The following is a 53592-nucleotide window of genomic DNA, read 5'->3' on the forward strand; positions in this document are numbered from 1 at the left end:
CCGGCGGTTCGTCCCGGCCGACGTCGTGCCGCAGGACCTCGATGACACCTCCCGCCGCCCGGGAGGCCCAGGAGGTGTCGATGTCGGTCGCAAGGACCCGGCCGGTCGGCCCGACCCGGTCGGCCAGCCATGTCACCACCGAGGGACCGCCGGCCCCGACCTCCCAGCACTGCCACCCCGAGGTGATCCCAAGACCCTCGATGTGCCGGAAGGTGGTGGGGTCGAAGAGCTCGCTGAGCGCGTCGAAACGGATGCCTGCCTCGGACCGCGCATTGTCGAGGAGGTAGCTGCTGTCGCCGGGGGAGCCGGAGGCGGGATGGTTCATCAGGGAATTGTCCCCCTCATGGCCACCCCTTCCCGCACCCGCTTTCGTCGCGGCCGCGCCTAGGTACGCCTGCGCCTTCGCCCCGCGACGGCAATGGCCGTCCCGACCCCCACGATCACGAGGCCGATCCCGCCGAAGATCAGCGGCAGCAGCCAGAGCGAGACGAACCCGTCGATCCGTGCGTCCCCGGGGGAGTCGGCGCGGTACAGCACGTCGACCCGCTCACCCTGGTCGTACGCCGGTGGATTGGAACCCATCGAGCCCTCGAACGACCTCGGCTTCCCGTCCGCCGAGGTGAACTCGACCACCGGGTACGCCACCGGCCCGTCGCTGCCCCGCGACTTGCTGGACGAACCGCTGTGGTCGATGCGCCACTCCAGCGACACCACCGTGCCCTTGGCGCGCTCCGCATCCGTCAGGAACGAGATCGACACCCCCGCCAGGATCAACCCGATGACCGTGAACAGCGTCCCGAACGCGATCAGCCCGAATGTGACCCACCGGCGGGCACCCCACCCACGCACCTGCACCTGCACGACGTTCCTCTCGCTTGCCCAAAGGAGAGGGACGCTATCCCAGGGATCTTGGCCGCCGTACCCCGCCCCAGGGCTGCCATCGCCCTGCACACAGGCCGCACACAAGCTGCGCACAGGCCCGGGGCCGCGCCTTCGTCACTGGCTCTGCAAGGAGGAACGCATGGAACGGAAGCGGTCGATGGAGCGGCGGCGCATCCAGAGAATCCAGCAGCAGAACGCGATCACGCCGACCGCGAAGACCAGCGGAAGGGTCCACGAGCCGTTGGCCACCCCGAAGACGAGCGCGGCGACAGCGGCCAGGCACATCGTGCCCAACCAGTAGGGCAGCACCCGCCGCCCCCGTTCGATCTGCCCCAACTGATCGGCGACGAGTCGCCTCATGGAGGCCCGCTCCGCAGGCTCCTTCGGCACTTCGCGGTGCCGGATCTTGCGATGGAGCTCCGTCACCCCACGTGTGTCGGTGCCTGCGGCCCGGCTGGCCTTGCGGCGCTGCAGGGCCACGACCACCACGGCGATGGTGGCGTAGAGAGCGCCCTGGATCACCCACACCAACGGGTGCTCGTCCGGGCGGAACAGCGCGGTGACACCCACGCCCAGCGCGAAGATCAGGACCGCTTGTGCGGTCAGACTGCGGTCGAGCCAGCGCTTGAAGGCGCGCATGGAACGTACCTCCTCGGAATGAATCGACAGACACCGCTACCGCCTCCGAGTACCCCGCCGAGGCCGGACTATGGCTGCCCTCGGCGCTACGGGCGTACGTCCGTACGCTCCAGGAGCGTACGATCGTACGCATGCCGACGGACTACTTCGCTGACGACCCGCGCACCAATTTGGAACGCATGCTCGCGGGTGACCTCTACATCGCCGACGACCCGGAGATCGCTCGCAGGCAGCGGCGCGCCATGCAGCTCGCCGCCCGCTATCAGGACGTCTTCCTCAAGGATTCCGGCGAGTCGCGGTCGGTCCTCGCCGAACTGCTCGGCTCGGTGGGTGAGGGCGTCGAGGTGCGACCGCCGCTGTACGTCGACTTCGGCAGCAACATCACCATCGGGGCCCGCACCTTCGTGAACTACCACCTCACCGCGCTGGACGTCGCCCGGATCACCATCGGCGAGGACTGCCAGATCGGCCCCAACGTCCAACTCCTCACCCCCACCCACCCCGTGGAGCCCCAGCCCCGGCGCGACAAGCTGGAGGCGGCGCTCCCCATCACCATCGGTGACAACGTCTGGCTCGGCGGCGGTGTCATCGTCTGCCCCGGCGTGACGATCGGCGACAACAGCGTCATCGGTGCCGGTGCGGTGGTCACGAAGGACGTACCCGCCGACGTGGTCGCCGTCGGGAATCCCGCCCGGCCGATCCGCGGCCTCTAGGGGGCCGTCGCCATGGCCACCGGACACACGGACCCCCAGCGGCGCGAACGCATCCTCGCAGCCACCCTCGATCACATCGCCGACGAAGGCGTCGCCGGAGTTTCCCACCGCAAGATCGCCGCACGCGCCGCCGTGCCGCTCGGCTCGATGACGTACCACTTCTCCGGCATCGACGACCTGCTCCGTGAAGCGTTCACCCTGTTCGCCGACCACATCGTCGGCGTCTTCCAGCGGCACCTGGACCACGCCGACGGTCCGGAACAGGCGCGCGAGGTGGTCACCGACCTCATCCACACACTCTCCGAAGGCCCCCGGCGCGACCTGATCCTCACCCAGGAGCTCTACACCCTCGCCGCTCGGCGCCCGGAGTACCGGAAGCTGACCCAGGCGTGGATGCGCCACAGCCGGGACCTGCTGGAACGGCACTTCGACCCGGACACCGCCCGCCAGCTCGACGCCCTCATCGAGGGGCTGACCCTGCACCGGGCCCTGGACGGCGCACCGCACGGCCGCGAGCTGACGCGGCAGGCGGTCGACCGCATCACCATCACCTCCACCCCGTATTCCACCCCGTAGAGGCGGGCATCGAGCGGCCTCTGGGCGCGCGGACCTGACGCCGCGCGTCCAGAGGCATGGATTCGCACATATTCCTTGACGAGAATATTCGTCATGGAGAATACTCGTCTCCATGGACGCACTTCTCTCCGCGCTGGCCGACCCGGCCCGCTGGCGGCTCGTGAGCCTGCTGGCCGAGCGACCCCGTTCCGTGGGTGTCCTCGCCCAGCTCGCCGAGGCGCGCCAGCCGCAGACGACCAAGCACCTGCAGGTCCTCGAGCGCGCCGGCGTCGTCACCTCCGAACGCACGGGCCAGCGCCGCATCTACGCACTTCGGTCCGCCGGACTGCGTGACCTGGCGGCTGCGCTCAACCGCCTGGCCGACACCGCCGACCAGGAGGGCGGACCGCGTGCGACCTACGAGCGCTACGGGGCCGGCCTCCACGCGGAGCGGCTCGCCGCGCGGGAGCAGGGGTGGGCCGACGGCCGCACGTTCAGGTTCCGCCGGTCACTGGCGGGTCACCCCGACCTGGTCTGGAGCCACCTGACCGAGGCCGACCTGCTCGCCCGTTGGTGGACGCCCGACGACCTCCGCGTCTGCGAGCTCGTCTTCGACGCACGACCGGGCGGACGGATCGTCCAGGAGTACCGCGACGCCGAGGACGCCGACGGCTCCGACCTGGTCGCCGGGCGCGCGGAGGGAGTCGTCGACGACGCACGCCCCGGCGAGCACCTCGCCTACCGGCTCTCCCCCCTGCTTCCCGACGGTGGCCTGGCCTTCACGGCCCACGTCGACCTCGGCCTGACGCCCACCGGCACCGGCACGGACCTCGACGTCCACTGGCGGATCACCGACAGCACGGTCGACTCCGCCGACTTCGTCGCAGGCATCGAGATCGGCTTCGGCCAGAGCCTCGACAAGCTCGAGGCGGCACTCGCCGGGGACTCGCACGACAGCCGCACCGCAGAAGGCACCCACACACGCAACGACGGCATCGACTCAAGGAGCACGAAGTGACTGAGCAGACCGCAAGCCGCCGCGTCGTCACGAACATGAGCCTCTCCCTCGACGGCCACTACGCCGAGCCGGACAACCCGGTGGACATGAGCTGGGTGCTGCCGTACGCCGTCACGGACGTCGCCCGTGACCATCTGACCAGCCTCTGGGAGCCGGCGACGACGGCCCTGCTGGGCCGGGTCAACGCCGAGGGGTTCCTCGGTTTCTGGCCCACCGTCATCGGAATGGAAGGAGCCGACCCGCGCGACGAGGCGTTCGCGAAATGGCTCGTCGAAACCGACAAGGCGGTCCTCTCCTCCACCCTCGGAGAGGCCCCGTGGGAGCGGACGACGATCATCGACAAGCCGACCGCCGAGGCGGTCGCGGACCTCAAGTCGACCGGAGGCGGCGACATCCTCGTGCTCTCCAGCGCGAGCGTCATCAAGGCGCTGCTGGCGGCCGACATGGTCGACCGGCTGGCGCTGACGGTCTTTCCGCTGTTCCTCGGCGGCGGGCCGCGCCTCTTCGACGACGGTCTGCCCGCGGGGAAGTGGGAGCTCGCCGCCCAGACCGCGGGCGAGCACGGCACGTTGTCCCTCGTCTACGACCGGGTCCGCTGAACTGCCTCCCGCACCCGGGGCACCGCGCGGCCGGCCGACCGCGCGGTGCCCCGGATGGTGGGAGATGTCAGTCCTGGTGGACGACGTTCGTACCGGGACCGCCCGAGAGGGTGTCCTGGCCCGCGCCGCCGTACAGCTTGTCGTCGCCGCTGTTTCCGTAGATCGTGTCGTTGCCGCTGTCGCCGTACAGGGTGTCGTTGCCCTTGCCGCCGTAGATGAAGTCGTCGCCGGCCCCGCCGCGGATCGTGTCGTTGCCGTCGCCGCCGGACAGGTTCTGACGCTCCGCGCCGCCCTGGATCACGTCGTTGCCCGCGCCGCCGTCGACCGCGCTGTCCGCGCCGTTCGCGTAGATCGTGTCGTTGTTGTTGCCGCCCTGGGTGATGCTGCCGGCCGCGGCGTGGATGGTGTCGTTGCCGTCGCCGCCGAATGCCGCCCCGGACTCGCCCACGGTCAGGTTGTCGTCCCCCGCTCCTCCGAGGACGGAGTTGCCGTCGACGCTGCCGGTGTGGGTCGAGGTGTCCTTGCCGAGCCCCAGGTCCGCCCGGGCGAAGTAGTACGCCTGGTCGGTGGTGTTGTCATAGGCGAGGGTGTCGTCGCCGTCACCGAGGGCCAACTGCACAGTGGGGTACGGGTCCTGGGACTCAAGGGTGTCGACCGTGCAGGAGACCTTGGTGCGGTCCGCGCTGTCGGGGTAGGAGCAGCCGTCGCCCGCGCCGATCGGAACGGCGTCATCGATCACGTACGTGATCTTCTCGGAGCCGTCGGATATCGACGCCTTGACGGTGACCTTGTTGGTCTGGCCGGGGGCGGCCGTGTAGACGATGGCGTGATCGGTCGCGCTGAACGCGGCGGTCGCCTCCGGCGCCGCGGCACCGGCGGTGCCCGTCAGGAGGAGCGGAGCGGCCAGCCCCGTACCGAGAACCAGCGTCACCGCTGACGCGGAACGGAAAACTCGGCGGCGGATGAGGTGAGAGGGCATTACATAACCTCCGTGAGGCATACGTGGTCCTTGCAATTACGTGTGACTGCCGGGGTTTGAGGTTGGTTGCAATGCGATCCGCGAGGGGCGCGTGCGCCGATTCTTGACGTGAGCGGCTCAAATGTGCGCTGGCCAGGAGTGTTTGGCCCCTCATTCGGGGCGCGCCCATTCGCCTTAAGGCGTGGTTGGGCTGAAATTCATGATGATGCGTCTTCTCGCCCAAGGTTCCCCAGCGGGAATACCTGGGCGAGAAGGCATCACTCCGGACCGGCATCGGTCGTGTGGCTTCCGAATTCGGGATGAAGTCGGCTCACCGCTCGGTGTTCGGCCTGCGGTGGCGCAGGTGCAGGACGGTGCCGCCGGCGAGGATCACTGCACCGGCCCCGGCGAGAGTGCTGACCAGGCCGACCCCGGGGGAGTCCGCGGGTGATGCGGAGGCGGTGTTCTCCGTGTTCGGGGTGACGGCGTCGGCCGAGGGGCGGGTCCCCGTCGACGACGCGTGGCTGTCGTGCGCGGTGTGGCCTCGGTGGCCTCCGCTGCCCTCGTTGCCTTCGTGGCCCTTGAGTTGTGCGCCACTGGTCAGTCCGGTGACCTCGCCGTTGCCACCATCGAAGACCACGTCCGAGCAGGAGAAGAAGTTCTCCTGGCTGTCGGATCGGATCCACTGGACGAACAGGATGTGCTTGCCGGTCCGTTCAGGCAGTGTCAGGTCCCAGTAGTAATGGCCGGCCGCACTGCCCGGTCCGCCCTCCTGGGGCGGGTCCTGGACTGTCTGTACGTTCTCGAGGTCCGACCAGCCCAGCGGCTGTTCCGGATCGAAGCCGTCCTTGGTGACGTACACCTTGAACTTGCCCGGATGATGCGCCCAGTTGCTGTAGTTCATCTCGATGGTGGCGCCGCCGGTGAGGTGGGTGACGGGCCAGTCGGTGCGGGCGGCGTTGTACGGGGAGAAGTCGTAGGGGCTGCGGTCGCCCGCACTGCACAGCGTGCCGTCCTCGACGTAACCCTCGCCGCGGCCGCCCGCGTTGGAGTCGAGCACCGCGAACCAGTTGTACAGCGGCGTGGTGCCCGCCTCCTGAACTGCCGCCTTGCAGGCGGGGTTGGTCGGCATCTGGGTGGAGGAGTTGGCGAGCAGATCCTTGTAGCACAGGTAGGTGCGGGAGCCGGGGACCATGGCCACGCCGTGGGCGGCGGCCGTGCCGGGGACGGCCAGCACGGCCGCGGCGGCGATGCCGGTGGCGCCGAGGAGCGAGGCGAGGCGCCGGGAGCGGGGAATGTTCATGGGAACGTCTCCTTCGGGGAGTTTCCGATGAGCGGTTCCCTCTGTGGTCGTCGCCGCGCCCCGAATGGTTGCCGCAGCGGCCGTACTGCTTGGGGCTGCGAGGGCACGGTCCGAAGGTCGTCACCATAGTTGCTGAAACGGCAAGGTTGCTTGCCGTTCTGATGGCCCCGCGCGCACCGTAGCGGCATGACTGAGACGAACGAGCGATACAACGTAGACACGGACACGGACACAGGCGCAGGCCTCGACGCAGAGGTGGATGTGCTGGTGGTCGGGGGCGGCGCGGCCGGTCTCTCGGCGGCGCTCACCCTGTCCAGGGCCAGGCGTTCCGTGCTGGTGGTGGACTCCGGAGAGCCGCGCAACGCTCCCGCCGACGGGGTGCACGGCTTCCTTTCCCGTGAGGGCCTCGCGCCGGGCGAGCTGCTGCGGATCGGCCGGGAGGAAGTCGCCGGGTACGGCGGGCGGATCGTGTCGGACCTGGTGACGGGTGTCCGGCGAGCCGGCGAGCGATTCGTCGTGGAGACCGTGGGCGGGCGGAGCCATCGCGCGCGGCGCCTGCTGGTGACGACGGGCCTCGTCGATGAGCTGCCCGACGTCCCCGGCCTGCGTGAGCGCTGGGGCCGTGACGTCCTGCACTGCCCCTACTGCCATGGCTGGGAGGTGCGCGACCAGCCCATCGGCGTCCTGGCGACCGGTCCGATGGCGACGCACCAGGCGCTGTTGTTCCGGCAGTGGTCGCCGGGTGTGACCCTGTTCCTGCACACCACGGACGAGCTGGCCGATGAGCAGTGGGAGCAACTGGCCGCCCGTGGCATCGCGGTGGTCGAAGGGGAGGTGGCCGGTCTCGACGTCGAGGACGACCGGCTCTCCGGCGTACGCCTGGCCTCCGGCAGGCGCGTCCCGGTGCGGGCTCTCGCCGTGGCACCGCGGTTCGAGGCGCGCGGCGCGATGCTCGCGGGGCTCGGCCTGACGAGCGTCGACCACCCGATGGGTGTGGGGAGTCACGTGGAGTCGGACGCGACCGGGTTCACGGGTGTCGCGGGAGTGTGGGCCGCGGGCAACGTCACCGACCTCGTGGCCGGAGTCATCGTGTCCGCAGCCAGCGGCATGACGTCAGCGGTGGCGATCAACGCCGACCTCGTGGCCGCCGACACCGCGGCGGCGGTCGCGGCACGGCGCGCCCCGGAAGCCTTCGGACCGGCCGTGGAAGCAGCCAACTGCCAGCAGGTCATGGGCGAACGGCGTCATGGGATCGAGTCCGTCCTGGCCGCCGGCGAGGCGCGCAACAGTGCGACCGGGGGGTGGTGAGGACCGCCGCGAGGAAGCATCACGGCGTATGGCGCTATTCCGTTGGAGCCTGTCATTAATGCCACTGGGGGGTGGGCGCGGGCCCGGATAGCTTCGGCGGTGATCCCGGCGACGACCGGACGCGCACCACCACCGAAGGAACTCCATGCAGGTCATGCCATATGTCGCACCGATCCTGATCGGCGTCCTCTACGCCCTCGTGATGTCCCTGATCCGCGAACCGCGCCGGCGCCGCCTCAACGCGATCATGGTGGCCGGTGCGGGCGCGGCCTACCTCAGCGGCGGCGGGCTCGGGGGCTGGGAGTTCCTCTTCACCGCCGCCGTCACCTACTGCGCCTACCGCGGCCTGGAGTCCTGGACCTTCATCGGCATCGGCTGGCTGCTCCACACCGGATGGGACCTGGTCCACCACTTCAAGGGCAATCCGATCATCCCCTTCGCCCACGACTCGTCGCTGGGGTGCGCCATCTGTGATCCCGTCATCGCGCTCTGGTGCCTGCGCGGTGGCCCGTCACTCATCAGCCTCATCCGCGGCCGGACCCGCGCGGGTCGAGGCGCGTTCACCGGGCCCGTGTAGCCTTCGTCGGCGCGATGCCGCTCCTCGCCAAGCGGCTGCGGATCGACCCGGCGGTGGTGTCGACCCCGATGGTCACCACGCTCGTCGACGCGACCGGCTTGATCATCTACTTCATGACGGCGAAGGCCGTACTGGGGATCTGACCTTTCCTCCGCACCTTCCTCCGCGCGTGTGTCGATCCCGGGGCCGTTCGTTCGACGCAATGATGAGAGCAGGAACCCCGAGGAGGAGAACGCCATGCCGAAGGTCCGCGTACACAACGTCACCGTTTCGCTGGACGGCTTCGCCGCCGGACCCCACCAACGCCTGGACGAGCCGTTCGGGGACAACATCGAGGGACTGCACGACTGGATGATCGCCGCGATGCGCGACCGCGCCGACGGCAAGACGGGCATCGACGTCGAGCACATCGAGCGCAGCGAGGAGAACATCGGCGCCACCATCATGGGCCGCAACATGTTCGGGCCGCAGCGCGGACCGTGGCAGGACGAGTCGTGGCGAGGCTGGTGGGGAGACAACCCGCCCTACCACCACGACGTGTTCGTGCACACCCACCACGTGCGGCCCTCGCTCACGATGGACGGCGGGACCACCTTCCACTTCACCGACGAGCCCGTCGAGACGGTCCTCGCGCGCGCCTTCGAGGCGGCGGGGGGCCGTGACGTGCGCATCGGGGGAGGCGCGGCCACCGTGCAGCAGTATCTGCGTGCGCGGCTGATCGACGAACTGCACCTGGTCGTCGTCCCGCTCCTCGTCGGCAGGGGCGAGCGGCTGCTGGACAACGTGGCCGACGGGATCGACGGCTACCGGGTGACCGAACTGTTGAGTTCCGAGGCGGCGACCCACGCCCATCTGACCCGCCGGTGACCGGGCCGCCGCAAGGGCGGGAGGCAACGTGAGGGAGCGGGTGGGCAGTTGCGGTGCCGTGACCGTTTTTATCGGATTCCGTTACGCGCTCTCCGGGTGATCGCAATGTCGGGTGCATACGTTTATGTTCCTCGTTGTACGGCTCGTCGCACGACGAGGCTCGCGTACCGACCGACATACAAGGGGATCACTGCCGCCATGCGAAACAACCGTCGCAGCCTTCTGCGCACCACCGCCGTCTCCGCCCTCGTCGGATCGGTTCTGTTGATTCCCGCCACCGCCGCGCTCGCCGCCGGGTCCGGCCCGGAGCCCCAGCCGGCGCAGCCCGCGCCCGCCGCAGCAGTACCGGCCGTCCCGGCCACGCTCACGGCGAAGGCGTCCGTGACCCACGTCCGCGCGTGGCAGGAGTTCCGCATCACCGGCAAGGCCACCGGGCTGAAGGCAGGCAGCAAGGTGACGCTGCAGCAGAAGCAGCACGGCGTGTGGAAGGCCCTGCCCGCCAGTACGGTCACCAACACGTCCGGGAGCTACGGCATGCGCGTCAAGCTCGGACTCAAGGGCAAGAACGAACTGCGCGTGGCGAGCGGCTCCACCGTCTCGCCGGTCGTCAACGTGACCGTGAGCTGACGCCGGGTTCCGCCGACGAGGCGCGGCCCGCTGACCCGCACGGGGTCAGCGGGCCGCGCCTTGCCGCGTTGTCGGGCGCGTCAGGCTTCGGGGGCGCACACCACGAGCAGGTAGTAGTCCATGTGGTTGCGGCAGAAGGAGCGGTAGGGAGCCATGAGCGGATCGGTGTGGGCCGAAACCGCCGTGCGCCGAGCGGCTCAGTCGTCCAACGCCCGGTGGCGGTCACCCACGTTCAGCGCGCCCCGATGCGCCGGCGGACCCCTCGGCGGCGGCGTGCGCGTCGACCTGCCGCTCCACCTCACGCGCCTCGTCGGTCAGCATCCGCAGTCTGGCCTCGGCCTGGTCCGCCCGGGCCTGCAGGCGGGCGGTGTCGTCGGCGATGACCTGGCAGGCCAGATCCATCGCGGCGTCCACGTCCTCGGCGGAGCCGCGCTCGGCCAGCTCCTCCAGTGCGCTCTTGACCGCGGAGATGCCGCCGCGGGTGTGGATGTCGTTCCAGAACTCATAGTCCATCCGGGCAGTTTGCCGGATCGGGCACCGCGGAGCGAACCACGACGGCGAGCCGCCCGCCGTCCACCGGCCGGGTGCATCTCCCGTCTCCCGCCCCTGCTTCTGTGGTGCGCACCACACGGCTCGTGCGGATCGTCGGGAACTTTTCCGTCCCGCCGGCCGACTCCTGCACCGGCCCGATCCGGCCGATCCGCACCACCGTCATCCAGTCATCCAGGAGAGCAGCTCATGTCCGCCGAACCCACACTCCTCGCCCCGGACGACGGGCAGGAGACCCAGGGGGCGCCGCCCTCCGCAGGACGGTCCGGATGGGCGTCGCTGCGTCCGCTCGTGCTGCGACTGCACTTCTACGCCGGAGTGCTCATCGCACCCTTCCTGCTCGTCGCCGCCACCACGGGACTCCTGTACGCCTGCTCGTACCAGGCCGAGAAGATCGTGTACTCCCACGAACTCAGCGCGCCCGTGGGCGAGAACAAGACCGAACTGCCGATCTCGGAACAGGTGGCCGCCGCCCGCAAGGCGCACCCCGAGGGCACGGTCAACGCCGTGCGGCCCTCGCCCGAGGAGGGCGCCACGACCCGCGTACTGCTGTCCGGAGTCCCGGGTGTCGACGCTGGCCACACCCTCGCCGTGTTCGTGAACCCGTACAACGGCGAAGTGCGGGGCGCGCTGGAGCAGTACGGCTCCACCGGCGCGCTGCCGCTGCGCACCTGGATCGACGAGCTGCACCGCGATCTGCACCTCGGTGAGACCGGCCGGCTCTACAGCGAACTCGCCGCGAGCTGGCTGTGGGTCATTGCGGGCGGCGGTCTTGTGCTGTGGTTCGCGCGGCGGCGCTCCCAGCGCAAGCTGCGCGGGACCACCGGCCGTCGCCGCACGCTCTCGCTGCACGGCTCGGTGGGCGTGTGGGCCGCCGCGGGACTGATCTTCCTGTCGGCGACGGGGCTCACCTGGTCGACGTACGCGGGACAGAGCGTCGGCGACCTGCGCGAGGCCATCGGGCAGACGACGCCGGAGCTGACGGCGGCCGCCGCGGGCGGCGGCGAACACGCGGGCCACGGCGGATCGGGCTCGGGCGGCGGAGCCGGCGGCGGGGCGGGGCTCGACGCCGTCCTGAAGGCGGCCCGCGCCGAGGGGCTCTCCAACCCGGTGGAGGTCGTACCGCCGGCCGACGCGTCGTCCGCGTACGTCGTGCGGCAGATCCAGCGCAGCTGGCCCGAGAAGCAGGACTCCGTCGCCGTCGATCCGGCAAGCGGTGAAGTCACCGAGGTGCTGAGGTTCGCCGACTTCCCCGTGCTCGCCAAGCTGACCCGCTGGGGCATCGACGCACACACCGGATCACTGTTCGGGCTCGCCAACCAGCTTGCCCTCGTCGCTCTCGCCCTCTGCCTGATCCTGATGATCGTGTGGGGATACCGCATGTGGTGGCAGCGCGGGCGCGCCAATTCCTTCGGGCGTCCGCTGCCGCGCGGGGCATGGCAGAACGTTCCGGCGTACGTCCTGGTCCCGTTGATGGCCGCGGTCGCCGTGCTCGGCTACTTCGTGCCGCTGCTCGGCATCCCGCTGGCGGCCTTCCTCGCCGTGGACATCGTGCTGGGTGAGATCGCCCACCGGCGCGGCAGGCGCACCTACGCCTGACGCCCGCTCAGTCGTGGGTGTCCGTGCCGCTGAGGTGATGGTCGGCGAGGTTCAGGACCTCGTCGACCACCCGGCGCAGGTGCCCGTCTGGCGGGCCGTAGATCATCCGTCGCCCTTCCTTGCGTACGGACACGAGCCCGGCGAGGCGCAGCTTGGCCAGGTGCTGGCTGACCGCCGGGCGAGCCGCGCCGCACGCGGCGGTCAGCGTCATGACATCGGCCTCGCCCTTGCCGAGGGTGTGCAGCAGGGCGAGGCGGGTGCGGTCGGCGAGGAGGCCGAGGACCTCGGCCGCATGAGTGAAGTGCTCGGCGCCCGGATCTTGCGGGTGCGCATCGTGCGCAGGTGATAGGTGCATGCGTGCGCTCATACGCACATAATGGGTGCGGACACCTCGAGGTGTCCACTCTCCGTCCCGCGTCGGAAGGCCGTAGTCGTGAGTCAGCAGCACGGACACCCGCACCCTTCGCACGAGCACCACCAGGCACACGGCCACGGCCACGACGACGCTCATGGCCACGGTCGCGAGTACGGCCACGATCACGAGCACGGCCATGAGTCCGGTGGCGGTGGGCGGCTGGCCCGATGGCGGCACAAGGCCGGACACCTGGTGAAGCCGCACTCGCACGAGACCGCGGACAAGGTCGACACGGCACTGGAAACGTCCGCGCGCGGCATGCGCGCGCTGTGGATCTCGCTGGCCGTCCTGGGCGTGACAGCCGTGGCCCAGGCGGGGATCGTGGTGCTCACCGGCTCGGTCGCGCTGCTGGGCGACACCGTGCACAACGCGGCGGACGCGCTGACCGCGATCCCCCTCGGCATCGCCTTCGTCCTGGGCCGGCGGGCCGCCACCCGCCGCTTCACCTACGGCTACGGCCGCGCCGAGGATCTCGCGGGCATCGTCATCCTTCTGACGATCGCGGCCTCGGCCGCCTTCGCGGCCTGGGCGGCGGTCGACCGGCTGCTCAACCCCCGCGCCCTGGAACACCTTTGGATCGTGGCCGCCGCTGCCGTCATCGGTTTCATCGGCAACGAATGGGTTGCCCGCTACCGCATCCGCGTCGGCCGCGAGATCGGCTCGGCCGCCCTGGTGGCCGACGGTCTGCATGCCCGGACCGACGGATTCACCTCGCTCGCCGTCCTGTTGAGCGCGGGCGGCGCGGCCCTGGGCTGGCGGCTCGCCGACCCGATCGTGGGCCTGCTGATCACCGCGGCGATCCTGCTGGTCCTGCGGGACGCGGCGCGCGAGGTCTTCCGCCGGGTGATGGACGCCGTCGACCCGGCCCTGGTCGACGCGGCGGAGGAGGCACTCCTGACGGTTCCCGGCGTACGGGGCGTCGGCGAGCTGCGCCTTCGCTGGATCGGGCACCGGCTGCGCGCCGAGGTGGCGGTCGTGGTGGACGGGGAGCTGACCGTGCGGGAGGCGCACGAGGTCGCGGTCGACGCGGAGCATGCCCTGCTGCACGCGGTGCCGAAGCTGACCGCGGCGCTGGTGCACGCAGACCCGGCGGTCGTGCCCGGAGCCCCCGATCCGCACAAGGTCCTCGCACACCACGGGGTCTGAGCAAGCGCTGGGTGCGCCAGGGTCCACGCGGGGGCGGCACCGCCCTGAGCCCCGGCGCTGATCGGGCAGCGGCTACTATCTGCGGCCATGGCGTCAGGGCTGCGGGAAACGGTGCACGGAGAGCGGCGGACCGCCGCGCGCTGCGCCGTGTTCGGGGTCGGCCTGGCCACCCTGCTGGCCGTCCTGTGCGTGTGCTTCGGCTCCTCGGCGCATCATGACGAGCGGGGCGCCCGCGACGCGATCTCGTTCGCGGCCATGTCTACGCCCCCGGCTGGCGGCGGTGGCTCGGCACCCGCCGAAGAAGCCGCGCCCGGCCGCTCGCCCAGCCCCTCGACCGGCCACAGCTGTCCTCCCAGGGACGAGTGCGCTTCGGCCACCCACGCAGCGGCGATCGCGCTCCCGGCCCCCGATCCTTCGGTGCCGACGACGCTGGCGGAGGCGGGCCTTTCCGCGCCCCCGGTCGCCGCACATCCCGTACCGCGGACGCCCGTTCACCGGCACGCCCCGGATCTCCACGTCCTTCAGGTGCAGAGGACCTAGGCCGGGCCTCCGCGCCGCCGCACCCGCCGTCCGGGCACGGACACGGTCGCGGTCGCGCGCTCCCGCCGATCACCTCACACACCATCAGCACCGCCGTGCCCCGGGCACGGCGGGGACAAGGACACCCCCGGACATGGGCACCTCCAAGACTGGCAAGAAGGCCGCGACCTCCGCCGCACGCAAGGCCCGTATACAGGAACTGCGCCGCGCCGAGCAGGCGCGCGACCGCCGCAACCGCGTCATCGCCATCACCGCGGGTGTGGCCGTACTGGCCGGGGTCGCCGGATTCGGCTTGTACGTCCTGCTCGACGCGTCGGAGAAGAAGGACAAGGAAAACGCCGTCGCGCAGGCCCCCGTCCAGGGGGAGAAGTCGTGGGACGCGAAGAAGCTCGGACGCGATCACGTCACGAAGAAGGTCGACTACCCGATGACCCCGGCGGCGGGCGGCGATCACAGCCAGGCGTGGGCCAACTGCCAGGGCGATGTGTACGACAAGCCGCTGGGCGAGGAGAACGCCGTCCACTCACTGGAACACGGCGCCGTCTGGATCACGTACAACGAAAAGGCGGCGACCGGCGACATCAAGACGCTGAGCCAGAAGGTCAGCGCGACGCCCTACACGCTGATGAGCCCGGTCAAGGAGCAGAAGGCCGCCCTCACGCTCACTGCCTGGGGCCGCCAGCTCACCGTGGACAGGGCGTCCGACCCGAGGGTCGAGCAGTTCCTGGGCAAGTACGTCCAGGGGAAGCAGACTCCCGAGCCCGGCGCGGCCTGCACGGGCGGGGTCGGGCCCGCCTGAGTGGACCCGCCTGAGGGAGAACACGCGAGCCGGGCCGCTCCCGCCAGGTGCCAATCGAAGAGCGGTACGCCTAGTCTCTGAGGTGTGCTGAGCATCGTTGACGACCTGGCCGGGATCGGACCGCTGCGGATGTGCGCCCATGCGCCGTCGGCCGACGACCCGGACGACCTGACCGGTCTGCGCGTGCTCCTCGTCGCGGATGTGCTGGCCCGCGTCGTGGAGCTGCGCGGCCGGACCGTCCTCATCGGGTGGACGTGCCCACCGGCCGCGTCGGCCGACGCGGCCGGTATCCGTCCGGCCGACGCCCACGGCACCGCCGACGAGATCGCCGAAGCGCTCGGCGGGCCGCCTGCCGTCCACCTCACCAGCCGTACGTACGAGGGCGCGGGCGGCCTGTCACTCCACATCGGCGAGGCCACCACCACGGGCCGGGCAGCCGATGAAGGGGACCCGGACGCGCTCGCCCTGCGGCTGCTCCTGCTGAGCCACCCGCACCACGAACCCGTCGACGTCTCCGCGCAGGCCGTCGACGCAGCCCGCGAGAAGTTGGCCAACTGGCGCAAGGCCGTGGCCGCTTGGGCCGACGAGCCGTCCAAGGCGATGCCCGCCGTGTTCGTGGAACGAGCCGGCGCCGCCCTGGAGAACGGCCTCGACACCCCGGCCGTGCTGCGGCTGCTGGGCGATCTGGAGGCGGCCGTCGACGTGCCGAGCGGCGCCAAGTTCGAGACGTTCGCCCACCTCGACCGCGTACTGGCCCTGGAAGTCGTCCGCGATGTGGGCCGTTCGCACTCCACCGAGGTGTATCGCTGACCCCGTGGTGCAGACTCTGCAGTGGGGACATAACCCCTTGGCGGTGGCGTCGGTGGATGGCGGATCATGGCGGGGTGAGCTCCTCGGCCCTCCGCACCCCAGAGTTGTCGCTGCGCACCATCGAGCGTCTCGTGACCCTCGACGCCACGACCGGCGCGGTCTCCGCGATGCCCGCCGTTCGCGCGGCCATGCGGCGCATCCCGGAGCTGTCCGCCGATCCCCTTGGCCTCCGTGTGAGGAGCAGTGAGGGGCTCGCGGCCCTCGCCGAGCTGTGCGAGGTCATCGGGTGGATCCTCTTCGACGCGGGCTTCTACCGCGAGTCCCACCGGATGAACGCACGGGCGCTGGCCCTGGCCGAGATCTGCGGTGACCGCTGGACCGCCCGCTTCGTCCTGTTGAACGACAGCATGCTCAAGGCCCATACGGGAGCGCCGCGTGCCGCCCTTGAGGCCGCGGCCCGCGTGCACGGCGCGCGAGCGCTCCCCGCCAGGGTTAGCAGCCTCGTCATGATCCGCCAGGCGCACGCGATCGCCCTGCTCGGCGGCCACCGCGAGCCCATGGACCTGATGGCCCGCGCCCGGAGCCGGTTCCTCGACGGCATCTCGCGCCACGATCCGTACTGGGCCTGGTGGATCGACTCGACCGAGCTGCTCGGCCACCAGGGCTGGGTGCTGGCCCGGCTGCACCGATGGGACCAGGCCATTCCCCTGCTGCACGAGGCGGCCACCGCGCCGGGCCCCGCCTACCGGAGTCTCTTCACCGCGCAGCTCCTCTCCGCACTGGCACGAGCCGGAGCCTGGAGAGAAGCGGAGGATCTCATCGCCGCGCTCGCTCCCCGCGCCGCCCGCATCGGGTCCGTACGGACGACTCAGACGCTTGGGCGGACGGCATCCCATCTGCTCAGGAGTCCCGGCATCCCCGCGCCCCTTCGGGAGGCGGCAGCGTTCCTGCTGGAGTCCCTGCCGGTGCCGGTGCCGGTGTAGGCGCCGATTCTTCACGGGCTCCACACCGTAGGGTTTCGCACGTGAGACGACACATAGACTTCGAGCACCTGCACAACTTCCGGGATCTGGGCGGCTATCGGGCCGCTGACGGGCGCACGCTGCGCTGGGGCCGTCTGTACCGCGCCGACTCGCTCGCCAAGCTGCGGGGAGCCGACTGGGACCGCTTCCTCTCGCTGGGCGTCCGTACCGTGATCGACCTGCGCTACCCGTGGGAGATCGAGGCCAAGGGGCGGGTGCCCGAGGCGGAGGGGCTCGCCTACGTCAACCTCAGCGTGGAGCACCGCCCTTACGACCAGGCGGAGATCGACCCCGGCCTCGACCCGTGGCGCTACCTCGCCGACCGCTACGCGGAAGTCGCCCTCGACGGCGCGGAGGAGCTCCACCAGGCCCTGGAGGTCATCGCCTCGGGCAGCACCCCGCAGGTCTTCCACTGCGCCTCGGGCAAGGACCGCACCGGACTGCTCGCCGCGCTCGTCCTCGCGCTGCTCGGCGTGGACGAGGACGACATCGCCGCGGACTTCGCCCTCACCGAGCTGGCCACGGACCGGCTGATCGCGGACTGGAAAGCGGCCCACCCGGGCCGGGCCCTGAACTGGCCCGGCTACGGACGGGCGCCCGAAGAGATCATGCGCCTCTTCCTGGCCGACCTGACCGCCACCTACGGCTCGGTGCATGACTACGCGGTCAAAGAGCTCGGAGTCGACGACGCCCTGATCGAGCGTCTGCGCTCGCGGCTGCTGGACTGAACCGCCACCGACGGACCTCTGCGCGGCGGCTCAGCTCCGGAGCGCCGCGTACGTACGCTTTCGGCGATGTCGACGCCATCGCCCGGCCGGAACTGACCGGCGAACTGACGCAGGCTCAGCTCGCGGCCGAGCTGATGGCCTCCTGACCAGCCGGTGGTCAGACCCGCGCGGCCTTCCCCGACCGCCCCGCGACCGGCACGTCGAGAGGCCGCGCGAGGCCCACCACACCCTCGTCCAGGCGTTGCAGATGGCGCAGCACGCGGTAGGTGACGGTGCCCGAGCGCGGGGCGCCGGAGCCCTCGGCCTCCAGCATCGAGGCGATGCTGGCACCCGACTCGACCTCGCCCGTGGCCTTGTCGTCCTCCACGTAGGCGGCGATGATCTCGATGTTGTGGGCGATGCGCAGACCGGCCCGCTCCAGACGCGGATCCGCCGCGACGTTCTTGCTGTACGGCACGAGCTCGGCCGTCGCCGCCAGGGAACGGGCGTGGTAGGCGCAGGTCTCCAGGAGCGCCACCAGATAGCGGGCGGTCCTGCGGCGGCCCCGCAGCGGGGTGATCGGGTGGGTCAGCGGCTGGATGGAGGCGCGCAGATCGTCGAGCGCGGTGTCCAGGTCCCGCGCCTTGTCCAGGAGATCGGCCGCCGGACCGCCACTGAGCTGCTCCACCGACGCGGAGATGACGTCGGCGAGCCGGGTCAGGACGGTGTTCAGGAGCTCGTCGGTGCGGCGGTCGGTGTGCACCGGAAGCACGAGGACCGCCGCGATGATGCCGCAGGCGGCTCCGAGCGCCGTCTCCTCGATGCGCAGCCAGAGCACGGAGAGGCTGTAGGTGTTCAGGAGCGTGTAGAGCAGGCCCAGCATCGCCGTGACGAAGAAGGACATGAGCGCGTACGACAGGGGAGCGGTGAAGAACATCGCGAAGATGAAGAGCAGGACCAGCGCGAACGCTATCCATGTGTGGTTGCCGACCAGCCCGGCAAGCGCCACACCGGCGACCACCCCGAGCACCGTGCCCAGGAGCCGTCGGTACCCCTTGACCAGGATCTCGCCCGTGGACGCGGTGTTGAGGAACACCACCCAGCAGGTGAGCACCGCCCAGTACCAGCGCTGGGTGGAGAGGAACTCGCCGCCGATGATGGCCAGGGTCGAGCCCACCGAGACCTGGAACGCGGCCCTGGTGGTGGGGCGCCGCAGCCCGGTGCGGTCGTCCTCCTCGGGTTCGGCGATGTCCTCGGCACCGGCGATCGCGATGTCCTCGGCGTCGAACTCCTCGCGGGAGCGGGTCGTCGCCGGTGAGTCGTCGGACTCGTCCTGAGGACCGTCGAGTGCGATCCGCAGGCCGAGGACGGCTCGGGCCGCCTCACCGATGCCACGGAAGACGTCCTGGACGGCCATGGAGGCGCGCGGCAGATTGTCCTCGTCGCGGTAGCCGAGCAGCCGGTTGCGCACGTGGGCCAGTGCCGTGCCCTTGTCGTCGGCGACCGGGCGGCCGACCAGCAGGTGCAGCGCCTTCAGGTCCCTGCGCAGGGTGACGGTCGCGTCGTCCTCGGCGCGGATGCGCGTTCCGGTCGCCGGCACGGGCGCGTACGGCAGGTGCAGGGTGAGGGTGTCCGCGCGTTCGGCGCTGCGCGCGTTCAGGAGGAGTACGCCGAGGCGTTCGGCGGCGATCTCCGCGTCCGCCACACGGCGTTGGACCAGGGTCGCCGTGGCCGCGTCGGGGGTGCCCTCCTCGAGGCGGCCCTGGATCATCAGGGCGGTCTCGTGCAGCCGGGAAGTGCCGCGCCGCAGCTCGGCGAGGACCTTCTCCAACTGCTCCGGGGTGGCGTCCAGGAGCTCGATCTGCGTGGCCACGAGTTGCGCGAGCCGTGCCCTGAAGGCGACGCGCAGCCGCCCCAGATCGCGCCCGGGAGTCTCCGGCACGACGGCGAACCGTACGACGGCACTGCACACGAAGGCGACGGCCAGCGCCAGATACAGGCTGGGCAGGGCGGACGTGCTGGCGCCCACGAACAGCGAGACGAAGTAGACCTGAAAGCCGATCAGGCCGAGGGCCGTGCCCCGGTCGCCGAACCGGCGGCTGTAGACGGCACCGAAGATCAGCGCGACGAAGAAGATGTCACCCGCGATGACCTGGTCGTGCAGCAGCGCGCCCAGGGAGATCGCCGCGATCGCGACGGGCAGCCCGAGCGCGAGCGTGATCGCCTGGCCGCGCACCTCCTTCTCCTTGATGGCGAAGGTGGAGACCATCGCGGTCATGGCTCCCGCGACCATGTGCGTCACGTCGGTGCCGAGCAGGGCGAGGACGACGAGCGTGAGCGCGATCGCGCCGACCGTCCGCAGCCCCGCCATCAGCCGCAGAAGTCCGGGGTCCGATGCCACGAAGCGGTCCCATGTGCCGGTCCTGGTCCGCCGTCTCACTGCGCTCACACCCTCATTGCCGCTGTTCAGGCCGCGATTCTGTCACGGCGGGGTGCAACCGGGCTTGAGGGTTCACAGCGTGATACGCCCGAGGGGCCGACGCGAAGTGACCGAAAGTCTCCGGGGCGAGTTCAACGAAACACTTGAAGTCATGAATCCAGCAGATGACGAACTGACCGGGGCAGAGCTGTGCGCTGATGCCCCAGAAGCCAGTGGGACAAGGGGACGTGGCGCCCCCGCCCGCACCCCCGTTCCCGCCCGGCCGCGCTGGTGGACGCTCCTCGCGGTGAGCGCGGCCCAGCTCCTTGTGGTCCTCGACGGCACCATCGTGAACATCGCGCTCCCCTCCGCGCAGAGTGCACTGGACATGTCCGACGCGAGCCGGCAGTGGGCGATCACCGCCTACGCGCTGGCCTTCGGCGGACTGCTGCTGATCGGCGGCCGGGTCAGCAGCGTGCTCGGTCACCGGCGTGCCTTTCTCGTCGGCCTGATCGGCTTCGCCGCCGCGTCCGCGCTCGGCGGGGCGGCCGTGAACCCCGAGATGCTCTTCGGGGCGCGAGCCCTGCAAGGGGTGTTCGCCGCGCTCCTCGCACCCGCGGGTCTCTCCTTGCTGACGATCACCTTCACCGAGCCGGGCGAACGCGGCCGGGCCTTCGGCGTGTTCGCCGCGGTGGGTGCCGCGGGATCGGCGGTCGGCCTGGTCGCCGGGGGCCTGCTCACCGAGTACGCGAGCTGGCGCTGGTGCCTCTACGTCAACGTCCCCGTCGCCCTGCTCGCCGTGCTCGGCGCGACGTTCGTGCCACGGGACCGGCCGGCGCGGGGCGAGGGGCGGCTCGACGTGGCGGGGGCCCTGCTCAGCGCCACGGGCTTCGCCGCGATCGTGTACGCCTTCAACGAGGCGGAGCCGCTCGGCTGGGGGTCACCGAAGGTCGTCGGCCTGCTTGCGGGCGGCCTCCTGCTGCTCGCCGTGTTCGCCGCCGTCGAGGTACGGGCGCCGCGCCCGCTGCTTCCGATGCGTGTGCTCGTGCACCGGGCCCGCGCCGGTGCGTTCGTCTCCATCACCCTGCTGTTCGTGGCGATGTTCGGCTTCTACCTGTTCATGAGCTACTACACGCAGACGGTCCTCGGTTACTCACCCGTCGAGGCGGGTCTGACGCTGATCATCAACGCCGTGTCCGCTCTGGTGGGCGCGACGCTGATCGCCGGGAAACTCCACGGACGCGTCGCGCCCGCCGCGCTGATCGTGCCGGGGCTGCTGGCCGCGGCGGCGGGGATGTTCCTCCTGACCCGCCTGACATCGCAGAGCGCGGACGTCTTTCCGCTGTACCTGGTGCCCGCGCTGATCCTGACCGGCCTCGGCCTCGGCTGCGTCCTGCCGCCCACCGCGAGCCTGGCCACCGCTGACGTGCCGCCGCACGACATCGGAGCCGCCGCGGCGGCCTACAACGCCTCCCAGCAACTGGGAGCCGCGCTCGGCACCGCCCTGCTCAACACGGTCGCGGCCAGCGCCACCGCCTCGTACCTGGCGTCCACCGCGGACGCCACTCCCACGGCGGCCTCCGTGCACGGCTACACCACGGCCCTGATGCTCGCCTTCGTCATCCTGGTCGCCGCCGCGTGCGTCACGGGGCCACTGACCAGGAGCGTCCGAGCCCGCTGACCCGGACCCGACGACCGTACGCGGGCTCAGTGCCCGGGTGCTCCCGCCGAGCGCCCGGGCGCTCCCGCGCGCAGTCCGTCCATGACCAGGTCAAGGAGCCGTCCGGCGCGCGACTGCCAGTCGCCGTGCGGGTCGATCTGCCAGAGGCCCGCGATGGCGAGCAGGAAGTCGTCGGGGGTGAGGCCGGGGCGGATGGTGCCCGCCTCCTCGTTGGCCTTCAGGAGGAGCGTGACCGCGGAGGTCACGGGCCCGTGGCCCACCCCGGCCAGCGTGCCGAGGGTGCTGGTGGCCTTGCGCATCGCGTCGGCCAGGCCCGCTTTGGCCATGGCGTACTGCGCGAGGCGGTCCATCCACTCCCGCAGGGCCTGGTCGGGGGCACGCGTGTCGAGGAGCTGGCAGGCGGTGTCGGCGACCTGCTGGACCTCGTAGCGGTAGACCTCGAGGACGAGGGCCTCGCGGTTGGGGAAGTTGCGGTAGAACGTCCCCTGGCCGACGCCCGCCTTCTTGGCGATCGTGCTGAGCGGGGCGTCCGCCGAGTGCGTCAGCTCGGCCAGCGCCACTTCCAGGATGCGCTCGCGATTCCGTTGCGCGTCCGAGCGCAGGGCGTCCTTCTTCTGATGCACTCGTCCTCCTCCCGAGAATCGCGGCCCGGGCCACTCTTGCTAAGCGGACAGCTGTCCGTTAAATTCTGAAGCTAACGGACAGCTGTCCGCTTAGGGTCACCATACCGGCAGGCGCGGCCGGTGGGGAGGTCGGCCGACAGGGCCGTGGACCTCTCCCTCGCCGCCCACGCCACAGATGCCCCGAGCCGACCCCCTTGACGCACGGCGCCACCCCCTCTCGAACTCCTCCCTCCGGGAGCCCCCGCATGACGTTCACGCTCGTACGTGAAAAAAGCTGGCAAAAGCTGACAGAAGTGAAAGAAGGCTGATCGTGGCCCCAACGACGTCCAGCGCCATCACGCTGAACATCAACGGCGAAAAGCACACGCTGCCCGTCGACCACCGCACCACCCTGCTCGACGCCCTGCGCGAGCGCCTCGATCTGACCGGCACGAAGAAGGGCTGCGACCAAGGGCAGTGCGGCGCCTGCACGGTGCTGATCGACGGCCGCCGTGCCGTCTCCTGCCTGCAACTCGCCGTCGCCTCCGAGGGACGGGAGATCACCACCATCGAAGGCGTGGCCGACGGGGACCGGCTGCACCCGGTGCAGCAGGCCTTCCTCGACCTCGACGGATACCAGTGCGGCTACTGCACGCCGGGACAGGTCTGTTCGGCCATCGCGGTCATCGAGGAACACGCGGCCGGCTGGCCCAGCGCCGCGACCACCGACGTACGGCCCGAAGCGGGCGTACCCGAACTCAGCGCGGACGAGATCCGCGAGCGCATGAGCGGCAACCTGTGCCGCTGCGGCGCCTATGTGTCGATCGTCCAGGCGGTCGCGCGGGCGGCAGCCGCCGAGACCGAGGCTGCGGAGGCCGTGGCATGAGGGAATTCGGCTATCAGCGGGCGGTCGACGTGCCCGGCGCGGTCGCGCTGCTCGGTACCGACCCCGACGCGCGCTTCCTGGGCGGCGGCACGAACCTCGTCGACCTGATGAAGACCGGCGTGGAGCGGCCCGGACTGCTCATCGACGTACGCGAGTTGCCCCTCGACCGCATCGAGGCCACCGACGACGGCGGGCTGCGGATCGGCGCGACCGTCACCAACAGCGACCTCGCGGCCCACCCCGAAGTACGGCGCCGCTACCCGGCGTTGGCGGAGGCCGTCCTGGCCGGCGCGTCGGGCCAGCTGCGCAACATGGCCACCGTCGGCGGAAACCTGCTCCAGCGCACCCGCTGCGGCTACTTCGCCGACCTGTCCAAACCGTGCAACAAACGCGCCCCCGGCAGCGGCTGCCCCGCCATCGAGGGCGAGCACCACAACCACGCCATCCTCGGCGCCACCGAGCACTGCGTGGCCGTCCACCCCTCCGACATGGGGGTGGCGCTCACCGCCTTCGACGCGGTCATCTCGTACGAGACGGCGCAGGGCACCGGCGAACTGCCGCTCGCGGACTTCTATCTCTCCGTGGGCAGCACCCCGCACCTGGAGACCGCGCTGCCGTCGGGTGCGCTCATCACCGGCGTCACCCTGCCGCCCGCCCCGGTCGCCGCCCACTCCCGCTACCGCAAGGTGCGCGAGCGCGCGTCGTACGCCTTCGCGATCGGCTCGATCGCCGCGGCGATCGACGTCAGGGACGGCGTCGTCCACGAAGTGCGTCTTGCCTTCGGCGCGGTCGCGTCCCGGCCGTGGCGCGCACGGGAGGCCGAGCGTGCCCTGACCGGCGGTCCCGCGAGCGCCGAAGCGTTCGCGGCCGCCGCGGACGCCGAGCTGGCCGCCGCGAAGCCCCTGCCCGACAACGGCTACAAGGTGACGCTGATGCGCAACCTCGTCGTCGCCCTGCTGACCGAGCTCACCGAGGAGGCCGCCCGATGACGGCGCGGACCAAGACGACCCCGTCCGGCGCGGCGTCGGGCACCGTCGGCGCTTCGTACACCCGCGTGGAGGGCCTGGACAAGGTCACCGGCGCGGCCCGGTACGCGGGAGAGATCCCCTTCGCCGAACTCGCCCACGGCTGGCTGGTGTTGTCCACCATCGCCCGCGGCCGGATCCTCTCCGTCGAGTCGGACCCCGTGCGTGAGATGCCCGGCGTCCTGGCCGTCCTGCACCACGGGAACGCACCGCGCGTGGACACGGACTACGTCAGCATCGTCGGCACCCCCGACCCGATCTTCGAGGTCTTCCAGCACGACCGGGTGCCCTTCGTCGGCTGGCCGGTGGCCCTGGTGGTCGCCGAGACCTCCGAGCAGGCCAGGGAGGCCGCCGAGGCGCTGGTGGTGCGGTACGAGGAGGAGCCGCACGACGTCGCGTTCTCCGCCGAGCACCCCGGCACGTACACGCCGGACGGCGACGGCACGCTGAAGGAGAAGGGCGACCTGGAGGCCGAACTCGCCGCGTCCGCGCATGTCGTGGACGAGGAGTACACCACGCCCGAAGAGCACCACGGCTCGATGGAGCCGCACGCGGCGATGGCGCGCTGGGACAGCGGACGCCTCGAAGTCGTCGACTCCAACCAGAGCAGCATGTGGATCGCGGACGAGCTGGCGAAGCTGTTCTCGCTCGACCGGGCCTCGGTCCGGGTGCGCTCCGAACACATCGGCGGCGCCTTCGGCTCCAAGGGCGTACGCGTGCACCAGATCGCCGCCGTGATGGCGGCGACGCTGCTCGACCGGCCCGTCCGGGTCGTCCTCAGCCGCCGCCAGCTGTTCTCGCTCACCGGCTACCGCAGCCCCACCGCCCAGCGCGTCAGGCTCGGCGCGGACGTCGACGGGCGGCTGCGCGCCGTCGACCACCAGGCGCACAGCCTCACGTCGACGGTCCATGAATTCGTCGAGGGGAGCGCCGGGTTCGGGCGTCCGATGTACGCATCCGACGCCCACCGCAGCGTCAACCGCGTCGTGCGCCTCGACGTGCCGACGCCGACCTTCATGCGCGCTCCCGGCGAGGCTCCGGGATCGTTCGCGCTGGAGTCCGCGCTCGACGAACTCGCCGAGCGGTGCGGTGTGGACCCGGTCGCGCTGCGCGCCCGCAACGAACCGGACGTGGGCCCCGTCTCCGGGCTGCCGTTCGCCAGCCGCAATCTGCTGTCCGCCTTCCAGGAGGGGGCCCACAGGTTCGGCTGGGCGGATCGCGACCCGCGTCCCGGCCTGCGGCGCGAGGGGCGCTGGCTGCTCGGCACCGGCACCGCGGCGGCCACCTTCCCGGTGATCGTCTCGCCGTCCACGGCGGCCGTGACGGCGGAGGCCGACGGCACCTTCACGGTGCGGATCACCGCATCGGACGTCGGTACGGGAGCACGGACCGCGCTGACCCTGATCGCCGCGGAAGCCCTTGAAGTGCCCCAGGACCGCGTCCAGGTGCGCATCGGGGACAGCGACTTCGGCCCGGCGGCGATCTCCGGCGGCTCGATGGGCACCCGCTCCTGGGGCTGGGCCGTCAGGACAGCGGTGGCCGACCTGCGGGAGCAACTGGCCCTGGGCGGTGACATTCCGCCGCAGGGAATCACCGTGCGGTCCAACACTGCCGCGGCCGTCGGAGCCCTCGCGCAGAAGGAACGCCACTCCTACGGCGCGCAGTTCGCCGAGGTCGCCGTCGACGTCACCACCGGTGAGGTGCGGGTTAGGCGCATGCTCGGCATCTTCGCGGCGGGCCGCATCATCAACCCGCTCACCGCGCGCAGCCAGCTCGTCGGCGGGATGATCTGGGGCCTGTCCATGGCCCTGCACGAGGAGGCCCACCGGGACCAGGCGACGGGCGGCCACGTCGGCGCCGACTTCGCGGGCTACCACTTCGCCGCCAACGCCGATGTGCCGGTCATCGAGGCGGACTGGGTGGAGGACACCGACGAGGACGACCCGGTCGGCATCAAGGGCATCGGCGAGATCGGCATCGTGGGAGCCGCCGCGGCCATCGCCAACGCGGTCTGGCACGCGACCGGCGTACGCCACCGCCATCTGCCCATCCGTCCCGACCGTGTCCTGAACGCGGGAGGAGCCCCGGGTGCTTGACATCGCCGACACGCTGAACCGCTGGGTCGAGGAGGGCCGGGACTTCGCCGTCGCCACCGTCGTGACGGTGGGCGGCAGCGCGCCGCGCCCGCCCGGCGCCGCCCTCGCCGTAGACAGCGAGGGCACGGTCATCGGTTCGGTCTCCGGCGGCTGTGTGGAGGGAGCGGTGTACGAGCTGTGCGTCCAGTCCCTCCAGGACGGCATGACCGTGCGCGAGCGGTTCGGCTACAGCGACGAGGACGCCTTCGCGGTCGGCCTGACCTGCGGCGGCGTCATCGAGGTCCTGGTCACGCCGCTGGGCGCGGACGCGCCGGGCAGGCAGGTCTTCGCGGCGGCGATCTCGGCCGCCGCCCGCGGGGACGCCGCGGCGCTCGCCCGCGTGGCCCGGGGCCCCGCCGAACTCATTGGCAGGGTCGTGCTCGTCCACCCCGACGGCTCGTACGAAGGCGGTCTGGAAGGGCACCCGGACCTCGACCGGACGGTGGTGGGGGAGACCCGCGCGATGCTGGACGCGGGTCGCACCGCCGAGTTCGACGTCTCGGAGAGCGGGTCGCGCTGCGGCCAGCCCCTGACCGTGTTCGTCGAGTCGTGCGTGCCCCCGCCCCGCATGATCGTCTTCGGTGCGATCGACTTCGCCGCGGCCCTGGTGCGCACGGGCAAGTTCCTCGGCTACCACGTGACCGTGTGCGACGCCCGTCCGGTCTTCGCCACGCGGGCCCGCTTCCCCGAGGCCGATGACATCGTGATCGACTGGCCGCACCGCTACCTCCGGGACACCGCGGCCGACGGCCGCACGGTCTTGTGCGTCCTCACCCACGACGCCAAGTTCGACATCCCGCTCCTTGAGGTGGCGCTGCGCCTTCCGGTCGCTTTCGTCGGCGCGATGGGCTCACGCCGCACCCACGAGGACCGCAACAAGCGTCTGCGTGAAGTGGGCGTCACCGAAGAGGAGTTGGCCCGCCTCCACTCCCCGATAGGGCTCGACCTCGGGGCCCGTACCCCGGAGGAGACCGCCCTGTCCATAGCGGCCGAGATCGTCGCGGCGCGCCGGGGCGGGACGGGGGCTCCGCTGACCGGTTCCGGGTCGCCGATCCACCATGAGGCGGGCGACGCGGGGGCGGGTGGCTCCCACGCAGCCGCGTGACCTGACCCGGCAGGGTGCGAGGGTGGCCGCGGTGTTCGTGCACCGCGGCCACCCTCGCGCTCACGCCGGTTCCACCGCCTCCCACAGCAACTGCACCGGATGCCAGGCGTTCCGCTCGGTCCCGTGGAAGATCTGCTGGCGGCAGGAGACTCCCGTGGCGACCACGACATCAGCCCCCACGGACTCGCCGCGCGATTGAGCTGGTCCTGTACGACGCCTGCCTCGACCAGGGCCGTCCGCTGCTCGGGTCGAGCCCCACGATGCGGTTCATGTGGCGGGACAGATCGAGGACCAGGCCAGGTCCGACGGTCTGGCCCGCCCTCCTGTTCACCGCCTCGTTCCTGTTCAACGTGGCGCTGTGCGTCATCGTCTTCTTCGCCTTCGGTGGACGGCAATTGCTCGGGCAACGTGCCGAGGCGTACAACGCCGGCGGCGAGCGCCACGACGACGCGGCGCCGCCCGGCGGCCAACTGGTGAAGGCGGGCGAGGCGGGCACAGCACCCCGCCGCGCGCCCGCCGTCACCGCGACCGCCGCACCCACGAAGCCGGACGAGCCCCTCAGGCTCGACGGCCCGCGCGCACTCACCCTCATCGGACTGCTCAGCCTCGTCGCCGGAGCGCTCTTCTTCGACCTCGACGTCGGCCTGATGGCACTCACCATCACCGTTGTCCTGTGCCTGGTCTCACCGAAGTCGGTCACCGGCGCCGTGGACCGGTGCGCATGGTCCACCGTCCTGCTGGTCTGCGGCATCGTCACGGCCCTGGCCATCTCCGCGTCCGTGGTGGACGCCTCCCCCTTCTCCACCAGCCGAGCACTCGTGACCGCCAACACCCCGGCGGAACAACGGGACTTCGTCTTCCGCCGGCTGATGGCCTGGGGGCTCGGCATCAGCGTGGTCGGCCCCCTCGTCACATGGGGCCTGTTCGTCGTGCCCAGCTCACTGTGACGGCGAAGTGGGATGGTGTCGTACGCCGTCGTGGCGCACGTCAGGGGGTCGGGATGCCGCCGGGCCGGGCAGGCCGCCCGAAATGCACCGGCACACCCGGCGAATACAGCACGCTCACCGGGTCCCCGAGCGGCCGCGGCAGCCCCGCGGCGGCGACCAGGTCCTCGTCGCACTCGATCAGATCGGCCCGGTGCAGCGGCCAGCGCGGATGCACGTTCGGCAGGAACATCTGCCGCCCGAAGAACGTGTTGTGCATGCCCCACCGGGCCGTCAGGAAGTGCTCGAAATCGGTGGGCTCCTCGACCCGCTCGCCCACCCGGACGGCGATACGGCTGTGCGCGCCCCGCGGCCCCGGCCAGCGCCTGGCACTCGTGTACGTGACGATGTCGCCGCTGTGCCGGATGCTCATCCGCGACCACTGGTACGGCAGCCGGAAGGCACCGCGCGCGACCGCCACCGGGATCAGGCGCGAGGCGTCGAGGGAACGGAAGACGACACCGCGGCGGCCATGGGCGTCCACCGAGTAGAGGCGGACGTTGGTCTCGGGAAACGTACCCAGATAGGGGATGCCCGGCAGCCGGAACCAGCCGACCCGGTGCATGCGGAACGCGACCAGACCCACATAGGTCGACCCGTCGTGGAGATCGGGAACCGTCCCGGCCGGAAGGAGCGGCGCGACCTCCGCGGGATCCACGGCCCAGTGCACGAAGGCAAGGTCCAGCCACGACTGCGTGAGCAGCGGATTCTCGGCGGAGGCGGGCGGATCGGCGGTTATCGGTTCCGGCACGGCGGGGGAGAGGACCACGCCATCAGCATCGCAGGGGCCACGCCCGCGCCCGGCACGGGGTCGGGTGTCCGGTCCGGCACCGGGCGCCGCGGCGGCATGACCGAGCCCCCGCATGACTGAGCCCCCGGCCGACTGTGTCGGTGTCCGGGGGCTCAGAGCTCGGAAGCTCAGGAGCGGGACTGACGGTCCTGCTCGGCGCGCTCCGCGTTCTTCTCCTTGATGCGTACCGTTTCCTTGCGGACCTCGGCCTGGGTGGCGCGCTCCTTCTGCAGCCACTCCGGGTTGTCCGTCTTCAGCGCTTCGATCTGCTCCGTGGTGAGGGCCTCCGTGACCCCGCCACGCGCGAGACCGGCGATGGACACGCCGAGCTTCGACGCGACGACCGGCCGGGGGTGCGGGCCGTTGCGCCGCAGCTCCTGGAGCCACTCGGGCGGCTCGGTCTGCAGGGCGTTCAGCTCGCTGCGCGAGACGACACCCTCCTGGAACTCGGCGGGGGTGGCCTCGAGGTACACACCCAGTTTCTTCGCCGCGGTCGCGGGCTTCATGGTCTGGGTGGTCTGGTGCGACGTCATGGTCCCCAGGGTATCGAGCATGTGAGCTACCGCCGACCACGACCGGTAACCTGGCGGGGTGACAGACTCGCAGGCAACCCCTTCTTTCAGGCTCGCGTACGTCCCGGGGGTGACACCCACCAAATGGGTGCGGATCTGGAACGAGCGGCTGCCCGACGTGCCGCTGACCCTCGTGGCGGTGTCCCCCGGCGAGGCTTTCGAGCTCCTGCGCGACGGCGGCGCCGACGCCGGTTTCGTACGACTGCCGGTCGACCGTACGGACCTCAGCGCGATCCCCCTCTACACCGAGACGACGGTCGTCGTGATCCCCAAGGACCACGTCATCGCGGCGGTCGACGAGGTGACGGCCGAGGACCTGGCCGACGAGATCCTCCTGCACCCCCTCGACGACACACTGCCCTGGGAGAGCCTGCCCGGACAGCCCGCGAACGAGCGCCCCGCCACCACGGCGGACGCCATCGAGCTGGTGGCGGCGGGCATCGGCGTCCTCGCCGTCCCCCAGTCGCTCGCCCGCCTGCACCACCGCAAGGACCTCACCTACCGTCCGCTCACGGAAGCCCCCGAATCACGGGTCGCGCTGTCCTGGCCGGAGGACGCGACCACGGACCTGGTGGAGGACTTCATCGGGATCGTGCGAGGGCGCACCGTCAACAGCTCACGCGGCCGCTCCCAGACGCCCGCGACCGGGTCGGCTTCGGCTTCGGACCAGTCGAAGCGGAAGAGCCCCGACAAGGGCGGCGCCCGGCGCAAGCCCGCGGCGGGCACGGCGGGCAAGCCCGCCGGGAAGTCCGGAAAGCCGGCCGGGAAGGCGGGCAAGAACGCGCGCGGCGGCTCCGGAGGCACCCCGAAGGGCGCCAAGCGCGGCAAACCCCGCCGTCGGCCGTAGCCCCGACTCCACTGCCCGCGGGGGCGCTGCCCTCAGGGCTGCCCCTCCGGCAGCCGCCTCACCCGGTGCCGTTCCCCTGAGCCCACCAGGCGAGCACCCCGCCGAGGACGAACAGCAGGCAGATGGCGGCGTTGGTCCGCTTGTAGGCGACGAGGACCGCGGCGAACTCACGGATCGTCGCGGTGGGCCAGAAGTACGCGGCGGTCGGTGAGCCCACCACCTGGCCCCGGATCCCGGTCCGCCGAGCGGTGAGGGCGGCACGGAACGCGTGGTAGTTGTTCGTGACGATGACGCACCGGTAGTCCGGATTCGTCTTCTCCATGATCGCCTTGCTGAACCGCAGATTCTCGTCGGTCGTCGTCGAGCGGTCCTCCCGCTCGATCAGGCGGGCGGGAAACCCGTGGGCGATCAGGTCGTCGGCCATCGCGTGGGACTCCGGCACGTCTTCGTCCGGCCCCTGGCCCCCCGACGTGATGAGCACCGGCGCATCGCCCCGCTCGGCGAGGCGCGCGTGCACCGCGTGCGCCCGCCGGAGACGACTGGCAAGCAGCGGCGGCACGGTGGACCCGCCGACGAGCCCGGAGCCGAGCACGACCACGAAGTCGGCCTTGCGGTGCACCCGCAGCCGCCCGTAGAGGAACGCGTAACAGACGAAACAGAGGAACAGGAACGCGAGGTAGGCGGCAAGACCACCGGCGGCCGTGCCCACCCCGACCCACACCGGCGTCCGTACGACGGCCGCCATGACCACCAGCGCCACGACCGCGAGGATGGCCAACGCGGCGACCAGTGACAGCAGGTTGGTCGGGCTCCTGCCCTCCTTGCGCACCATCTGCAGGCCGTTGGAGAACAGGAAGCAGATCAGTACGAGGATGCTCAGCGCGCCGAGCACCACCAGCGCCCACGCCACGGCCTGACCCGATGCCGAGCCGGACCTGACCAGTTGGAACAGCCAGGCCGCCAGGGCACAGAGTGCGGCGAGGCCCAGGATCACGGCATTGCTGAACTTCCTGCGCTCGCGCACCACGCGCACGCAGAAGACCAGGAAAAGGAGTATTGCGGGGGCGTAGAGCAACATCCGCACAGCCTAGGCGCGGTCGACCACCGCCTCGGGCCGGAGCCGAGAGTGGAGCCGAGGCCGGCATCGACACTGCCACCAGGACCGAAACGGAAGGCGTCCGCTGCGGTGATCTCGTGGTGCAGGCCGTGCCCTTATGCGCGACAGGGAGTTGACCCCGGTATGAAGAAGCGAAGCGTACTGGCCGTTGTCACTTTTGCCGCCGGGGCTGTCATCGCCGCGATCAGCCCGCCCCCGGGAGCGGACACGGCGGACACGAGGGAGCCCGCCCACGCCACGGGCGCCCTGGACGTGATCGACGACGCCGGTCAGTGGACCGAGGATGCCCCGCAGACGCCGGGCGCCGGTGTCGGTGTGGTCGCCCCCGACATCTCCAGCACCCAGCGGCTCTGAGGCGACGGACGCGGGCCGGGGGGGGCCTCCCGGCCCGGCCGTCCCTCACTCGCCCCACCCGCCCCGGAGAAACACGTGGAGCACTCGCCCACACCTGGAGGACCCACATGGCCCGTACCCGACCGATCCGCAAGAGCGCGGCGAGACTCGCAGCCGTGCTGGCGCTGAGCCTGCTGGCCCTGCCGATGCTCGGCGGCACCGCCACAGCGGGCGGCACCTGCTTCGCCACCCACGCCGACGCCCCGATCTACGCCGGGAACAACCCGTGGACCGAGATCGTGGGCTACCTCGATCCGGCCACTCCGGTGAACGGCACCCGCCAGGGCGCCGATGCCCTGTGGCAGGTCTCGCGCACCGACAACGGACAGCAGCTCGGGTACATGCGGCCCGCCGACCTCAGGTGCGACGGCGGCTGACGACTGCTCACCAGCGGCCACGGCGGGCCCGGCACATCGGGCCCGCCGCCGCTCGGCCCTCCCCAACTGAACTCTGTGGCCCGCTCGCTTGCCGTCCAGGTATCGTCCACCTCTTGATCAGCCGCTTCGGCGGCCTTCGACGCAGAGGTGGATTTCGCATGACCAGCCGGCCCGCCACGACGACCCTGTGGCGCCCGACCGGTCCCAAGGAGCTGGACCTGGTCCGGGAGTCGAGCTGGCGCGCCTGGCCGCCCCGCCTGCCCGAGCAGCCGATCTTCTATCCGGTCCTCAACGAGGACTACGCGATCAGGATCGCCAGGGACTGGAACGTGAAGCACGACGGCGTGGGCCACGTGACGCGGTTCGAGGTCGACTCGGAGTTCCTGCGTCGGTACCCCGTCCAGCAGGCGGGTGGCCGGACGATCCTCGAACTGTGGGTTCCTGCCGAGGAGCTCGACGCGTTCAACTCCCACATCGTCGGCGAGATCGAGCTGGTCCACACGTTCCGGTGAGAGAGGCGCAGACCCCTGCCGGGTCTGCGAACGGATTCGGGAGAGCGCCGAGGAGAGCGCTCTCCCAAAAAGCATCCTCCGCCCGTCCGGCCGAGACGTCAACGCCGCGAACCCACTCTTCAATTTGCCGTCGAACATCGCCGCGTGGCAGCCGAGGTGATACGACTCGCGCGGGTGCGAGGCCCCAACACCCGCTGAACAGCAGGAAGTTGCATCCCGCTGAGTGACGCGACCGGGGAAGTCAGCGGCCTCGTACGTCAAATGCGCACCAGCGGGCCGTAGGTGCCGACATCCAGTCGTTCACCGACTCTTGACACGCTCGCGTCACGATGGGAACACTCCGGGAGAGCGCTCTCCCAACCCATTCCCCTCAGGGCGCTCCGCAACAGATGGCTCCGGGCGGCCGACGTACTTCCTCGACGGCTCCCGGCCACGCAGGTCCCCACCCGGTGCCCGGGAGCGCACGGCCACGGCTCCCGGCAGGCCGGCCCCCATCCCTCTCCACGTGGCAGGAGGTCTCCATGGCACGGAGATCGCGCACCATCTCGGGAGCGCTGATCGCAGGCGCCCTGATCATCAGCTCGCTGGGCATCGGCGGCATCGCGGTGAGCGCCGACCACGCGTCCGAGTCCCGGACGTCGAAGACCGCGGCATTGCACGCGGGACACACCATGGCCGCATCCACCCGCGCGGCGGCCGAGGACGCCGACGCAGACGGGTACATCCTCGCGAAGCAGCCCGTCACCGGCGTCAAACCGTCGGCCGAGCAGCCGCCGCACCGCTACTTCCACGAGTTCCAGGCGCACTGTTCGGTGACGCACACCGCCCCCGACGACCCCATCGTCTACCCCGGGCAGCCCGGCAAGTCGCACGACCACACGTTCATGGGCAACACCACGACGAACGCCCACAGCACCACGGCATCCCTGGACGCCGGATCCACCAAGTGCCTTGCCCCCGGCGACAGGTCGGCGTACTGGATGCCCACGCTGTACAACGGCGACAAGGAGGTGCGGCCCGTAGGGGACCAGACGATCTACTACAAGGCCGGGGTCACCGACTACACGAGTGTGCGGCCCTTCCCCAAGGGGCTCAGGTTCGTCGTCGGCAGTCCGATGCAGACCGCGCAGGAGTTCCGCGACCACCCGGGCTTCGTCGAAGGGTGGGAGTGCGGGACCAGCTACTTCAACGTCGAGTTTCCCAAGAACTGTCCCACGACGGCCGACACCCAGCTCAACATCCGCTTCCAGGCCCCCAGTTGCTGGGACGGCAAGACACTTGACTCGCCGAATCACCAGAGCCACATGTCCTACCCGGTGGTCAAGAACGGTACCAACGACAACGTGTGCCCGACGAGCCACCCCGTCGCCCTGCCGATGATCGAGTTCAAGATGGCGTTCCCCGTCAACGGGGACATGTCGAAGGTCCGCCTGGCGAGCGGGACCGGCCACTCCTTCCACTACGACTTCTTCAACGCGTGGGACGACGCGACGCTGAAGGCGCTGGTGGATCACTGTGTCGTCGGCGGTCTGCAGTGCGATCCGCGCGGCTACGACCAGACCCATCCCGAAGCGGGCGCGGCGCTCGACGAGAACTACGAGCTGCCATGACCCCGGGCCTGCGAAGGGCGAGGCCCCCTTAGCCCTTCGCAGGCGCCCCCGCGCCCCCCCGCCCCCGCATCGCCCCCATCTCTCATCCCCATCCCCCCTCGCCCAGGAGACCCCATGCGTAGACCTGGTACCGCTCTCTCCCTAGGCCTCCTTGGCCGCCTTGGCCGCTTCGTGGCCCCGGTGACCGCGGGCCTGCTCGTGACCGGAGCCCTCGCGCTCCCCGCCCAGCAGGCGCACGCGGCCGGCAGTGTCGTGAAGGTGACCGGTTCGCAAGGCAACTGGCGGCTCACCGTCGACGGTTCGCCCTACCAGGTCAAGGGCTTGACCTGGGGCCCCTCCGTCGCGGACGCCGACAAGTACATGCCCGATCTGCGGTCCATGGGCGTCAACACCATCCGGACCTGGGGCACCGACGCCTCCAGCAAACCGCTGTTCGACTCCGCGGCGGCCCACGGCATCAAGGTCGTCGCGGGCTTCTGGCTCCAGCCCGGCGGCGGTCCGGGGAGCGGCGGCTGTGTCAATTACCTGACGGACACCGCGTACAAGAACCAGATGCTCGAGGAGTTCCCCAAGTGGGCGAACACCTACAAGGACAACCCCGGTGTCCTGATGTGGAACGTGGGCAACGAGTCGGTGCTTGGCCTGCAGAACTGCTTCACCGGTGACGAACTGGAGAAGCAGCGCAACGCGTACACCACCTTCGTCAACGACGTCGCCAAGAAGATCCACGCGGTGGACCCCAACCACCCCGTGACCTCCACCGACGCCTGGACCGGTGCCTGGCCCTACTACAAGAGGAACGCCCCGGACCTCGACCTCTACGCCGTCAACTCCTACAACGCCGCGTGCGACATCAAGTCCCAATGGGAGAAGGGCGGTTACAACAAGCCCTACATAGTCACCGAGACCGGGCCCGCCGGTGAGTGGGAGGTGCCCGACGACGCCAATGGCGCGCCGCAGGAGCCCACCGACCAGGCGAAGGCCGCCGGTTACACCAAGGCCTGGGACTGCGTCACCGGTCATCGGGGCGTTGCGCTCGGCGCCACGATGTTCCACTACGGCACCGAGTACGACTTCGGGGGCGTCTGGTTCAACCTGCTTCCCGCGGGTCAGAAGAGGCTCTCGTACTACGCGGTGAAGAAGGCCTACAAGGGCAGCACCGCAGGGGACAACACCCCGCCGGTCATCTCCGGCCTGACCGTCGACGGTGACGCGGGCAAGGTTCCCGCGGGCGGCCCGCTGACGCTCACGACCAAGGTCAGCGACCCCGATGGCGACGCGCTCTCCTACGAGGTGCTCGCCAACAGCATGTACATCGACAAGAGCAAGGAACTTACCCCGCTGGCCGCCACGAACCAGGGGTCGGGTCGTCTGAAGGTCACGGCTCCGGACAAGCCCGGCGTCTGGAAGATCTATGTGAAGGTCTCCGACGGCAAGGGCAACGTCGGTATCGAGACCAGGTCCGTACGCGTGGTCGTGCCACCCGTCGACGGCACGAACATCGCCCAGGGCAAGCCCGCGACCGCATCCTCCTTCCAGCCCGGCAGCGGCGACTGCCCGTGCACCGCCGCCAACGCGGTCGACGGCAAGCAGAACACGCGGTGGGCCAGCGACTGGAGCGACCCGCAGTGGCTCCAGGTCGACCTGGGCTCCACCACCTCCTTCAAGCACGTCCAGCTCAACTGGGAGACCTCGTACGCGAAGACGTACACGATCCAGACCTCGGACGACGCGCAGAACTGGAGGACCGTGCGTGAGGTGCGCGGCGGCAACGGCGGCGTCGACGACTTCGATGTGAGCGGCTCCGGCCGCTACGTGCGCGTCAACGGCACGGAGCGAGGAACCGGATACGGCTACTCGCTCTACGAACTCGGCATCTACAAGTGAGCCACGACTGAAGCACGACTGATGTGCGACTGATCGACGACTGGTCTGTGGCCGGTGTGGCCGGTCCATGGCTGGTCCGCTGCTGATCCGACTTCGGCGCCGCTCCCTCGTCGGGGGGCAGGAGGAGCAAAGCATGACGCGCGAGGCACTGCTGAAGTTGGTCGGCATGCTGGACCTGGAGCGGAAGGTGAGGCTGCTGACCGGCGCCACGGTGTGGCGCACCCGGGCCGAACCGGCCGTGGGGCTGCGGGAGATGGTCTTCTCCGACGGCCCCGCCGGGGTGCGGGGGGAGGAGTGGGACGAGCGCCTCCCCTCGCTGCTCCTGCCCTCCGCCTCCGCGCTCGGCTCGCTGTGGGACGCGCAACTCGCGGCGGAACTGGGTGAGTTGCTGGCCCTCGAAGCTCTGCGCAAGGGCGTGCACGTGGTCCTGGCGCCCACCTTGAACCTCCATCGCACCCCGCTGGGAGGGCGCCACTTCGAGTGCCTTGCCGAAGACCCGGAACTGGCCGCGCGCACCGGGGCCGCCCTGATCCGGGGCATTCAGGCGCACGGGGTGGCCGCGACCGCCAAGCATTACGTGGCGAACGACTCGGAGACCGAGCGGCTCACACTGGACGTCCGGGTGGACGAGCGGACGTTGCGCGAGGTGTATCTGGCGCCCTTCGAAGCAGCCGTCCGAGCGGGCGTGTGGCTCGTCATGAGTGCGTACAACGGCGTCAACGGCACGACCATGACCGCCCATGAACTGCTGGCCGAGCCTCTGAAAGGAGAGTGGGGATTCGACGGGGCCGTCGTGTCCGACTGGGGTGCCGTGCGCCTGACGGCAGAGAGCGCGGAGGCGGCCCAGGACCTGGCGATGCCCGGCCCAGACGGCCCGTGGGGTGCGGCTCTGGTGGCGGCGGTCCGGAGCGGCGGCGTTCCCGAGCGGGCGATCGACGACAAGGTGGTGCGCCTGCTCACCCTCGCCGACCGCGTCGGCGCACTCGGCGTCGGCCGCGGGCTCCCGCCGCGCGCATGGCCGGGTGGCACGGCCCGCCGTCTCCTGCGACGGGCCGTGGCGGCCGGCACCGTACTGCTGCGTAACGAGGACGTCCTGCCCCTGGACGTCTCCGCACTGCGCAGCGTGGCGGTCATCGGTCGGCATGCCTCGACACCGCGGCTCCAGGGAGAAGGCAGTGCCGGGGTCTTCCCGGCGGACGTCGTCACACCGCTGGACGGGATCCGGAACCGGCTGCGCGGGCAGGCCGAGGTCCTGCACGCACCGGGCCCGGACCTGGGCGGGCAGCCGAGGCCGCTGGATCCCGCGCAGTGCGAGAACCCCCTCACCGGGGAGCCCGGCGTGCTGCTGAGGGTGCTGACAGCGGACGGCCGCGAACTCTCCTCGGAACACCGCCATTCCGGAAGGCAGTTGGAGCCTCCTCTCGCGCCGGAAGCCCACACCGTCGAGATCAGCGCCGTGGTACGCACGGCCGGTGAAGGGAAGTGGACGTTCGGAGTGGGGGGCTACGGCCGGATGAGTCTCGCGGTGGACGGACAGCCCCTGGTGGAAGGGGAGTTCGCGCGCGACACCGAGGATCCGGCGGTCATTCATCTCGACCCGCCACGGCAGCACGCCTCGGTATGGCTGCCCGCGGGTCACCCCGCGCACGTCGTGGCCCGCAGGGAACTCGCACCGGACACCGGCCGCGCCGTCGTCGTGACGGCCGCGGCGCCCGAGCCGGACCCCGAGCAGGCGCTGTCCGAGGCGGTCGGGGCCGCGCGGAATGCGGACGTGGCGGTGGTCGTCGTCGGCACCACCGAGGGCAGCGAATCCGAGGGGCACGACCGCACCTTGCTCACCCTTCCCGGCCGTCAGGACGAACTGGTTGCGGCGGTCGCCGCCGCGAATCCGCGCACCGTGGTCGTCGTCAATTCGGGCGGACCCGTGGAGTTGCCCTGGCGGGACCAGGCCGGGGCGGTGCTGTTGTCGTGGTTCCCCGGACAGGAAGCGGGGGCCGGGCTCGCCGACGTCCTCTTCGGGCGGGCCGAGCCGGGTGGCCGCCTGCCGACCACCTGGGGAGCCGCGCTCGCGGACGCACCGGTCACCGAGACCCGGCCGCGGGAGGGCACGCTCGTCTACGCGGAAGGCCTGCACATCGGCTACCGGGCCTGGCTGCGGTCGGGCCGCGAACCCGCCTACTGGTTCGGTCACGGCCTGGGCTACACGACATGGAGCTACGACCGCCTCCGGGCCGCGAGCACGCACGACGCACACGACGGGCACGACGGGCACGACGGGGGAGAAGCCCTGGCCGTGGAGGTGCGGTTGCGCAACACGGGCGCGCGCCCGGGACGTGAGGTGGTGCAGGTCTATCTCGCTCGGCCCGACTCCGCCGTGGAGCGCCCGGTCCGCTGGCTCGCGGGCTTCACGGCGGTCCGGGCGGAGCCGGGGGAGACGGTGACGGCATCGGTGGAGGTACCGGCCAGGATGCTGCGGCACTGGGACACGGAAGTGCGCCGGTGGCGGACGGAAGCGGGGGACTGGCAGGTCCTCGCGGGGCGCAGCGCCGGAGATCTGCCCCTGCGGGCGACCGTGACGGTACGCAGGTCAAGCAACCGTCCGTAGGAGGCGGGAGGGCAGGGGAGAGGTGCGGCAGGGGCGTGGGAGAGCGCTCTATGGCGTCCGGTGGCGGGGCGTTAGGGTTCCCGGATGGACAGACAGATGCCGACGCTGGAGGACGTGGCGCGCGAGGCGGGGGTGTCCCGCGCCACCGTCTCCCGGGTGGTCAACGGCGTACGCAATGTCTCCCCCGCCATCCAGGACGTGGTACGAGAGGCCATCGAGCGGACCGGGTACGCGCCCAACCGGGCGGCCCGTTCCCTGGTGACCCAGCGCGCGGGCACCATCGCCCTGGTCGTCTCGGGCGCCGGGGACCACACCGAGACGGCACAGAACGCCTTCGCCGCGCGGGTGTTCGCCGACCCCTTCTTCGGCCGCGCCGTCAGCGGGGTGGTGGGATTCCTGCGCCCGCGCGCCATGCATCCGGTGTTGATGTTCGCGGAGACGGAGGACTCCCGGCAGCAGGTCCTGACCTACCTGCGCCAGGGCAACGCGGACGGCGCCCTGGTCGTCTCGACCCATGCCGAGGATCCGCTGCCGGCGATGCTCGCCGAAGCCGGGTCGCCCGCGGTGTTCTTCGCGCGCCCCTCACTGCGGGCCCGCGTCACGTACGTCGACTTCGCGCACCGCGACGGGGCGCGGCTGGCCGCCGAGCATCTGCTGGCCCGCGGCTGCCGGCGGGTGGCGACCATCTCGGGACCGTTGGACATCCCGGCGGGCCGCGAACGGCTTGCTGGCTTCCAGGAGGGCATGGAGAGGGGCGGGCAGCCCTATATCCCGGTGGCCGAGGGCGGATTCACCCTCGAGAGCGGGGCGGGAGCGATGCGGCGACTGCTGGCCGAGCACCCGGACGTCGACGGGGTGTTCGCGGCCAATGACCTGATGGCACAAGGCGTGTGCCAGGTCCTGAGGGAAGAGGGCAAACAGGCACCCCGCGACGTGGCCGTGGTCGGATTCGACGACTCGAGCGTGGCGGTCACCTGCGTACCCCCGTTGACGACGGTGCGGCAGCCGATCGAAGAGATGGGTGCGGAGATGGCACGGCTGCTCCAGGAACAGATAGAGGGGATACGCACCGACCCCACCTCGGTGATCTTCGAGCCGGAACTCGTGGTGCGCGAGTCGGCCTAGAGCGCGACGGCCGCAGTGCCGGCCCCAGGGGTGGTGCAGGGGGGCGGCCGAGCGCGTCACCGCAGGCAGAGCCCGTGATCGGAGCCACCGGGATGCGGATCACGCCTCGCGATGTGAGCCTGGTTGTGGGGGCGACACAGAGAGGCGGTTGCCCATGTCAGTCATGGACAAGCTCAAGCAGATGCTCAAGGGTCACGAGGACCAGGCCGGGAAGGGAGTCGACAAGGCGGGAGACTTCGTCGACGACAAGACCCAGGGCAAGTACTCCGGGCAGGTCGACACCGCCCAGGACAAGCTCAAGGACCAGTTCGGCAGGGACCAGGACCAGCCCCCGCAGTAGTAGGCGCCCCGCGTTTGTCAGTGCCCGGCGATAGCCTGGGTTCTTCCATCCGCGCTGTGGCTGCAGCGCTGCCGCCCCGCCCCCGTGATGCAGGGGCGGGGCACTCGGCGTTCAGGGGCGGTGAGTCGCGAGCCGCGCGAAGGCAGCGCATGAGCCCTGAGAGCAGCGCAAGAGACCGGGCCGCCGGTCAGGCCGAACCGTCGAAGTTCCAGGCGCCCACATCGCGGTAGTGGATGGGCCCCGGGCCGCGGCCGATGTTGCTGGCGACCAGGTGCAGACGCTCGGCCTGCCACGGGCGTCCGGTGAACCCGGCGAGCCCGGCAGCGGCTTCCACCGCGCACGACGGGGTGTCACGGCGGGCACGGGCCAGCGTCAGGTGGGGGCGGAACGGACGGCCCACATGAGCGGCACCGCAGCCGTCGACGATGGCACGCACCTCGGTGGCGAGCAGATGCAGCTCTTCGAGGTCGCCGTCGATCCCGCTCCACAGCACACGCTCGTCGAAGTGCCCGCCACCGCTCAGTGCCAGCTTCAGGGGCTTGCGGGCGGCGGCGAGGCGGGCGAGCGGCGTACGCAGGAGCGGAAGCACCGAGACGGGGACCTCGCCGAGGAACGCCAGGGTGATGTGCCAGTCCTCGATGCGGTTCCACCGCATCCGCGGATGCGCCTGGTAGGCGGGGCCGAGGGCCAGTTCCAGTTCATGCTTCGCGTCGTCGGGCGGGGCGAGCGCGATGAATACACGAACGGTCGCGGGCTGGTTCTGTTCGTTCACAGAAGACTTCGTACCGCATCCGGGCGGTCGTCCCGCACCCTCCCCCTGTGCCCACTTGTGTCCCGGCCCTACCTGGTCCGGTACGCGCGGAGAAACGTCCGTACTCCCTCGACGACGAGTGGCCGAACGCGGGTGTCCTCCACGGCATTGGCGGAACCGAGCCTGTCCAGCGCGACGCCGAACGTCAGCGCGATGAACTGGTCGGCCGCGAGCCGGGGGTCGGGGACGTCCAGCAGCCCGGCCGCGGCGAGAGCGGCGAACCGCTCGGCGAGCGCCTCGTCGGGGGTGTCGGCCATGGAGTTGTAGCCATGGTGCGGCAGATGGCCGGACTCCGCCCGGACCAGGCGTTGCAGGGTCGCGTACTCCGCCGAGCCGAGCATGTCGGTCGCGATGCGCATCGAGAACGTGACCAGGGAGTCCTCGAGGTCGGCGGCCTCGGTGAGGTCGGTGAGGGTTTCGTCGAGGGTCCGCCGGATCGTGGTGATCATTGCCTGGCCGACGGTGTCGACGACTGCTCGCAGCAGCGTCTGCTTGTCGCCGAAGTAGTCGTAGACCGTGCGCTTGGACACCTCCGCCCGGGCGGCCACCGCGTCGACGCTGGACCGGTCGAAGCCGTCGGCGAGGAACAGTTCCCGGGCCGCCGAGAGGATGGCGGCCCGCTTTTGAGTGGATCCCTCGCGCAGTGTCTTCGTGGTCGGCATGGGCACATCTTAACCGTCCTACACTGCACGGTGTAGTGTAATACTGGCTCGGCGGGTGGCGCTGTCGTACACCCGCTCCGGCCGACGGAGGTGAGTGTTCATCAACTCGGTTACGTCCTCACCGAGTTGCCTCCGCCGGTCGGCCACTGGCCCGGCAATGACGGAAGGACGTCCATGACCGCAACTCTGGCTCCCCCGGTCCGCATCGGAAAGGCCGCTGTCTGGGCCCTCGGCCTGCTGGCACTGGCCACCGGTGCCCTGGAGTCGGTGGTGACGCCGACGCTCCCGCTCCTGCAACGCGAGCTGGACATGAGTCCGGCCGAAGGGGCGTTACTCAGCATCGTGCTCCTCATCACCGGCGCGCTCATCACGCCGGTCGCAGGCAAGTTGGGCGACCGCTACGGCGGGAAACGGGTCCTGATCCGGCTGATGGCGGTGGTCTCCGCCGGTGGCCTGGTGTCGGCCCTCGCGCCGAACCTGCCCGTGCTGCTGCTCGGTCAGGTACTGCAGGGAGCGATGGTGGGCGCGCTGCCCCTGTCGTTCATCGTGGTGCGCAAACACCTCCCCGCGGGCGGTTCGAAGGTGGCCATCGGGACGGTCAGCGGGTTGTTCGTCGGGGGCGGGATGGCGGGAACGCTGTCGGCCGGGCCCGTGGCGGAAGGGCTGTCCAGGCACTGGATGTTCGCGCTGCCGACGCTCGCGGTCATCGGGGCCACCCTCCTGGTGAACACGCTGATGCCGCAGGATCCGCCGGGCCGTTCGGACGACGCCGGGGTCGACTGGCCCGGCCTGGGCCTGATGAGCGGGACGCTGGTCACGCTCATGCTCGTGCTCGCCCTCGCACCGGACATCGCCTCGCAGCCCCTCGTTCTCGGCGCCCTCATCGCGGTTCTGGCCGCCTTCGTGACCGGATGGGTGGCCGTCGAGCGTCGCGCGGCCTCTCCGATGGTCGATCTGCGCATGCTGGCACGGCCTGCCGTATGGAAGTCGTGCGTGCTGACCTTCGTGATCTGCGTCGGCACCTCGGTGCCGGTCTATCTCGTCCCGCAGCTTTTCGCGGTGTCCGAGGACGCGTACGGATTCGGTGCCAGCGCCACCGAGATCGGCTTCTTCCTGCTGCCCGGCGCCGTGGCCGCGTCGCTCGCCGGGCCGATCGGTGGGATCGGGGCGCGGCGCTTCGGCTCGCGTGCCGTGGTCACCGCCGGGATCGTCATCATGGTCGCCGCCCTGCTCGCCCTGGCGGCCGTACACACCGAGGTCTGGCACCTCGTCATCGGCAAGATGATGATCGCGCTCGCCAACGGCCTGTGCGTCACGGCGATGGTGACCAGCACCGCCACCTCCGTCGACCAAGGTGACACCGGCATCGCCACCAGCCTGGTCCTCGTGACCCGCGTGATCGGCTTCGCGGTGGGTGTGCAGGTCAGTGGTGCGCTCCTCACCGCCGCGACCCCCTCCGGGGCCGATGTCCCGGCCGAATCGGCCTTCGTCACCGGCTTCCTCATAGCAGGCGCCGTCACGGCGCTGTCCCTGCTCGTCGCCCGCACCATGAGCAAAGGAGTCAAGGAATGACCCGCACCGACCTGTCGAGGAACAGCCGTATCGCGCCGAGGCGCAAGGTCCTGATATCCGGGGCCAGCATCGCGGGGCCCGCCCTCGCGTTCTGGCTGAACCGCTACGGATTCGCCGTCACGGTGGTCGAGAAGGCGGGCGCGCTTCGAGGCGGTGGATACCCCATCGACGTGCGCGGCACGGCACTTGAGGTCGTCCGGAGGATGGGAATCCTGCCCCGGCTGCGGGACGCGCACATCGATCTGCGCCGCCTCACCTTCCTCGACGAGGACGGCGGCGAGGTGACCTCGGTCAAACCGCACAGCGTCACCGGCGGTGTCGCGGGACAGGACCTGGAGGTGCGGCGCGGGGATCTGACCGGCGCCCTCCACGCGGCGGTCCGCGACGACGTGCAGTTCCTGTTCGACGATTCCATCGCCACCCTCGACCAGACCGACCACGGGGTCGACGTCACCTTCCGCGGGGGCGGCAGGCGTACGTTCGACCTGGTGTTCGGGGCGGACGGCCTGCATTCACGTACCCGCGAGTTCCTCTTCGGCCCCGAGGAACAGTTCCACCGCTACCTCGGCTATTGCTTCGCCGGGTTCACCATGCGCAACACCTTCGGGCTCTCCCACGAGCTCATGATGTGGAACACCCCGGGCAGGGCCGCGGCACTCTACGCAGTGGGGGACAGCGACGACGACGTGCATGCCTTCCTGAACTTCGCCCGCCCGGAGCCGCCCTTCGACGCGTTCCGCAACCCGGAAGCCCAACGGGACCTGGTCGCAGCGGTCTTCGCCGAAGCGGGATGGGAGGTCCCTGGCATGCTCGCCGCCCTGCGCGACGCGGACGACCTGTTCTTCGACGCCGTCAGCCAGATCCGCATGCCGCGCTGGTCCAGCGGCAGGGTCGCACTGGTGGGCGACGCCGCGTACGCGCCGTCGTTCCTCACCGGGCAGGGATCCAGCCTCGCGCTCGTCGGCGCGTACATGCTCGCCGGTTCTCTGGCCGACCGGGGCCACGCCGCGGGCTTCGCCGCCTACGAACACGACACCCGTGCGTTCGTGACCGTGAACCAGGATCAGGTCGGCGAGGGCGACGCCGCGCTCTTCCCGACCACCGCTCGGGCCCTGGAGCAGCGCAACGACATGCTGCGCCACCTCAGCGCCCTGCCCTCCTCGGAGGGACGACCGGCCCACTCGGCCCTGACCCTGCCCGTATTCGTGTCCTTGACGTGAAGGGGACGACCTTGGCTCTCGGTCTCTGGACCGCACCCCGCTGTGCACCGAGTCCCGCGTATTTCTCGTCAGGGACGGTGTCGCCCCGGCCGGGCTCTGCTACGCAGGAAGAGGCCTCGCGTGAGGGCGCAGCCGGTGCGCCGCGGTGTGCCAAGGGGGGAATCATGGCCGACTCCGTACGTCGTCAGGGTCCGCGGGTGCCCGAGCTCGATCCCAAGGTGGGGGTCGATGTCAGTACGCGGTGGACGGGCGATCCCCGGCACCGCCTGGTCGCGATAGGAGATTCGCTGACGCAGGGATTCCAGAGCGCGGCGGTCTTCAACACGTCCCTCTCGTATCCGGCGATCGTCGCGTACGAGCTGGGCTGCTTCCCGCAGTTCCGTTTCCCCCGGTACGGGGGCTTCGGCGGGCTGCCGTTCAACCTGGAGCTCTTCCTGCGTGACCTGGAGTCCCGTTACGGGCGGAACCTGGACTGGTGGGAGGCGCCGCTGGCGCTGTTCCGGGCTCGCAACGTGATGGACCGGGTGGAGGACTACTGGGAGCGTGGGGCCGGCCGGACCGTGCCGTCGACGACGGCGATCATGCACAACCTCGCCGTGTTCGGGTGGGACCTGCGCGATGCGCTGTCCAAGTCGGCGGACGAGTGCCGCAAGCGGATCGACACGCCGAAGGACGATCTGGTCAACCAGGTCGTGCAGAACGCCGGCGAGCGCGCCGCCCTGCGCGTGCTGCCCACCCAGCCTCAGGCGGCGGGGGCGCTGACCCAGCTGAGCGCGGCGGCCGAGCTGGGCAAGGACATCGACGGCACAGGGGCCAAGCACGGCATCGAGACCCTGGTCGTCTTCCTGGGCGCGAACAACGCCCTGCGGGCGGTGACCGATCTCCGCGTGGTGTGGAGCGAGGATTCCGGCTTCGACGACCTGGACGCCAAGCGGCGCTTCACGGTCTGGCGGCCGAAGCACTTCAGGTCCGAGCTGCGCAAAGTGGCCGCCGAAGTCTTCGACATCAAGGCGCGGCACGTCATCTGGTGCACGGTTCCGCACGTCACGATCGCGCCGATTGCACGCGGTGTGGCCGTCAAGATCCAGCCCGGCTCGCGCTACTTCCCCTACTACACCCGCCCCTGGATCAAGGACCGGGACTTCGACGCGGGCAAGGACCCCAGCATCACCGCGGAGCAGGCGCAACAGGTCGACGACGCGATCGACGAGTACAACGACGCGATCACCGAGATGGTCCGGGCCGCCCGGACCAAGGGGAAGGACTGGTATCTGCTGGAGACCTGCGGCCTGCTGGACCGCCTCGCGTCGCGCCGGTATGCCGAGGACCCGCTGGCGCGTCCCAGCTGGTGGCAGCCGTATCCGTTGCCGTCGTCCCTGCAGGCGCTGTCGCCGCCGCCGAACTCCCACTTCCTCGCCGGTGAGGGCGAACGGCGTACGGACGGCGGGCTGTTCTCGCTGGACGGCGTGCACCCGACGACGGTCGGGTACGGAATTCTCGCGCAGGAGGTGATCAACGTGATGCGGCTGGCGGGAGTCCGGTTCTTCCGTCCCGACGCGAGCACCCTCCGCCAGGACCCGTTGCTCGTCGACTTCGACCGGCTGATCCGCCACGACACCCTGGTCAACCGGCCGCCGGGGAACCTGGGTTCGGCCCTGGGTGCCCTGGGGTGGGCGGATGAGGCCCTGGACCTGTTCCGGCGGGTGTTCTCCGCGCTCTGACGGGGTGTCTGGCTATCTGGGCGACACGACCGCGGCCGGGGGAGTGATGGGTACACCGGGCGCAGGGGGAGTGGGCGGGTGCGCCGTGGGCGCGGGCGGGTCCGTGACGAGGTAGGCGCGGCGCCAGCGCAGGAAGGGCCGTTCGATGCCATTGAACGTGACCGCGGCCGCGACCAGGGTGATGGGCAGAACCGCCGCGACCGCGGTGAGGAAGGCATCCACCACCGGCCGCCCCGTCAGCTCGAACCACCAGCGGCGGGAGATGATCGCGGTGACGACCATGTAGTGGAGGAGATAGACGGAGAAGCTCATCTCGCCGATTTTGGCGATGCTCCTCGACACGAGCCCCGTCGAGGAGATGGTGGCCACATAGGTCAGCACCACCAGGGCCCACATCGTTCCCTCCACGTCGACCCAGAGCAGACGTGTGGCGTGCCGCTCGTGGAAGGCGTGGGTCTGGTTGAAGGCCCAGATCCCTCCCGTGGCCAGTGCTGTCGCTACGGCGACCTTCAGGAGTCCCTGGAAGCGTTCCCGGTGGTGCACGAAGAACCAGGCGGCCACCATGCCAAGCAGGAACTGGTCGATGCGGCCGGCGAGGCTGTAGTAGAGCATCGAGTTCACGCTGATGCTGCCGGTGGCCGAGGCCCACACCAGGGCCCGGATCACGGTGATACCGGCCAGGAGCTTGAGGAGAGCCAGGGGTCCGCGCTTGGTGAGGAGCCTGCTGAACAGCGGGAACAGCAGATAGAACTGCAACTCGACCGCGATGGCCCACCACATGCTCGACACGGCGCCCAGGCTGAGGGACCCGGGCAGGTTTCCCAGACCGACCAGGGACTGGAGCACCGCCAGGAGGTTCGCACCCTGCTTGTGCGCGCCGATGCCCAGGACGATCAACGCGATGTAGAGCGGGAAGATCCGCAGCACGCGATTGCCCAGGAACCGGCCGTAGTGGACGTCTTTGCCCAGGGTGCCGATGGTGAAGATGAATCCGGAGAGCACCATGAAGAGGGCCACCCCGGAATGGCCTTCCAGTACCAGCGTGGCAAGCGGGTTCTGCGAATAGAGCCAGCCGTGCGGATCACTGTTCGGGATCTCTCTGAGGTACGGAGAGATCATGTACGTGCCGTGGCAGAGGAGCACCAGCAGGGCGGCGTAGGCACGCAGGTGATCCACGGACACGAGGTACTGCCGGTTACTGCTGCGCATGCGTGGGGCCGACCTCTCATCACCGACGTCGCGACGGCGACCTCGCGACAGAGAACTGATGAAGGACGACAACACCGCGCAAGCAGCCAATGCGGTACATGCGCACGAGTCCCTCCATATTGCCGGATAATTTCACTCATCCGAGGGGGCGCAAGCGCTACGCGCTATATGGTCCGAGGGGTCACGGGCGCTATCCGGCTCGCAACCTTAGGTCGGTCCTGTCGTTGGGCTGGCGAGTGGCCCCTTTCGCGCAATGTCTGTTGCGCCGGGGCCTTGGCGACTCCATACGGAGTGCGGCTACAGGAGCTACGGCACCTTGCACATCTCATTTCTCATCCATAATTCCTTCGGTTTCGGCGGCACGATCCGCACCACCATCAACCTCGCCAACGAGTTGGTCGAGCAGCATGATGTGGAGATCGTGTCGGTCTACCGGCACCGGGACGCACCCGTGTTCCCCGTGGACCCACGCATCCGGATTCGACACCTGGTGGACCTGCGGAAGGGGACCCCGGGATATGAGGGTGACCTGCCCGAAGCCCGGAGACCCGCTGCCGTCTTCCCCGGAAGCGAGACGCAGTACCCGCACTACAGCCGTCTGACCGATCAACGGATCGCCGATCACCTGAGCTCTCTGACGAGCGACGTCGTCGTGGGTACGCGACCGGGCCTGAACGCACATATCTGTCTGCAGGCAAAGCGGGGACCACTGCGTGTCGGGCAGGAGCACCTGACGTTCCGGAATCATTCGCGGCCCCTGCGGCTCACATTGCGGCGCCTGTATCCACGGCTGGACATGCTGACGACCACGACCTCGGCCGACGCGGAGATCTATCGCAAGCAGATGACACTTCCGGGAGTGCGTATCGAAGCATTCCCCAATCCTGTCCCGGCGCCGTCGAATGTTCCGTCCGGCGGCAGGGACAAGGCGGTTGTCGCTGCGGGGAGACTCGTTCCGACGAAACGGTACGACCTTCTCATCCGAGCCTTCGACAGAGTCCGCGCCGAGCGTCCCGACTGGGTTCTCCGCATCTTCGGCCCAGGGATCGCGGGAGGCCATGGAGTGAAACTCCAGCGGCTCATCGAGGAATTGGGCCTGGAAAAGCATGCTTCTCTGATGGGTGCGGTATCGTCCCTGGAAAGCGAGTGGCTCAAAGCGGGGCTGGCCGCGAGCGCTTCGGACCACGAGTCCTTCGGGATGACCATCGTCGAGGCGATGCGGTGCGGGGTACCCGTGGTCTCCACCGACTGCCCCCTGGGGCCGCGAGAGATCATCTCCGATGGAGTCGACGGGCGGCTCGTGCCGATGGGGGACGAGGAGGCCCTCGCTCAACACCTCCTGGAGCTCATCAACAGTGATGAGCTCCGTCAGCGGATGGCCGAGGCGGCGCAGACCGCGTCGGCGCGATACGAACCGGCGCTCATCGCGGGCCGCTTCGCCGATACCTGCGCACAACTGACGCGGCGGCACGGCGCGAGCGGGGCCCTCAGAACCCTCGTGCACCAAACCCGGGGCTCAGTGATCGGCGCGGCCTACGGAGTCAAGGACGCGGTGCGGCAGAGGCTCAACTAGCCTTGAGCGGCCGGTCAGTTAGCCCTATCGGAGGCGAGTCCTGGGTGTCGTGACGGGTGAACGCCCACAGCGCGAGCCCGAAGCAGCTGAACGCGGCGCCCAGTGCGCATACGGCACCCCAGCCGGCCACCGTGTAGAGGGAGGTCGCGGCGATGGCGCCGGTGGCGCTCCCGATCGAGTAGAAGACCATGTATCCGCCGATCAGCCTGCTGCCCGCCTCCGGGTGCAGCGCGTAGATCAGGGTCTGGTTGGTGACATGGACCGCCTGCACGGCGAGGTCGAGAAGGATCACCCCGACGACCAGGGCCCACAGCGAGCTGCGGGTGAAGGCCAGGGGCACCCACGAGGCGGCGAGCAGCGCCAGCGCGATGCCGGTGGTCCGCCGGGAGAGGCCACGGTCGTTCAGGCGGCCCGCCACGGTCGCGGCCAGGGCGCCGACGACGCCGACGAGACCCAGCGCCCCGATCGCACTGTGGGACAAGAAGTACGGGGCCTCGCTGAGCGGCAGCGCCACGCTGCTCCACAGGGTGCTGAAGGCGGCAAAGACCAGCAGGCCGAACAGGGCGCGGAGCCGCAATAGTCGTTCCCGTGCGAACAGGGTGACGGTGGAACGCAGGAGCTGTCCGTAGCGCAGGCTTGTCGGTGGAGCGGCACTGTGGCGTGGCAGTACCCGGTACAGGATCAGGGCGAGCAGTGCGGTGAGCGTCGCTGAGGCGAGGTAGACGGAGCGCCAGCCCGCGAGGTCGGCCATGAGTCCGGACGCGGTGCGGGCGAGCAGGATTCCGATGACCACGCCGCTGGTGACCAGACCGACGACGCGTCCGCGCCGGGCGGCGGGTGCCAGTGATGCCGCGAAGGCCACCAGTGTCTGCGTGACGACCGCGAGAAGCCCTGTCGCGGCCAGGCCCGTGAGCAGGACCGCCGCCGTGGGGGCGGTGGCCACCACGGCCAACGCCAGTACCAGGAGCAGCAGTTGGGCCACGACGAGCCGCCTGCGGTCGATCACGTCGCCCAGGGGCACCAGGAAGAAGAGCCCGAGCCCGTAGCCGACGTGTGTGAGGGTGACGACGCTGCCGATCAGGGCCGGGCTCATGGCCAGGTCGTGGCCGATGGTCACCAGGAGCGGCTGGGAAAAGTAGACGTTGGCCACCGAGGCACCGCAGGCGACGGCGAACAGCATGACGACGCCGCGGGTCAGGTCGAAGGAGGAGTCCTCCCTGCTGCGGACCTCGGTCCGTCGTGTCAGAGCCTCGCTGTCGCAGGGCATCGGCACCCCTCCGCATTCTGGTTTCAACTTGCTACCAATGATGACGGCGAAGGTAGCGCTTTTTGGTAGCATGTTGCAACCGCCATGAGGCTAGTGAGGGACGTGGACGCGATGGTGACCAGGACACGCTTCGACGACAGTGACTGCCCTGTCGCCCGGTCGGTGGACGCGATCGGCGACTGGTGGTCCCTGCTGATCGTGCGGGACGCCTTCGACGGAAGCCGACGCTTCGGGGAGTTCCAGCGCAGCCTCGGCGTGGCGAAGAACATCCTCACCGCGCGTCTGCGCGCGCTGGTCGCCGGCGGTGTCCTCGAATCCGTACCGGCCTCGGACGGCAGCGCCTATCGCGAGTACGTGCTGACGCCGAAGGGTGAGGCGCTCTTCCCCGTCATCGTGGCGCTGCGGCAGTGGGGCGAACAGAACTTCTTCGCCCCCGGCGAACCGCACTCGCGGCTGGTCGACCGCCGGCAGGGGCAAGACCTCCGTCCACTGGAGGTGCTGTCCGCGGACGGGCGTCCGCTGACGCCCGCCGACACCACCGTCCACAAGGTCTCCGCCCAGTGACCTGACGCGGTCAACTCGCCCGGCCTGGCGGCGTGCGCGGGCCCTGATCGGTCAATCGGCGCTCACTCAGTGCTCACTCAGTGCTCACCGGGCCGCTGTTGTCCGGAGTCGTTCCGGCCTTCGTGTACAGCACCTCGCGGGCTTGGTTCGCCGCACGTACGAGGCTCTCGTTCACGAAGTCGAGGAAGCGGGCGACGTTCTCGAGGCGGGCGGCGGCCGCGGTGTCGGGGCCGAGGACGCCGACGCCCTGCCGCGCGATCTCGACGACGTGGGCGGTGGAGCGGGCGCTGGCCATCATCGACTGGTACCAGATGTCGTCGTCGACGATGTAGCGGTCGCGGCGGCGTTCGTCGCGCTCCCGGCGGACGAAGCCCTGGCTCTCGAGGTACGCGATCGCCTTGGAGATGGACGGGGGGCTGACCTGGAGGCGCTCGACGAGTTCGGACGCGGTGAGGCTGCCGGAGTCGGTGAGGGTGAGACAGGCCATCACCCGGGACATCATCTTGGGCATGCCCGACCCTATGAGGACCGTGGTGAACAGCTCCTCGTACTCACGGACGGCCTCGGCGTCACGTCCGTGAGCCTCCGGGGCTCTCTTCGGGTCTCGGGGCGCCGCCTGCCGACGGCGGTGGGCGCGGTGCTCGGTGGCCCGGTGGGCGAGGTCGGCACGGTAGGCGGTGGGGCCGCCATTGCGCATCACCTCACGCGTGATCGTCGACGTCGGGCGTTCGAGGCGCCTGGCGATCTCCGCGTAGGCGAGCCCGTCGGCAAGGCCCACCGCGATCTCCTGACGTTCCTGCTGGGTGAGTCTGCCTCCCGGCATCGCGGTCTCCTTCGTGCTGCGTGGTGTCCCCCAGCATAGCGTTCGCTTCTAACTCATTGCAACGAACGCGTAGATGTCGTTGCGTTAGATTGCACACCACTGCAACGAATTATCTGCTCTCACCTGCGCTGATGTCGAATCTATGCAACGAGTCTGTTGTCAGAATCGTGAACGCAACATAGCTTTCCATCATCAGAAACGGCGGGCCGCAGGGCCCGAAACGTAGAACAACACAGAACAGGGAGCACACCATGCAGAAGTTCGACACCTCCGCCCCGATCTCCACCGTCCTCGACATCCCCGCGGGAAACATCCGGTTCATCGCCGCCGACCGGACCGACACCACGGTCGAGATCCTGCCCGCCGACGCCTCGAAGGGCCGCGACATCAAGGCGGCGGAGCAGACCACGGTCGAGTACGCCGACGGCGTCCTGCGGATCGAGGCCGCACAGGCGAAGAATCAGATCCTCGGCAGCTTCGGATTCATCGAGGTGACGGTCCAACTGCCCGCCGGCTCCCACATTGAGGCGAAGGCCGCCAGCACCGAGTTCCGGGGAGTCGGACGGCTCGGTGACGTCGTTTTCGAGGCCGCGCACGGTTCGGTGAAGCTCGACGAGACCGCGAGTGCTCGCCTCACCCTCCAGGCCGGTGACATCTCGGTCGGCCGCTTGGATGGCTCGGCGGAGATCAGCACCCAGAAGGGCGATCTGCGGATCGCCGAGGCCGCGCACGGCACGGTCACGCTGCGCACCGAGCACGGTGAGATTTCGGTCGCCGCCGCCCGCGGAGTCTCCGCCTCGCTGGATGCAGGCGTCGCCTATGGCCGGATCCACAACACGCTCCAGAACACCGAAGGCGCCGCCGCCGGTCTGAGCATCCATGCCACCACGGCCTACGGCGACATCACGGCCCGCAGCCTCTGACCCGCAGTCTCGAACCCGCAGCCTCTGAGGAGCACTCATCATGACGAATCTGGCCATCGCGGCGAACGGGCTGCGCAAGTCGTACGGCGACAAGGTCGTGCTCGACGGCATCGACCTGGCCGTCCCCGAAGGAACGGTGTTCGCGCTGCTCGGCCCGAACGGCGCGGGCAAGACCACCGCCGTGAAGATCCTCTCCACGCTCATCACCGCCGACGGCGGACAGGCCCAGATCGCGGGCCACGACCTCACCACGCACCCCCACAAGGTGCGCGCCGCGATCGGTGTCACCGGACAGTTCTCCGCCATCGACGGCCTGATCACCGGCGAGGAGAACATGCTCCTCATGGCCGACCTGCACCACCTGCCCAAGCAGCAGGGCCGCCGAGCCGCCGCCGAACTCCTGGAGCGCTTCGACCTGGTGGAAGCGGCGAAGAAGCCCGCCTCGACCTACTCCGGCGGCATGAAACGCCGCCTGGACATCGCCATGACGCTGGTCGGCAACCCGCGCATCATCTTCCTCGACGAGCCCACCACCGGCCTCGACCCCCGCTCCCGCCACAACATGTGGGCCATCATCCGCGAACTCGTCACGGACGGCGTCAC

55 protein-coding genes (1 of these 55 only partly in view) are annotated in these 53592 nt (G+C 70.2%); 38 read left to right on the forward strand and 17 right to left on the reverse strand.

The window, feature by feature from the left end:
- The 3 genes from AB0E78_RS35350 to AB0E78_RS35360 form a co-directional block, all read right to left on the reverse strand.
- Positions 1 to 325 carry the beginning of a methyltransferase domain-containing protein gene (locus AB0E78_RS35350; RefSeq protein ID WP_361841660.1) on the reverse strand. The gene continues 491 nt to the left of window position 1, outside the view, so 325 of the gene's 816 nt are visible here — the first part of the coding sequence; its start codon is at positions 323 to 325; the stop codon falls past the left edge of the window.
- Positions 326 to 384: 59 nt separating this feature from the next.
- Positions 385 to 861, reverse strand: coding sequence for a DUF3592 domain-containing protein (locus tag AB0E78_RS35355; RefSeq protein ID WP_361841662.1), 477 nt, complete (start codon positions 859 to 861; stop codon positions 385 to 387).
- A 135-nt stretch (positions 862 to 996) separates the two neighbouring features.
- The gene (locus AB0E78_RS35360) at positions 997 to 1521 is read right to left on the reverse strand and encodes a hypothetical protein (RefSeq protein ID WP_361841665.1); all 525 of its coding nucleotides are present in this window, start codon (positions 1519 to 1521) and stop codon (positions 997 to 999) included.
- A gap of 131 nt (positions 1522 to 1652) precedes the next feature.
- Between AB0E78_RS35360 and AB0E78_RS35365 the strand changes: the two genes are divergently transcribed.
- The 4 genes from AB0E78_RS35365 to AB0E78_RS35380 all read left to right on the forward strand — a co-directional run bounded on the left by AB0E78_RS35365 (position 1653) and on the right by AB0E78_RS35380 (position 4406).
- Positions 1653 to 2234: a sugar O-acetyltransferase gene (locus AB0E78_RS35365; RefSeq protein WP_361841668.1), complete on the forward strand. Its 582-nt coding sequence runs from the start codon at positions 1653 to 1655 to the stop codon at positions 2232 to 2234.
- Between the two features lie 12 nt (positions 2235 to 2246).
- Positions 2247 to 2810 carry a TetR family transcriptional regulator gene (locus AB0E78_RS35370; protein ID WP_361841670.1) on the forward strand — a complete coding sequence of 188 codons (564 nt, stop codon included), beginning with the start codon at positions 2247 to 2249 and terminating at the stop codon, positions 2808 to 2810.
- Between the two features lie 112 nt (positions 2811 to 2922).
- Complete coding sequence (locus AB0E78_RS35375; protein WP_361841673.1) at positions 2923 to 3807, forward strand: metalloregulator ArsR/SmtB family transcription factor; 885 nt, start codon at positions 2923 to 2925, stop codon at positions 3805 to 3807.
- The gene (locus tag AB0E78_RS35380) at positions 3804 to 4406 is read left to right on the forward strand and encodes a dihydrofolate reductase family protein (RefSeq protein WP_361841676.1); all 603 of its coding nucleotides are present in this window, start codon (positions 3804 to 3806) and stop codon (positions 4404 to 4406) included. Before AB0E78_RS35375 ends, AB0E78_RS35380 begins: the two co-directional genes overlap by 4 nt.
- Positions 4407 to 4473: 67 nt before the next feature.
- On the opposite strand, the gene AB0E78_RS35385 is transcribed toward AB0E78_RS35380, so the two are convergent.
- Both AB0E78_RS35385 and AB0E78_RS35390 read right to left on the reverse strand, forming a co-directional pair.
- Positions 4474 to 5337: a calcium-binding protein gene (locus AB0E78_RS35385; protein WP_361841678.1), complete on the reverse strand. Its 864-nt coding sequence runs from the start codon at positions 5335 to 5337 to the stop codon at positions 4474 to 4476.
- Positions 5338 to 5695: 358 nt separating this feature from the next.
- Complete coding sequence (locus AB0E78_RS35390; protein WP_361841681.1) at positions 5696 to 6667, reverse strand: lytic polysaccharide monooxygenase; 972 nt, start codon at positions 6665 to 6667, stop codon at positions 5696 to 5698.
- A gap of 186 nt (positions 6668 to 6853) precedes the next feature.
- On the opposite strand from AB0E78_RS35390, the gene AB0E78_RS35395 reads away from it, so the two are divergent.
- From AB0E78_RS35395 to AB0E78_RS35415, 5 genes are all read left to right on the forward strand, one after another.
- Positions 6854 to 7975: an NAD(P)/FAD-dependent oxidoreductase gene (locus AB0E78_RS35395; protein WP_361841684.1), complete on the forward strand. Its 1122-nt coding sequence runs from the start codon at positions 6854 to 6856 to the stop codon at positions 7973 to 7975.
- 154 nt (positions 7976 to 8129) lie between these two features.
- A complete protein-coding gene (locus AB0E78_RS35400) occupies positions 8130 to 8552 on the forward strand; it encodes a DUF6010 family protein (RefSeq protein ID WP_361841823.1) in 423 nt (140 codons plus the stop codon).
- Positions 8553 to 8566: 14 nt separating this feature from the next.
- Positions 8567 to 8695: a magnesium transporter gene (locus AB0E78_RS35405; RefSeq protein WP_361841687.1), complete on the forward strand. Its 129-nt coding sequence runs from the start codon at positions 8567 to 8569 to the stop codon at positions 8693 to 8695.
- 94 nt (positions 8696 to 8789) lie between these two features.
- Positions 8790 to 9419 (forward strand): dihydrofolate reductase family protein, encoded by a 630-nt coding sequence (locus AB0E78_RS35410; RefSeq protein ID WP_361841689.1) that lies wholly within the window; start codon positions 8790 to 8792, stop codon positions 9417 to 9419.
- A 198-nt stretch (positions 9420 to 9617) separates the two neighbouring features.
- Positions 9618 to 10046 carry a hypothetical protein gene (locus tag AB0E78_RS35415; RefSeq protein ID WP_361841691.1) on the forward strand — a complete coding sequence of 143 codons (429 nt, stop codon included), beginning with the start codon at positions 9618 to 9620 and terminating at the stop codon, positions 10044 to 10046.
- 222 nt (positions 10047 to 10268) lie between these two features.
- Here the strand turns inward: AB0E78_RS35415 and AB0E78_RS35420 are convergent, their stop codons facing one another.
- Positions 10269 to 10559 carry a hypothetical protein gene (locus AB0E78_RS35420; RefSeq protein WP_361841693.1) on the reverse strand — a complete coding sequence of 97 codons (291 nt, stop codon included), beginning with the start codon at positions 10557 to 10559 and terminating at the stop codon, positions 10269 to 10271.
- 225 nt (positions 10560 to 10784) lie between these two features.
- Between AB0E78_RS35420 and AB0E78_RS35425 the strand changes: the two genes are divergently transcribed.
- Positions 10785 to 12194: a PepSY domain-containing protein gene (locus AB0E78_RS35425; protein WP_361841696.1), complete on the forward strand. Its 1410-nt coding sequence runs from the start codon at positions 10785 to 10787 to the stop codon at positions 12192 to 12194.
- 7 nt (positions 12195 to 12201) lie between these two features.
- Here AB0E78_RS35425 and AB0E78_RS35430 read toward each other — a convergent pair whose 3' ends face one another.
- Positions 12202 to 12549, reverse strand: coding sequence for a metalloregulator ArsR/SmtB family transcription factor (locus AB0E78_RS35430; RefSeq protein ID WP_361841698.1), 348 nt, complete (start codon positions 12547 to 12549; stop codon positions 12202 to 12204).
- A gap of 78 nt (positions 12550 to 12627) precedes the next feature.
- Here AB0E78_RS35430 and AB0E78_RS35435 point away from each other — a divergent pair, with 78 nt between their 5' ends.
- The 6 genes from AB0E78_RS35435 (at position 12628) to AB0E78_RS35460 (ending at position 17654) form a co-directional block, all read left to right on the forward strand.
- Positions 12628 to 13755 (forward strand): cation diffusion facilitator family transporter, encoded by a 1128-nt coding sequence (locus AB0E78_RS35435; protein ID WP_361841701.1) that lies wholly within the window; start codon positions 12628 to 12630, stop codon positions 13753 to 13755.
- Positions 13756 to 13842: 87 nt separating this feature from the next.
- Positions 13843 to 14295, forward strand: coding sequence for a hypothetical protein (locus tag AB0E78_RS35440; RefSeq protein ID WP_361841704.1), 453 nt, complete (start codon positions 13843 to 13845; stop codon positions 14293 to 14295).
- Between the two features lie 133 nt (positions 14296 to 14428).
- Entirely contained in the window at positions 14429 to 15094 is a 666-nt protein-coding gene (locus AB0E78_RS35445; RefSeq protein WP_361841707.1) for a DUF3105 domain-containing protein, read from the forward strand.
- Between the two features lie 84 nt (positions 15095 to 15178).
- Positions 15179 to 15904 carry a hypothetical protein gene (locus AB0E78_RS35450; protein ID WP_361841709.1) on the forward strand — a complete coding sequence of 242 codons (726 nt, stop codon included), beginning with the start codon at positions 15179 to 15181 and terminating at the stop codon, positions 15902 to 15904.
- 74 nt (positions 15905 to 15978) lie between these two features.
- A complete protein-coding gene (locus AB0E78_RS35455) occupies positions 15979 to 16887 on the forward strand; it encodes a DNA-binding protein (RefSeq protein WP_361841711.1) in 909 nt (302 codons plus the stop codon).
- Positions 16888 to 16928: 41 nt separating this feature from the next.
- Positions 16929 to 17654, forward strand: a complete 726-nt coding sequence (locus AB0E78_RS35460; RefSeq protein WP_361841714.1) for a tyrosine-protein phosphatase — start codon at positions 16929 to 16931, stop codon at positions 17652 to 17654.
- Positions 17655 to 17811: 157 nt separating this feature from the next.
- On the opposite strand, the gene AB0E78_RS35465 is transcribed toward AB0E78_RS35460, so the two are convergent.
- Positions 17812 to 20004, reverse strand: coding sequence for an FUSC family protein (locus AB0E78_RS35465; RefSeq protein WP_361841825.1), 2193 nt, complete (start codon positions 20002 to 20004; stop codon positions 17812 to 17814).
- A gap of 220 nt (positions 20005 to 20224) precedes the next feature.
- Between AB0E78_RS35465 and AB0E78_RS35470 the strand changes: the two genes are divergently transcribed.
- Positions 20225 to 21733, forward strand: a complete 1509-nt coding sequence (locus AB0E78_RS35470) for an MFS transporter (RefSeq protein WP_361841717.1) — start codon at positions 20225 to 20227, stop codon at positions 21731 to 21733.
- Between the two features lie 26 nt (positions 21734 to 21759).
- On the opposite strand, the gene AB0E78_RS35475 is transcribed toward AB0E78_RS35470, so the two are convergent.
- Positions 21760 to 22356 (reverse strand): TetR/AcrR family transcriptional regulator, encoded by a 597-nt coding sequence (locus AB0E78_RS35475; protein ID WP_361841720.1) that lies wholly within the window; start codon positions 22354 to 22356, stop codon positions 21760 to 21762.
- A gap of 310 nt (positions 22357 to 22666) precedes the next feature.
- Here AB0E78_RS35475 and AB0E78_RS35480 point away from each other — a divergent pair, with 310 nt between their 5' ends.
- From AB0E78_RS35480 to AB0E78_RS35500, 5 genes are all read left to right on the forward strand, one after another.
- Positions 22667 to 23221 (forward strand): 2Fe-2S iron-sulfur cluster-binding protein, encoded by a 555-nt coding sequence (locus tag AB0E78_RS35480; protein ID WP_361841723.1) that lies wholly within the window; start codon positions 22667 to 22669, stop codon positions 23219 to 23221.
- Positions 23218 to 24210, forward strand: a complete 993-nt coding sequence (locus AB0E78_RS35485) for a xanthine dehydrogenase family protein subunit M (RefSeq protein ID WP_361841726.1) — start codon at positions 23218 to 23220, stop codon at positions 24208 to 24210. Before AB0E78_RS35480 ends, AB0E78_RS35485 begins: the two co-directional genes overlap by 4 nt.
- Positions 24207 to 26342, forward strand: coding sequence for a xanthine dehydrogenase family protein molybdopterin-binding subunit (locus AB0E78_RS35490; RefSeq protein ID WP_361841729.1), 2136 nt, complete (start codon positions 24207 to 24209; stop codon positions 26340 to 26342). The genes AB0E78_RS35485 and AB0E78_RS35490 overlap by 4 nt, the downstream gene beginning before the upstream one ends.
- Entirely contained in the window at positions 26335 to 27486 is a 1152-nt protein-coding gene (locus AB0E78_RS35495) for an XdhC family protein (protein WP_361841732.1), read from the forward strand. Before AB0E78_RS35490 ends, AB0E78_RS35495 begins: the two co-directional genes overlap by 8 nt.
- A 269-nt stretch (positions 27487 to 27755) precedes the next feature.
- Complete coding sequence (locus AB0E78_RS35500) at positions 27756 to 28433, forward strand: hypothetical protein (RefSeq protein WP_361841735.1); 678 nt, start codon at positions 27756 to 27758, stop codon at positions 28431 to 28433.
- Between the two features lie 40 nt (positions 28434 to 28473).
- Here AB0E78_RS35500 and AB0E78_RS35505 read toward each other — a convergent pair whose 3' ends face one another.
- Positions 28474 to 29238, reverse strand: coding sequence for a DUF2071 domain-containing protein (locus tag AB0E78_RS35505; RefSeq protein WP_361841738.1), 765 nt, complete (start codon positions 29236 to 29238; stop codon positions 28474 to 28476).
- 149 nt (positions 29239 to 29387) lie between these two features.
- Positions 29388 to 29792, reverse strand: coding sequence for a DUF5997 family protein (locus tag AB0E78_RS35510; protein ID WP_361841741.1), 405 nt, complete (start codon positions 29790 to 29792; stop codon positions 29388 to 29390).
- Between the two features lie 58 nt (positions 29793 to 29850).
- On the opposite strand from AB0E78_RS35510, the gene AB0E78_RS35515 reads away from it, so the two are divergent.
- Positions 29851 to 30678, forward strand: coding sequence for a LysR substrate-binding domain-containing protein (locus AB0E78_RS35515; protein ID WP_361841744.1), 828 nt, complete (start codon positions 29851 to 29853; stop codon positions 30676 to 30678).
- A gap of 58 nt (positions 30679 to 30736) precedes the next feature.
- Here the strand turns inward: AB0E78_RS35515 and AB0E78_RS35520 are convergent, their stop codons facing one another.
- Positions 30737 to 31756 carry a YdcF family protein gene (locus AB0E78_RS35520; RefSeq protein WP_361841746.1) on the reverse strand — a complete coding sequence of 340 codons (1020 nt, stop codon included), beginning with the start codon at positions 31754 to 31756 and terminating at the stop codon, positions 30737 to 30739.
- Between the two features lie 162 nt (positions 31757 to 31918).
- On the opposite strand from AB0E78_RS35520, the gene AB0E78_RS35525 reads away from it, so the two are divergent.
- The 8 genes from AB0E78_RS35525 to AB0E78_RS35560 all read left to right on the forward strand — a co-directional run bounded on the left by AB0E78_RS35525 (position 31919) and on the right by AB0E78_RS35560 (position 40644).
- Entirely contained in the window at positions 31919 to 32149 is a 231-nt protein-coding gene (locus AB0E78_RS35525; protein ID WP_361841749.1) for a hypothetical protein, read from the forward strand.
- Positions 32150 to 32256: 107 nt separating this feature from the next.
- Complete coding sequence (locus AB0E78_RS35530) at positions 32257 to 32565, forward strand: hypothetical protein (protein WP_361841752.1); 309 nt, start codon at positions 32257 to 32259, stop codon at positions 32563 to 32565.
- Between the two features lie 158 nt (positions 32566 to 32723).
- The gene (locus AB0E78_RS35535) at positions 32724 to 33077 is read left to right on the forward strand and encodes a hypothetical protein (protein WP_361841755.1); all 354 of its coding nucleotides are present in this window, start codon (positions 32724 to 32726) and stop codon (positions 33075 to 33077) included.
- Positions 33078 to 33598: 521 nt separating this feature from the next.
- Positions 33599 to 34687, forward strand: coding sequence for a DUF1996 domain-containing protein (locus AB0E78_RS35540; protein WP_361841758.1), 1089 nt, complete (start codon positions 33599 to 33601; stop codon positions 34685 to 34687).
- 114 nt (positions 34688 to 34801) lie between these two features.
- Positions 34802 to 36574 carry a discoidin domain-containing protein gene (locus tag AB0E78_RS35545; RefSeq protein ID WP_361841761.1) on the forward strand — a complete coding sequence of 591 codons (1773 nt, stop codon included), beginning with the start codon at positions 34802 to 34804 and terminating at the stop codon, positions 36572 to 36574.
- A gap of 133 nt (positions 36575 to 36707) precedes the next feature.
- A complete protein-coding gene (locus AB0E78_RS35550; RefSeq protein WP_361841764.1) occupies positions 36708 to 39179 on the forward strand; it encodes a glycoside hydrolase family 3 C-terminal domain-containing protein in 2472 nt (823 codons plus the stop codon).
- 84 nt (positions 39180 to 39263) lie between these two features.
- The gene (locus AB0E78_RS35555; RefSeq protein ID WP_361841767.1) at positions 39264 to 40304 is read left to right on the forward strand and encodes a LacI family DNA-binding transcriptional regulator; all 1041 of its coding nucleotides are present in this window, start codon (positions 39264 to 39266) and stop codon (positions 40302 to 40304) included.
- Positions 40305 to 40458: 154 nt separating this feature from the next.
- Entirely contained in the window at positions 40459 to 40644 is a 186-nt protein-coding gene (locus tag AB0E78_RS35560) for an antitoxin (RefSeq protein ID WP_361841771.1), read from the forward strand.
- Between the two features lie 187 nt (positions 40645 to 40831).
- Here the strand turns inward: AB0E78_RS35560 and thpR are convergent, their stop codons facing one another.
- Positions 40832 to 41416: an RNA 2',3'-cyclic phosphodiesterase gene (thpR, locus tag AB0E78_RS35565; RefSeq protein ID WP_361841774.1), complete on the reverse strand. Its 585-nt coding sequence runs from the start codon at positions 41414 to 41416 to the stop codon at positions 40832 to 40834.
- A 68-nt stretch (positions 41417 to 41484) separates the two neighbouring features.
- On the reverse strand, positions 41485 to 42117 hold the full coding sequence (locus AB0E78_RS35570) for a TetR/AcrR family transcriptional regulator (protein ID WP_361841777.1): 633 nt from the start codon (positions 42115 to 42117) through the stop codon (positions 41485 to 41487).
- Between the two features lie 174 nt (positions 42118 to 42291).
- On the opposite strand from AB0E78_RS35570, the gene AB0E78_RS35575 reads away from it, so the two are divergent.
- The 3 genes from AB0E78_RS35575 (at position 42292) to AB0E78_RS35585 (ending at position 46630) form a co-directional block, all read left to right on the forward strand.
- The gene (locus AB0E78_RS35575; RefSeq protein WP_361841780.1) at positions 42292 to 43689 is read left to right on the forward strand and encodes an MFS transporter; all 1398 of its coding nucleotides are present in this window, start codon (positions 42292 to 42294) and stop codon (positions 43687 to 43689) included.
- The gene (locus AB0E78_RS35580; protein ID WP_361841783.1) at positions 43686 to 44909 is read left to right on the forward strand and encodes an FAD-dependent monooxygenase; all 1224 of its coding nucleotides are present in this window, start codon (positions 43686 to 43688) and stop codon (positions 44907 to 44909) included. The genes AB0E78_RS35575 and AB0E78_RS35580 overlap by 4 nt, the downstream gene beginning before the upstream one ends.
- A 164-nt stretch (positions 44910 to 45073) precedes the next feature.
- Complete coding sequence (locus AB0E78_RS35585) at positions 45074 to 46630, forward strand: hypothetical protein (RefSeq protein WP_361841786.1); 1557 nt, start codon at positions 45074 to 45076, stop codon at positions 46628 to 46630.
- 12 nt (positions 46631 to 46642) lie between these two features.
- On the opposite strand, the gene AB0E78_RS35590 is transcribed toward AB0E78_RS35585, so the two are convergent.
- On the reverse strand, positions 46643 to 47839 hold the full coding sequence (locus AB0E78_RS35590) for an acyltransferase (RefSeq protein ID WP_361841789.1): 1197 nt from the start codon (positions 47837 to 47839) through the stop codon (positions 46643 to 46645).
- A gap of 316 nt (positions 47840 to 48155) precedes the next feature.
- Here AB0E78_RS35590 and AB0E78_RS35595 point away from each other — a divergent pair, with 316 nt between their 5' ends.
- Entirely contained in the window at positions 48156 to 49412 is a 1257-nt protein-coding gene (locus tag AB0E78_RS35595) for a glycosyltransferase (RefSeq protein WP_361841792.1), read from the forward strand.
- Here the strand turns inward: AB0E78_RS35595 and AB0E78_RS35600 are convergent.
- Positions 49405 to 50679, reverse strand: a complete 1275-nt coding sequence (locus AB0E78_RS35600; RefSeq protein ID WP_361841795.1) for an MFS transporter — start codon at positions 50677 to 50679, stop codon at positions 49405 to 49407. The two genes, AB0E78_RS35595 and AB0E78_RS35600, sit on opposite strands and share 8 nt — an antisense overlap.
- 111 nt (positions 50680 to 50790) lie before the next feature.
- Between AB0E78_RS35600 and AB0E78_RS35605 the strand changes: the two genes are divergently transcribed.
- Complete coding sequence (locus tag AB0E78_RS35605; protein WP_361841828.1) at positions 50791 to 51243, forward strand: helix-turn-helix domain-containing protein; 453 nt, start codon at positions 50791 to 50793, stop codon at positions 51241 to 51243.
- 73 nt (positions 51244 to 51316) lie between these two features.
- Here AB0E78_RS35605 and AB0E78_RS35610 read toward each other — a convergent pair whose 3' ends face one another.
- Positions 51317 to 52066, reverse strand: a complete 750-nt coding sequence (locus AB0E78_RS35610) for a helix-turn-helix domain-containing protein (protein ID WP_361841798.1) — start codon at positions 52064 to 52066, stop codon at positions 51317 to 51319.
- Positions 52067 to 52317: 251 nt separating this feature from the next.
- On the opposite strand from AB0E78_RS35610, the gene AB0E78_RS35615 reads away from it, so the two are divergent.
- Positions 52318 to 52989: a DUF4097 family beta strand repeat-containing protein gene (locus AB0E78_RS35615; protein ID WP_361841801.1), complete on the forward strand. Its 672-nt coding sequence runs from the start codon at positions 52318 to 52320 to the stop codon at positions 52987 to 52989.
- Positions 52990 to 53029: 40 nt separating this feature from the next.
- Positions 53030 to 53592: ATP-binding cassette domain-containing protein (locus AB0E78_RS35620; RefSeq protein ID WP_361841804.1), on the forward strand; the 563-nt coding region annotated here is incomplete at its 3' end.

Source organism: Streptomyces sp. NPDC032198 (assembly GCF_040636975.1).
Classification (GTDB): Bacteria; Actinomycetota; Actinomycetes; order Streptomycetales; family Streptomycetaceae; genus Streptomyces.

Excerpts from the sequence above, each read along its gene's own strand:
- AB0E78_RS35550 (WP_361841764.1), top strand. The coding sequence starts at position 36,708 with ATGACGCGCGAGGCACTGCTGAAGTTGGTCGGCATGCTGGACCTGGAG.
- AB0E78_RS35430 (WP_361841698.1), bottom strand. The coding sequence starts at position 12,549 with ATGCACCTATCACCTGCGCACGATGCGCACCCGCAAGATCCGGGCGCC.
- AB0E78_RS35420 (WP_361841693.1), bottom strand. The coding sequence starts at position 10,559 with ATGGACTATGAGTTCTGGAACGACATCCACACCCGCGGCGGCATCTCC.
- AB0E78_RS35560 (WP_361841771.1), top strand. The coding sequence starts at position 40,459 with ATGTCAGTCATGGACAAGCTCAAGCAGATGCTCAAGGGTCACGAGGAC.
- AB0E78_RS35400 (WP_361841823.1), top strand. The coding sequence starts at position 8,130 with ATGCCATATGTCGCACCGATCCTGATCGGCGTCCTCTACGCCCTCGTG.
- AB0E78_RS35555 (WP_361841767.1), top strand. The coding sequence starts at position 39,264 with ATGGACAGACAGATGCCGACGCTGGAGGACGTGGCGCGCGAGGCGGGG.
- AB0E78_RS35440 (WP_361841704.1), top strand. The coding sequence starts at position 13,843 with ATGGCGTCAGGGCTGCGGGAAACGGTGCACGGAGAGCGGCGGACCGCC.
- AB0E78_RS35615 (WP_361841801.1), top strand. The coding sequence starts at position 52,318 with ATGCAGAAGTTCGACACCTCCGCCCCGATCTCCACCGTCCTCGACATC.
- AB0E78_RS35485 (WP_361841726.1), top strand. The coding sequence starts at position 23,218 with ATGAGGGAATTCGGCTATCAGCGGGCGGTCGACGTGCCCGGCGCGGTC.
- AB0E78_RS35610 (WP_361841798.1), bottom strand. The coding sequence starts at position 52,066 with ATGCCGGGAGGCAGACTCACCCAGCAGGAACGTCAGGAGATCGCGGTG.
- AB0E78_RS35575 (WP_361841780.1), top strand. The coding sequence starts at position 42,292 with ATGACCGCAACTCTGGCTCCCCCGGTCCGCATCGGAAAGGCCGCTGTC.
- AB0E78_RS35465 (WP_361841825.1), bottom strand. The coding sequence starts at position 20,004 with ATGGCGGGGCTGCGGACGGTCGGCGCGATCGCGCTCACGCTCGTCGTC.
- AB0E78_RS35490 (WP_361841729.1), top strand. The coding sequence starts at position 24,207 with ATGACGGCGCGGACCAAGACGACCCCGTCCGGCGCGGCGTCGGGCACC.
- AB0E78_RS35445 (WP_361841707.1), top strand. The coding sequence starts at position 14,429 with ATGGGCACCTCCAAGACTGGCAAGAAGGCCGCGACCTCCGCCGCACGC.
- AB0E78_RS35530 (WP_361841752.1), top strand. The coding sequence starts at position 32,257 with ATGGCCCGTACCCGACCGATCCGCAAGAGCGCGGCGAGACTCGCAGCC.
- AB0E78_RS35520 (WP_361841746.1), bottom strand. The coding sequence starts at position 31,756 with ATGTTGCTCTACGCCCCCGCAATACTCCTTTTCCTGGTCTTCTGCGTG.
- AB0E78_RS35415 (WP_361841691.1), top strand. The coding sequence starts at position 9,618 with ATGCGAAACAACCGTCGCAGCCTTCTGCGCACCACCGCCGTCTCCGCC.
- AB0E78_RS35405 (WP_361841687.1), top strand. The coding sequence starts at position 8,567 with ATGCCGCTCCTCGCCAAGCGGCTGCGGATCGACCCGGCGGTGGTGTCG.
- AB0E78_RS35375 (WP_361841673.1), top strand. The coding sequence starts at position 2,923 with ATGGACGCACTTCTCTCCGCGCTGGCCGACCCGGCCCGCTGGCGGCTC.
- AB0E78_RS35525 (WP_361841749.1), top strand. The coding sequence starts at position 31,919 with ATGAAGAAGCGAAGCGTACTGGCCGTTGTCACTTTTGCCGCCGGGGCT.
- AB0E78_RS35585 (WP_361841786.1), top strand. The coding sequence starts at position 45,074 with ATGGCCGACTCCGTACGTCGTCAGGGTCCGCGGGTGCCCGAGCTCGAT.
- AB0E78_RS35605 (WP_361841828.1), top strand. The coding sequence starts at position 50,791 with ATGGTGACCAGGACACGCTTCGACGACAGTGACTGCCCTGTCGCCCGG.
- AB0E78_RS35365 (WP_361841668.1), top strand. The coding sequence starts at position 1,653 with ATGCCGACGGACTACTTCGCTGACGACCCGCGCACCAATTTGGAACGC.
- AB0E78_RS35390 (WP_361841681.1), bottom strand. The coding sequence starts at position 6,667 with ATGAACATTCCCCGCTCCCGGCGCCTCGCCTCGCTCCTCGGCGCCACC.
- AB0E78_RS35410 (WP_361841689.1), top strand. The coding sequence starts at position 8,790 with ATGCCGAAGGTCCGCGTACACAACGTCACCGTTTCGCTGGACGGCTTC.
- AB0E78_RS35590 (WP_361841789.1), bottom strand. The coding sequence starts at position 47,839 with ATGCGCAGCAGTAACCGGCAGTACCTCGTGTCCGTGGATCACCTGCGT.
- AB0E78_RS35580 (WP_361841783.1), top strand. The coding sequence starts at position 43,686 with ATGACCCGCACCGACCTGTCGAGGAACAGCCGTATCGCGCCGAGGCGC.
- AB0E78_RS35370 (WP_361841670.1), top strand. The coding sequence starts at position 2,247 with ATGGCCACCGGACACACGGACCCCCAGCGGCGCGAACGCATCCTCGCA.
- AB0E78_RS35535 (WP_361841755.1), top strand. The coding sequence starts at position 32,724 with ATGACCAGCCGGCCCGCCACGACGACCCTGTGGCGCCCGACCGGTCCC.
- AB0E78_RS35470 (WP_361841717.1), top strand. The coding sequence starts at position 20,225 with ATGAATCCAGCAGATGACGAACTGACCGGGGCAGAGCTGTGCGCTGAT.
- AB0E78_RS35510 (WP_361841741.1), bottom strand. The coding sequence starts at position 29,792 with ATGACGTCGCACCAGACCACCCAGACCATGAAGCCCGCGACCGCGGCG.
- AB0E78_RS35570 (WP_361841777.1), bottom strand. The coding sequence starts at position 42,117 with ATGCCGACCACGAAGACACTGCGCGAGGGATCCACTCAAAAGCGGGCC.
- AB0E78_RS35600 (WP_361841795.1), bottom strand. The coding sequence starts at position 50,679 with ATGCCCTGCGACAGCGAGGCTCTGACACGACGGACCGAGGTCCGCAGC.
- AB0E78_RS35425 (WP_361841696.1), top strand. The coding sequence starts at position 10,785 with ATGTCCGCCGAACCCACACTCCTCGCCCCGGACGACGGGCAGGAGACC.
- AB0E78_RS35500 (WP_361841735.1), top strand. The coding sequence starts at position 27,756 with ATGTGGCGGGACAGATCGAGGACCAGGCCAGGTCCGACGGTCTGGCCC.
- AB0E78_RS35540 (WP_361841758.1), top strand. The coding sequence starts at position 33,599 with ATGGCACGGAGATCGCGCACCATCTCGGGAGCGCTGATCGCAGGCGCC.
- AB0E78_RS35360 (WP_361841665.1), bottom strand. The coding sequence starts at position 1,521 with ATGCGCGCCTTCAAGCGCTGGCTCGACCGCAGTCTGACCGCACAAGCG.
- AB0E78_RS35545 (WP_361841761.1), top strand. The coding sequence starts at position 34,802 with ATGCGTAGACCTGGTACCGCTCTCTCCCTAGGCCTCCTTGGCCGCCTT.
- AB0E78_RS35395 (WP_361841684.1), top strand. The coding sequence starts at position 6,854 with ATGACTGAGACGAACGAGCGATACAACGTAGACACGGACACGGACACA.